General features: G+C 55.1%; 52 protein-coding genes and 1 tRNA gene (2 of these 53 cut by a window edge). 30 read left to right on the top strand and 23 right to left on the bottom strand.

Annotated features, from left to right (window positions below; genetic code table 11):
• Positions 1-843: the start of a DNA polymerase I gene (gene polA, locus CU041_RS09200; RefSeq protein ID WP_101246613.1), read on the bottom strand. It extends 1,977 nt beyond the left edge of the window; only the first 843 of its 2,820 coding nucleotides appear in the window; it begins with the start codon at positions 841-843; its stop codon lies off the left edge, out of view.
• 301 nt (positions 844-1,144) lie between these two features.
• Between polA and CU041_RS09195 the strand changes: the two genes are divergently transcribed.
• A complete protein-coding gene (locus tag CU041_RS09195; protein WP_101246612.1) occupies positions 1,145-1,924 on the top strand; it encodes a hypothetical protein in 780 nt (259 codons plus the stop codon).
• An 82-nt stretch (positions 1,925-2,006) separates the two neighbouring features.
• Positions 2,007-2,573, top strand: a complete 567-nt coding sequence (locus CU041_RS09190) for an alpha/beta hydrolase (protein ID WP_101246611.1) — start codon at positions 2,007-2,009, stop codon at positions 2,571-2,573.
• Here the strand turns inward: CU041_RS09190 and CU041_RS09185 are convergent, their stop codons facing one another.
• The 5 genes from CU041_RS09185 to CU041_RS09165 form a co-directional block, all read right to left on the bottom strand.
• Entirely contained in the window at positions 2,574-3,863 is a 1,290-nt protein-coding gene (locus CU041_RS09185; RefSeq protein WP_101246610.1) for a bifunctional folylpolyglutamate synthase/dihydrofolate synthase, read from the bottom strand.
• Between the two features lies 1 nt (position 3,864).
• A complete protein-coding gene (gene accD / locus CU041_RS09180; protein ID WP_101246609.1) occupies positions 3,865-4,791 on the bottom strand; it encodes an acetyl-CoA carboxylase, carboxyltransferase subunit beta in 927 nt (308 codons plus the stop codon).
• Positions 4,792-4,845: 54 nt separating this feature from the next.
• Positions 4,846-5,694, bottom strand: coding sequence for a tryptophan synthase subunit alpha (gene trpA / locus CU041_RS09175; RefSeq protein ID WP_101246608.1), 849 nt, complete (start codon positions 5,692-5,694; stop codon positions 4,846-4,848).
• Positions 5,691-6,914 (bottom strand): tryptophan synthase subunit beta, encoded by a 1,224-nt coding sequence (trpB, locus tag CU041_RS09170; RefSeq protein ID WP_101246607.1) that lies wholly within the window; start codon positions 6,912-6,914, stop codon positions 5,691-5,693. Before trpB ends, trpA begins: the two co-directional genes overlap by 4 nt.
• A gap of 141 nt (positions 6,915-7,055) precedes the next feature.
• The gene (locus CU041_RS09165; protein WP_101247009.1) at positions 7,056-7,235 is read right to left on the bottom strand and encodes a zinc-finger domain-containing protein; all 180 of its coding nucleotides are present in this window, start codon (positions 7,233-7,235) and stop codon (positions 7,056-7,058) included.
• Between the two features lie 194 nt (positions 7,236-7,429).
• Here CU041_RS09165 and CU041_RS09160 point away from each other — a divergent pair, with 194 nt between their 5' ends.
• The 5 genes from CU041_RS09160 to CU041_RS09140 all read left to right on the top strand — a co-directional run bounded on the left by CU041_RS09160 (position 7,430) and on the right by CU041_RS09140 (position 12,369).
• Positions 7,430-8,392: an ABC transporter ATP-binding protein gene (locus tag CU041_RS09160; protein ID WP_101246606.1), complete on the top strand. Its 963-nt coding sequence runs from the start codon at positions 7,430-7,432 to the stop codon at positions 8,390-8,392.
• A gap of 141 nt (positions 8,393-8,533) precedes the next feature.
• The gene (locus tag CU041_RS09155; RefSeq protein ID WP_101247008.1) at positions 8,534-9,508 is read left to right on the top strand and encodes an alpha/beta hydrolase; all 975 of its coding nucleotides are present in this window, start codon (positions 8,534-8,536) and stop codon (positions 9,506-9,508) included.
• Between the two features lie 131 nt (positions 9,509-9,639).
• Entirely contained in the window at positions 9,640-11,376 is a 1,737-nt protein-coding gene (locus tag CU041_RS09150; RefSeq protein WP_101246605.1) for an adenylate/guanylate cyclase domain-containing protein, read from the top strand.
• 150 nt (positions 11,377-11,526) lie between these two features.
• Positions 11,527-11,603: transfer RNA gene (locus tag CU041_RS09145), tRNA-Arg, on the top strand.
• Between the two features lie 118 nt (positions 11,604-11,721).
• Complete coding sequence (locus CU041_RS09140) at positions 11,722-12,369, top strand: 5'-methylthioadenosine/S-adenosylhomocysteine nucleosidase (protein ID WP_101246604.1); 648 nt, start codon at positions 11,722-11,724, stop codon at positions 12,367-12,369.
• A 38-nt stretch (positions 12,370-12,407) separates the two neighbouring features.
• On the opposite strand, the gene CU041_RS09135 is transcribed toward CU041_RS09140, so the two are convergent.
• Entirely contained in the window at positions 12,408-14,084 is a 1,677-nt protein-coding gene (locus CU041_RS09135) for a thiamine pyrophosphate-binding protein (RefSeq protein WP_101246603.1), read from the bottom strand.
• A gap of 405 nt (positions 14,085-14,489) precedes the next feature.
• On the opposite strand from CU041_RS09135, the gene CU041_RS09130 reads away from it, so the two are divergent.
• From CU041_RS09130 to CU041_RS09100, 7 genes are all read left to right on the top strand, one after another.
• A complete protein-coding gene (locus CU041_RS09130) occupies positions 14,490-15,674 on the top strand; it encodes a transporter substrate-binding domain-containing protein (RefSeq protein WP_101246602.1) in 1,185 nt (394 codons plus the stop codon).
• Positions 15,674-16,297 carry an ANTAR domain-containing response regulator gene (locus CU041_RS09125; protein ID WP_101246601.1) on the top strand — a complete coding sequence of 208 codons (624 nt, stop codon included), beginning with the start codon at positions 15,674-15,676 and terminating at the stop codon, positions 16,295-16,297. Before CU041_RS09130 ends, CU041_RS09125 begins: the two co-directional genes overlap by 1 nt.
• A 15-nt stretch (positions 16,298-16,312) precedes the next feature.
• Positions 16,313-17,161, top strand: coding sequence for an ABC transporter permease (locus CU041_RS09120; RefSeq protein ID WP_101246600.1), 849 nt, complete (start codon positions 16,313-16,315; stop codon positions 17,159-17,161).
• Positions 17,161-18,081 carry an ABC transporter permease gene (locus tag CU041_RS09115; RefSeq protein WP_101246599.1) on the top strand — a complete coding sequence of 307 codons (921 nt, stop codon included), beginning with the start codon at positions 17,161-17,163 and terminating at the stop codon, positions 18,079-18,081. The genes CU041_RS09120 and CU041_RS09115 overlap by 1 nt, the downstream gene beginning before the upstream one ends.
• A gap of 74 nt (positions 18,082-18,155) precedes the next feature.
• Complete coding sequence (locus tag CU041_RS09110; RefSeq protein ID WP_101246598.1) at positions 18,156-19,772, top strand: ABC transporter substrate-binding protein; 1,617 nt, start codon at positions 18,156-18,158, stop codon at positions 19,770-19,772.
• 2 nt (positions 19,773-19,774) lie between these two features.
• The gene (locus tag CU041_RS09105) at positions 19,775-20,719 is read left to right on the top strand and encodes an acetamidase/formamidase family protein (protein ID WP_101246597.1); all 945 of its coding nucleotides are present in this window, start codon (positions 19,775-19,777) and stop codon (positions 20,717-20,719) included.
• An 85-nt stretch (positions 20,720-20,804) separates the two neighbouring features.
• The gene (locus CU041_RS09100; protein ID WP_101246596.1) at positions 20,805-22,610 is read left to right on the top strand and encodes an ABC transporter ATP-binding protein; all 1,806 of its coding nucleotides are present in this window, start codon (positions 20,805-20,807) and stop codon (positions 22,608-22,610) included.
• Between the two features lie 38 nt (positions 22,611-22,648).
• Here the strand turns inward: CU041_RS09100 and CU041_RS09095 are convergent, their stop codons facing one another.
• From CU041_RS09095 to CU041_RS09080, 4 genes are all read right to left on the bottom strand, one after another.
• Positions 22,649-23,212 (bottom strand): polysaccharide biosynthesis/export family protein, encoded by a 564-nt coding sequence (locus tag CU041_RS09095; protein ID WP_101246595.1) that lies wholly within the window; start codon positions 23,210-23,212, stop codon positions 22,649-22,651.
• Positions 23,213-24,325, bottom strand: a complete 1,113-nt coding sequence (locus tag CU041_RS09090; protein WP_170310188.1) for an outer membrane beta-barrel protein — start codon at positions 24,323-24,325, stop codon at positions 23,213-23,215. It abuts the gene before it with no gap.
• A gap of 182 nt (positions 24,326-24,507) precedes the next feature.
• Positions 24,508-25,230, bottom strand: a complete 723-nt coding sequence (locus CU041_RS09085; RefSeq protein WP_170310187.1) for a sugar transferase — start codon at positions 25,228-25,230, stop codon at positions 24,508-24,510.
• Positions 25,231-25,362: 132 nt separating this feature from the next.
• Positions 25,363-26,331: a DNA-binding response regulator gene (locus CU041_RS09080; RefSeq protein ID WP_101246592.1), complete on the bottom strand. Its 969-nt coding sequence runs from the start codon at positions 26,329-26,331 to the stop codon at positions 25,363-25,365.
• 153 nt (positions 26,332-26,484) lie between these two features.
• Here CU041_RS09080 and CU041_RS09075 point away from each other — a divergent pair, with 153 nt between their 5' ends.
• From CU041_RS09075 to CU041_RS09065, 3 genes are all read left to right on the top strand, one after another.
• The gene (locus CU041_RS09075; RefSeq protein ID WP_101246591.1) at positions 26,485-27,663 is read left to right on the top strand and encodes an EAL domain-containing response regulator; all 1,179 of its coding nucleotides are present in this window, start codon (positions 26,485-26,487) and stop codon (positions 27,661-27,663) included.
• A 98-nt stretch (positions 27,664-27,761) separates the two neighbouring features.
• Positions 27,762-28,238: a molybdopterin-dependent oxidoreductase gene (locus tag CU041_RS09070; protein WP_233433056.1), complete on the top strand. Its 477-nt coding sequence runs from the start codon at positions 27,762-27,764 to the stop codon at positions 28,236-28,238.
• A gap of 31 nt (positions 28,239-28,269) precedes the next feature.
• Positions 28,270-29,745 (top strand): sensor histidine kinase, encoded by a 1,476-nt coding sequence (locus tag CU041_RS09065; RefSeq protein ID WP_101246589.1) that lies wholly within the window; start codon positions 28,270-28,272, stop codon positions 29,743-29,745.
• On the opposite strand, the gene CU041_RS09060 is transcribed toward CU041_RS09065, so the two are convergent.
• From CU041_RS09060 to CU041_RS09050, 3 genes are all read right to left on the bottom strand, one after another.
• A complete protein-coding gene (locus tag CU041_RS09060; protein ID WP_101246588.1) occupies positions 29,742-30,998 on the bottom strand; it encodes a response regulator in 1,257 nt (418 codons plus the stop codon). The genes CU041_RS09065 and CU041_RS09060 overlap by 4 nt on opposite strands.
• 204 nt (positions 30,999-31,202) lie before the next feature.
• The gene (locus CU041_RS09055; RefSeq protein ID WP_101246587.1) at positions 31,203-31,673 is read right to left on the bottom strand and encodes a DoxX family protein; all 471 of its coding nucleotides are present in this window, start codon (positions 31,671-31,673) and stop codon (positions 31,203-31,205) included.
• A 40-nt stretch (positions 31,674-31,713) separates the two neighbouring features.
• Positions 31,714-32,415: a pirin family protein gene (locus tag CU041_RS09050; protein ID WP_101246586.1), complete on the bottom strand. Its 702-nt coding sequence runs from the start codon at positions 32,413-32,415 to the stop codon at positions 31,714-31,716.
• 173 nt (positions 32,416-32,588) lie between these two features.
• On the opposite strand from CU041_RS09050, the gene CU041_RS09045 reads away from it, so the two are divergent.
• Positions 32,589-33,491 carry a LysR family transcriptional regulator gene (locus CU041_RS09045; protein ID WP_233433089.1) on the top strand — a complete coding sequence of 301 codons (903 nt, stop codon included), beginning with the start codon at positions 32,589-32,591 and terminating at the stop codon, positions 33,489-33,491.
• 96 nt (positions 33,492-33,587) lie between these two features.
• Entirely contained in the window at positions 33,588-34,388 is an 801-nt protein-coding gene (locus CU041_RS09040; RefSeq protein WP_101246584.1) for a sirohydrochlorin chelatase, read from the top strand.
• A gap of 17 nt (positions 34,389-34,405) precedes the next feature.
• On the opposite strand, the gene CU041_RS09035 is transcribed toward CU041_RS09040, so the two are convergent.
• A complete protein-coding gene (locus tag CU041_RS09035; RefSeq protein ID WP_101246583.1) occupies positions 34,406-35,338 on the bottom strand; it encodes a LysR family transcriptional regulator in 933 nt (310 codons plus the stop codon).
• 100 nt (positions 35,339-35,438) lie between these two features.
• Positions 35,439-35,615: a hypothetical protein gene (locus CU041_RS20610; protein ID WP_170310186.1), complete on the bottom strand. Its 177-nt coding sequence runs from the start codon at positions 35,613-35,615 to the stop codon at positions 35,439-35,441.
• Between the two features lie 322 nt (positions 35,616-35,937).
• On the opposite strand from CU041_RS20610, the gene CU041_RS09030 reads away from it, so the two are divergent.
• Positions 35,938-36,387 (top strand): PaaI family thioesterase, encoded by a 450-nt coding sequence (locus tag CU041_RS09030; protein WP_101246582.1) that lies wholly within the window; start codon positions 35,938-35,940, stop codon positions 36,385-36,387.
• Positions 36,388-36,470: 83 nt separating this feature from the next.
• Here CU041_RS09030 and CU041_RS09025 read toward each other — a convergent pair whose 3' ends face one another.
• From CU041_RS09025 to CU041_RS09005, 5 genes are all read right to left on the bottom strand, one after another.
• A complete protein-coding gene (locus CU041_RS09025) occupies positions 36,471-38,048 on the bottom strand; it encodes an aldehyde dehydrogenase (NADP(+)) (protein WP_101247007.1) in 1,578 nt (525 codons plus the stop codon).
• A gap of 386 nt (positions 38,049-38,434) precedes the next feature.
• The gene (locus CU041_RS09020) at positions 38,435-40,894 is read right to left on the bottom strand and encodes a TonB-dependent siderophore receptor (protein ID WP_101246581.1); all 2,460 of its coding nucleotides are present in this window, start codon (positions 40,892-40,894) and stop codon (positions 38,435-38,437) included.
• Between the two features lie 184 nt (positions 40,895-41,078).
• A complete protein-coding gene (locus tag CU041_RS09015; protein ID WP_101246580.1) occupies positions 41,079-42,107 on the bottom strand; it encodes a FecR family protein in 1,029 nt (342 codons plus the stop codon).
• A 66-nt stretch (positions 42,108-42,173) separates the two neighbouring features.
• Positions 42,174-42,686: an RNA polymerase sigma factor gene (locus CU041_RS09010; protein ID WP_101246579.1), complete on the bottom strand. Its 513-nt coding sequence runs from the start codon at positions 42,684-42,686 to the stop codon at positions 42,174-42,176.
• A gap of 304 nt (positions 42,687-42,990) precedes the next feature.
• Positions 42,991-43,722: a GntR family transcriptional regulator gene (locus tag CU041_RS09005; protein WP_101246578.1), complete on the bottom strand. Its 732-nt coding sequence runs from the start codon at positions 43,720-43,722 to the stop codon at positions 42,991-42,993.
• A 315-nt stretch (positions 43,723-44,037) separates the two neighbouring features.
• Here CU041_RS09005 and CU041_RS09000 point away from each other — a divergent pair, with 315 nt between their 5' ends.
• The 5 genes from CU041_RS09000 to CU041_RS08980 all read left to right on the top strand — a co-directional run bounded on the left by CU041_RS09000 (position 44,038) and on the right by CU041_RS08980 (position 49,075).
• On the top strand, positions 44,038-45,123 hold the full coding sequence (locus CU041_RS09000; RefSeq protein WP_101246577.1) for an ABC transporter ATP-binding protein: 1,086 nt from the start codon (positions 44,038-44,040) through the stop codon (positions 45,121-45,123).
• A gap of 41 nt (positions 45,124-45,164) precedes the next feature.
• On the top strand, positions 45,165-46,478 hold the full coding sequence (locus CU041_RS08995) for an ABC transporter substrate-binding protein (RefSeq protein ID WP_101246576.1): 1,314 nt from the start codon (positions 45,165-45,167) through the stop codon (positions 46,476-46,478).
• A 154-nt stretch (positions 46,479-46,632) separates the two neighbouring features.
• Entirely contained in the window at positions 46,633-47,490 is an 858-nt protein-coding gene (locus tag CU041_RS08990; protein WP_101246575.1) for an ABC transporter permease, read from the top strand.
• Between the two features lie 2 nt (positions 47,491-47,492).
• Positions 47,493-48,320 (top strand): ABC transporter permease, encoded by an 828-nt coding sequence (locus CU041_RS08985; RefSeq protein WP_212733786.1) that lies wholly within the window; start codon positions 47,493-47,495, stop codon positions 48,318-48,320.
• Positions 48,317-49,075, top strand: a complete 759-nt coding sequence (locus tag CU041_RS08980) for an aspartate/glutamate racemase family protein (protein ID WP_101246574.1) — start codon at positions 48,317-48,319, stop codon at positions 49,073-49,075. The genes CU041_RS08985 and CU041_RS08980 overlap by 4 nt, the downstream gene beginning before the upstream one ends.
• A gap of 86 nt (positions 49,076-49,161) precedes the next feature.
• On the opposite strand, the gene CU041_RS08975 is transcribed toward CU041_RS08980, so the two are convergent.
• Entirely contained in the window at positions 49,162-49,833 is a 672-nt protein-coding gene (locus CU041_RS08975; RefSeq protein WP_101246573.1) for a FadR/GntR family transcriptional regulator, read from the bottom strand.
• 111 nt (positions 49,834-49,944) lie between these two features.
• The gene (locus tag CU041_RS08970) at positions 49,945-50,778 is read right to left on the bottom strand and encodes a sulfite exporter TauE/SafE family protein (RefSeq protein ID WP_101247005.1); all 834 of its coding nucleotides are present in this window, start codon (positions 50,776-50,778) and stop codon (positions 49,945-49,947) included.
• Between the two features lie 235 nt (positions 50,779-51,013).
• Here CU041_RS08970 and CU041_RS08965 point away from each other — a divergent pair, with 235 nt between their 5' ends.
• The 5 genes from CU041_RS08965 to CU041_RS08945 form a co-directional block, all read left to right on the top strand.
• Positions 51,014-51,958, top strand: coding sequence for a tripartite tricarboxylate transporter substrate binding protein (locus CU041_RS08965; RefSeq protein WP_101246572.1), 945 nt, complete (start codon positions 51,014-51,016; stop codon positions 51,956-51,958).
• Positions 51,955-52,506, top strand: coding sequence for a tripartite tricarboxylate transporter TctB family protein (locus CU041_RS08960; RefSeq protein WP_101246571.1), 552 nt, complete (start codon positions 51,955-51,957; stop codon positions 52,504-52,506). Before CU041_RS08965 ends, CU041_RS08960 begins: the two co-directional genes overlap by 4 nt.
• Positions 52,507-52,521: 15 nt before the next feature.
• Entirely contained in the window at positions 52,522-54,045 is a 1,524-nt protein-coding gene (locus CU041_RS08955; RefSeq protein WP_101246570.1) for a tripartite tricarboxylate transporter permease, read from the top strand.
• Positions 54,046-54,068: 23 nt separating this feature from the next.
• A complete protein-coding gene (locus CU041_RS08950; protein WP_101246569.1) occupies positions 54,069-55,667 on the top strand; it encodes a gamma-glutamyltransferase family protein in 1,599 nt (532 codons plus the stop codon).
• Positions 55,668-56,016: 349 nt separating this feature from the next.
• Positions 56,017-57,671 carry the 5' portion of a glucan biosynthesis protein gene (locus CU041_RS08945; RefSeq protein WP_101246568.1) on the top strand. Its footprint extends 121 nt past the window's final position, so only the first 1,655 of its 1,776 coding nucleotides appear in the window; its start codon is at positions 56,017-56,019; the stop codon falls past the right edge of the window.

The raw sequence follows: 57,671 nt of genomic DNA, 5'->3' as shown, positions 1-57,671 counted from the left end.
TAAAAGAACTTCCGGATCGGGTTCTTTCAGGTCGAAATCATCAAGGTCCTCAACCACGGGCACGTCGGTTTTAAGGGTCACCAGATCGCGTGAAATGCGGGCAAGTTCGGCATTCTCGATCAGCTTTTCGCGACGCTTGGGCTGTTTGATTTCGCCAGCGCGCTCAAGTAGAGAATCAAGATCACCATATTCATCAATAAGTTGGGCGGCAGTTTTGACACCAATGCCCGGTACGCCGGGTACGTTGTCAACGGAATCGCCCGCAAGTGCCTGAATATCAATGACCTTATCCGGCGCGACGCCGAATTTTTCCATGACTTCGGCAGCCCCGATGGTGCGATTCTTCATCGCATCAAACATTTGCACCTTGTCTGTAACAAGTTGCATCAGGTCCTTGTCCGAAGACACGATAATCACATCAGAACCCTGTGCCTCGGCCTGGCGGGCATAGGTGGCGATCAGATCGTCGGCCTCATAGCCTTCGAGCTCGATCGAGGGCAGGTTAAAGGCGCGCGTCGCGTCACGGATCAAACCGAATTGCGGTACCAGTTCTTCGGGGGGCGGCGGGCGGTGGGCCTTGTAGTCGGCATAGAAATCGTTGCGGAATGACTTGCCCTTGGTGTCGAAAATGACTGCCATATGGTCGGGCTTGGTATCTTCGCGCAGCTTCATCAACATGGTGCAGAAGCCATATACCGCATTGACCGGGGTCCCGTCGGGACTTGTCATCGGCGGCAGGGCATGGAAAGCGCGGAAAATAAAGCCGGAACCGTCAACCAGTACCACGCGGCGCGGCGGATTGCCGGCGGATGTATTGGTGTTGGACGGGGCAGATTCAGTCATACGTTTCGTGCTCTTGTCTGGAGGAAAATCATGCTTCGCAGAATGCCCGATCCGCGCCGCCAAGTCGAGCATAGCCTGTGGGCATTGGCCAAAAAGCCCGGGGCTCCTGACAAGTACTGGCATCAGTATTGTATGATGATTGTTTAGGTAATCCGATAACATTTCGATATCAGAACAAATAAGATAACATGCGGATTTCCGAAGATTTATTCCCGATGGTCTGTTTGTGCTTATCAGGGTCGGTCGGGATTGCTATGGTAAGTTGAAAAGTTAATCCCAAGGGACATGGGAGAACGGGTTCGTGGCCCGGAAATCAGCCAAACCGATTTTTACCCCCAAGGGTATCGGGGTAGAAACCGCCGGTCCGGTGCGTGAGCTTTCAGAAGATATGAAGCTTTCCTCCCGGCAGCGGAAAAAAAACAAATCAGGTCGCCGCGGCAGCGCGGGCGAGACGGGATGGCGCAGGTTTTTTCGCGTCAGTGTCTGGCTGCGTTTTATCCTGACATTTGGCAGTTTCGGCCTGATCGTGCATGGCCTGTTCACGGCCTTTGGCATTTATGAACGCAATCAGAAGCTTGCCAATTTTGATCATTTCATTTTGCTGATCAAACTCGTGGTGTTTGTCGCGCTGATGTATCTGTTTTATGCCATGCTGATGCATTACGGACCGATCCGTCACAAGGTGCGCAGCATCTTTTTCCTGGCACTTGCCCCGGTCGCAGCCCTTTGTATTTTCATGATTTATGGCGGCGGTCAGGTGTTCGGAACCTTTGTCCCGGTTGTGCAGTTCCTGACCCTGACCATCGGGGTCGGGGGATTTTTGCTTTATGTTCTGGGATATACTTGGGTGACCGGCCAGAAGGTAAAGCGTGAAAACGCAAAATATGGCGATCTTGACCGATCACGCGATGGCCACAACCATGGTGGCGACAATGGCTTGCCCCCGCCGCTCAAGGGGGACCGTCGACAGACCTACAAGGCCGGAAATCTGCGGTTGCGGCGAACCGATGGCGGCAATGATGATGGCAGTGCGCGGTCCGCGAATGGCACCGGTCCAAAGGTTCGCCTGCCGGATGTCTGATGCCGGGCTTTGGCGACCTGCTATATCGTCAAATTTTCCCGGTCGATAACGATTTATCGACCAGCAGGGCAAGGAGGCCACAATGGGCCGTGACCTGGTTTTCATTCACAGTGCCGGTCCCCAGGGCGGGAACAATGGCAGTACACGGTTTGTCGCGCGGCTGAAAGACCGGCTGGGTGGAAACTTCACCCTGTCAGCCCCGGCGATGCCCGATCCCGAACGCCCCGATATCAATCAATGGCTTGGCGGGATCGAAAAGGCCGTTTCACAGGCAGCCCCGGGGCTTGTTTTGGTCGGGCATTCGCTTGGCGGGTCGACAATCTTACAATTTCTGGCACGCAATCCGGAAATCTGGCGCGAAAACAGCCATTTATCAGCTGTTTTCATCATCGCATCGCCATTTTGGGGCCTAACAGACTGGGAAATAGATGAATTCACCCTGACCAAGGATGAAGTTCGTATTTTAGGTGATTGTAAAGTAATCCATTTTTGTCACAGCCGTGATGACCGGATTGTCGGGTTTGACCATTTCCAAACTTATGTAAACCGGCTGCCAGCCGCCGGGAAAATCGTCCTGGAATCGGCCGGTCACTTGTTATTGGATGGTGATATTGACAGTCTGGTTAAGGAAATTCTGATATATGGCTGATTAGCCGTGATTTTCAAGAATCAGGCCGGCCAGATATAGTGATCCAAGGATCAATACCCGTTTCGGGGCGGGGCAGGTCGACAGCAATGCTGCCAAAGCATCACCGAAATCATCACAGGCATAGGCTGCATCGATACCGCAGGTCTTGGCAGCATCGCGAAGTGTTGTCGGCAGATGTGCCTGATGTTCACCGGGGATCGGCACACCGGCAAGTGCTGTAATCTGCTTGGCAAGCGGTTTTAGAAACGCCACCGCATCGCGGTTATCAAGCATCCCCATCATGATGACGGTATTGCCGGCGTCCTGACGCGACAGCCAGTCGGAAATGGCTTCTGCGGCGGCGATATTATGCCCGCCATCCAAAATCAGCTCACACCCGTCAGGAAGCGCATCAAAGAGCGGCCCAGAAGTCAGTTTCTGCAACCGGGCCGGCCAGCGTGCCGTTGTCAGGCCACGGGCCAGAATATCGACATTCTTGCCATCACAGCCCGGAATGCCGGCCTTGCGCACCGCGGCAATCGCCGTTGCGGCATTGACGAACTGATGACGCCCCGGCAATGCCGGCAACGGAAGGTCGATATGATCGCCTTCGATGCGCATGGTAAACCCGTCGGCGCGTTCATCCGATACTTCGAAATTGCAAAATACCGGGGCCTTGATCGCATTGGCGTGGGTGACAAGGGTGTTGAAGGCTTCAAGCATCTGTGGTGCCAGAATGCTGACCACACCGGGTTTCATGATCCCGGCCTTTTCAAAGGCGATTTTGGCAATGGTATCGCCAAGGAATCCCTGATGATCAAGCGATACCGGCGTAATGACCGTCGCAGCAGGCTTGTCAATCACGTTGGAAGCATCAACCCGCCCGCCAAGTCCGGTTTCAAGGATCAGGACATCAGCAGGGCTGCGCGCAAATGCAAGGAATGCAGCAGCCTGGGTGATTTCAAAGAATGTGATGGATTCGCCGTCATTGACCGTTTCGACTTCTTCAAGAAGGTCACACAGCGCATCTTCGGAAATCATGTCACCGGCAAGGGTAATGCGTTCATGGAAACGCACCAGATGCGGGGATGTCGAACAATGGACCTTCAGTCCGGCGGCCTCATAGATGGCGCGCAGATAGGCCTGGGTGGAGCCTTTGCCATTTGTGCCGGCAAGATGAATGACCGGCGGCAAGGAAAGGTGCGGATTACCCAGCTTGTTCAGAAGCCGGGAAATCCGCCCTAGCGAAAGATCGATGACTTTCGGGTGCAGCTTGCCAAGGCGAGCAAGAATTGCGTCGCTTCGGGCCAAGTTACTTGTCCGCGTTCGAAGTCTTGGACTTGGACGTCTTGGCTTTGGCGTCCTTGATCGGAACGATGCTTGCACCCGGTTTGGTGCGGCGGATCATGTCGATCAGGCGGCCAAAGGTCGCGTTCAGTTCATTACGCGGAACGACCATATCGACCATGCCGTGTTCCAGAAGGTATTCGGCCGTCTGGAAATCATCAGGCAGCTTTTCGCGGATGGTGCTTTCGATCACGCGACGACCGGCAAAGCCGATCTGCGCGCCCGGTTCTGCAACCTGGATATCGCCCAGCATGGCAAAGGATGCCGAAACACCGCCGGTGGTAGGATCGGTCAGCAGCACGAAATAGGGCAGGCCCTTTTCCTTGACCTTTTCGATGGCGGCCGTGGTACGGGCCATCTGCATCAGGCTGAGAATGCCTTCCTGCATACGTGCACCGCCCGATGCCGGAACAATGATCAGTGCCGCATCCTGAACGGTTGCCAGTTCGGCGGCGGCAACAATGCCTTCGCCAACGGCAATGCCCATCGACCCGCCCATGAAGGAGAAGTCAAACACGGCAATCACGGTCGGATGACCACCAACCTCACCATGGGCAACCGCCAGCGCATCCTTGAAGGTTGCCTTGGCCTGTGCCGCCTTGAGGCGATCGGTGTATTTTTTCTGATCACGGAATTTCAGCGGATCGACCGGAACATTCGGCAGTTCGATGGTCTGGTATTGACCCCCATCGAACAGGAGCTCAAGACGGTCCTTGGCGGAAATACGCATGTGATGACCGCAATGCTGGCAAACATGATTGTTCTTTGCCAGATCACGGTGAAAGATCATCTGTTCGCACGATTTGCATTTATGCCAAAGGTTCTCTGGCACATCTGGACGGCGAACGAGTTTCTGAATCTTTGGACGGACGAATTCAGTCAGCCACGACATATCGGATACTGATCCTTGGTTCTGTCTATATCGGTTCTTTCAAAACGCACCGCACTATTTGCGCGCGTTTCTGACCCCGTTTGCAAGTTCGCGCACAAGGCCGGTAACCATAGAGGCGGTCTTATCGGTGGCCTTGCCGTTTTCGTCAAGACTTTCGGCAATTTTTGATACGATTGCGGACCCGACCACAGCTGCATCTGCCTGCCGGGCAACATCAGCAGCCTGTTGAGCGGTTTTGATGCCAAAGCCCACAGCAATCGGAAGATCGGTATGGCGACGCAGGCGTCCCATTGCTTCGACAATCTGATCATTGCTGGCCGATCCGGCACCGGTAACACCCGCAACCGATACATAATAAACAAAGCCGGACGTATTCTGAACAAGTTTCGGAAGGCGCTTGTCATCCGAGGTCGGCGTGGTCAGGCGGATGAATGAAAGACCCTTTTCCACGGTCGGAACGCACAGTTCGGCGTCTTCTTCGGGCGGAAGATCCACCACAATCAGGCCATCAACCCCGGCATTGCGCGCATCTTCAAGGAATTCCGCAACGCCATAGATATAGATCGGGTTGTAATAGCCCATCAGAATGATCGGCGTTTCGTGATCAAGATCGCGGAAGCCACGCACAAGCGACAGGGTCTTGCGCATGTGCATGCCTGCGGCCAATGCACGGTTCGATGCTTCCTGGATGGCGGGGCCATCGGCCATCGGATCGGTAAACGGCATACCCAGTTCGATAATGTCGGCACCTGCTTCAGGCAGGGATTTCAGGATTTCGAACGATGCCTCGGGATCGGGGTCACCCGCGGTGATAAAGGTTACAAGACCCGCGCGGCCTTCTTCCTTGAGCTTGGCAAAACGTTTGGCGATGCGGTCCTGGCCGCCGATGATAGCGTCGCTCACAACTTAACTCCCAGTGCTTCGGCCACGGTAAAGATGTCCTTGTCACCCCGGCCACTCAGACACATGAGGATGATCTTGTCCTTGCCCATCTTGGGCGCTTCCTTGACGATTTGCGCGATCGCGTGGCTGCATTCCAGCGCCGGAATGATGCCTTCGAGCTCCGAACAAAGTTTAAAGGCATCAAGGGCCTCTGTGTCGGTGATCGGTTCATAGCGCGCCCGACCGATATCCTTGAGCCAGCTGTGCTCCGGCCCGATGCCCGGATAATCCAGACCCGCCGAAATCGAGTCGGCTTCCTTGATCTGGCCATCGTCATCCATCAGCAAATAGGTGCGGTTGCCATGCAGCACGCCCGGCTTGCCGGCCGACAGGCTGGCGGCATGTTTGCCGGTATGAACACCGTGACCAGCGGCCTCGACACCAACCACCTCGACACCCTTGTCATCAAGGAACGGATGGAACAGGCCGATGGCGTTCGATCCGCCACCGACAGCGGCAATCACCTGATCGGGCAGGCGTCCTTCGGCTTCAAGGATCTGTTCCTTGGCCTCGTTGCCAATCACCGACTGGAAATCACGAACCAGTTCCGGATAGGGATGTGGGCCGGCTGCGGTGCCGATGATATAGAACGTATCTTCCACATTGGTCACCCAGTCACGAAGCGCCTCGTTCATTGCGTCTTTCAGCGAACGGGAACCCGAAACGACCGGTTTGACTTCAGCACCGAGCAAACGCATGCGGAAGACGTTGGGCGACTGGCGTTCAATGTCCTTGGAGCCCATATAAACCGTGCAGGGCAGGCCGAAACGCGCGCAAACCGTTGCGGTTGCAACGCCGTGCTGTCCGGCACCGGTTTCGGCGATGATGCGGGTCTTGCCCATGCGTTTGGCCAAAAGAATCTGGCCGATACAGTTATTGATCTTGTGCGCGCCGGTATGGTTCAAATCCTCGCGCTTGAAATAGATCTTTGCACCGCCGAGTTCCTCGGTCAGGCGTTCGGCGAAATAAAGCGGGTTCGCACGGCCAACATAATGACGGAGATAATAATCCATCTCCTTCTTGAAGGCGGGGTCGCTTTTGGCGTCTTTATAGGCCTGTTCCAGCTCAAGGATCAGCGGCATCAGGGTTTCGGCGACAAAACGACCGCCGAAATTGCCGAAATGTCCATCCGGGTCCGGCAGCGCGCGGTAACTGTTGAGCGTGGGCGATGAAGACGTCATGAAAGTTCCCCGTGGATTTGGCCGTGATGGCGTTCACGACAGCATAGGCAGGCGAAAGGGTGTCAATCCGCGAAAGCCTGCGACAGATAGGGGGCGGTTGGCCCCCGCGCAATGCTTGTACTCACGAACGCGTGGTGCGGATCAATGTGCTGCGTGATCAGCCTGGGATTTGTCGAAGATGTATTTTTTCGAGCAGTACGGGCAGACCACCTCGCCCTTGTCCTCGAGATTGAGGTAAACCGTCGGGTGACCAAGGTGGCCTTTACCGCCGTCGCAGGCAACATTGAGGGTGCCGACTTTGATTTCTTCGGTGATCTTCATATATCCAGTTCCAAGTTTGCCTGTTTCAGGCTTGTGTGACCATCGGGATTGGCCGCGTGCTGTGCTCAGCATTGACCCCGGTTTCCCGGGAATGATACCGATTGGGCATATTCAATCAATACTTCCGCATCGCATGGCGCCCCATCGTCTTAGCGCAAACCGGCGACGTGGAAAAGAGTGGAGATCACTGACTTATGACTGCAATGCCCGACTATGCCATCGAAGTCGAAGGGCTGACAAAGGTCTATACGGGATCAAATGGCGAAAAACTTGCCCTTGATAACGTATCCCTGAAAATTCCGCGCGGTTCGTTTTTTGCCCTTCTTGGGCCGAACGGCGCGGGAAAGTCGACTTTTATCAACATCCTGGCGGGACTGGTGACCAAAACCGGCGGGACCGCAAAAATCTGGGGCCATGATATCGAAGCCGAAATGCGTGCTGCACGCTGTTCGATCGGGATCGTGCCCCAGGAACTGAACCTTGATGCATTTTTCACCCCGCGTCAGGTGATGGAATTGCAGGCGGGCCTGTATGGCGTGCCAAAATCCGAACGCCGCACCGACGAAATCCTGGCTGCCCTTGGCCTGTCGGACAAGGCAGACTCGTACGCCCGGTCACTTTCGGGTGGCATGCGCCGTCGGCTTCTGGTGGGCAAGGCGATGGTTCATACCCCGCCGGTCCTGGTTCTTGACGAACCGACCGCCGGTGTCGATATCGAACTGCGTCAGCAGCTTTGGGCCTATGTCAAAGAACTGAACAAGGCCGGTGTGACGATTGTTCTGACCACGCATTATCTCGAAGAAGCCGAAGAACTGTGTGATGAAATCGCCATCATCAACAAGGGCAACGTGATCGCCCATGAAGACAAACGCAGCCTGCTGCGCCGGATCGATCACAAGACGCTTGTTCTGACCGTGAATAACGAACTGAATTCGGTCCCCGATGTCTTTGCCCAGTGGGGCGGGGAACTTAAATCCGAAAATCAGATCGCCCTTCATTATCGTCCCAGCAACACCCAGATGGCCGAAATCCTTCAGGCCGTTCAGGGCAGCGGGCTTGCGATCAAGGATCTGTCGACCGAGGAAGGCGACCTTGAAGACATCTTCCTGATGCTGACCCGCGATAATGACAAGCTTCGCGCTGGCAAAGCAGCCTGATCAGGATCAGGGGCATATCCCTGTTGGCCCGATTGCGCCATGAACCGACAAAACCCCGCAAAGGCTTGCGGGGTTTTTGTTTTTGGTCTTAGGGTCATGTTTGAAAACGGATTTTTGTCACGCATCTGGATGCCCCGTCCCATGTTTCGATCTTTGCTGCGTCTGAGTGCGGTTGTTCTTGTTTGTGCGGCGGGGCTAACCGGCTGCGCGCCGAAAATCGTCCCTGCCGGTCCGCCGGTTGCGCAGATATCGCTTGATGAAAACGTCTTTCGGGCCAGTGACGGGACGGCACTTCCATTACAACATTGGGGGGATATCGAAAACCCCGATGCGGTGATCCTTGCCCTGCACGGGATGGGGGATTACGCCAATGCGTTTATGGAACTGGGCGACGCACTTGGCCCGGCCGGGATTGCGATTTATGCCTTTGATCAACGCGGTTTCGGACGCAGTCCGTCCCGGCCGTTCTGGGCGGGGATCAGCAGTATGGTCAATGATGCCAGCGATGTGCTGAGCCTGTTGCGCGCCAGATATCGGCAAAAACCGGTTTATCTTCTGGGCAATTCGATGGGCGGGACGGTTGCAATCGTGACAGCTGCGACGCGCGGACATCTGATGGATGGTCTTGTTCTGGTGGCCCCGGCGGTCTGGAACCGTGATCGCATGCCCTGGTATCAGACGGCCCCGCTTGCCGTTATGTCGCACAGCTTGCCATGGTTGCCACTGACCGGTCGCGGGCTTGATATCTGGCCGTCGGACAATATCGAAATGCTTCGTCGTCTGTCGCGGGATCCGCACATGATGTCAGCGGTAAGGGTTGATCTGATTGCCGGGGTGGCCGATTTGATGGATCTGGCACGCGTTCGGGCATCCGACATCCGGGTTGCGACTTTGTTGCTGTCCGGCCAACAGGATCAGGTCATTCCGCCAGATGCGATTGATGCCCTTGATCGTGATTTGCGGGCCGCTGGCATGGCATCCTATCACTGGTGCCTGTATCAGGCCGGGTATCACATGTTGTTGCGTGATCTGAACGGGCCGGTGGTGATTGATGACATTCGCCGCTGGATCGCGGGCGGGGGTGGTGTTGAAAATTATTCCTGCATGCGATCTTGATTGCTTTTTGACCGCTGATCAGTGATCAGGTAGCATTTTTAATCGGTTGCAGAGCATTTCGCGGGTTGTCTAAACGTGTTGGAACCCCGATATGCCAGCAGTAAACGGAATTTCGGAGGATCAGGACCGCCATGCTAAGGACCATTCGGGCAAAGTTCCTGGGTGTCGCGGCCTTCTTTGTCGTTTGGCTGTTCGTGGCAACCGGTTTTTCGGTGATCCAGTCCCTTGGCATCAATGGTGATCTTGAAGCGGTGTCGCGCTATGTCACACCGGTCAAGGATGCGCTGTCGGATGTCCGTGCCCGCCAGCTTGAACAAATCTCGCTTCTGGATCGCTATATGCGGGTGGTCGAAAATGACGGACCGCATGCGCCGCTTCTCAATGGCATTGAAATCGAAATCAATGCCAAGCAAACCCAGATCGAACAGGCCTATCGCAAGACATTCACCTTTGCCGCCCTTGGTCGTGCACAGGCATCAGGCCATTTCGACAATGGTGTGTTGCTTGATCTTGATGTGCGCATGCGCGAATTCGCCGATGTCTCGGCACAATTCGCCCTTGGTGTCGAACGGTTGCTGGGGCGGGTGCGGGATGGTGATCTTCTTGATGCACAGCGTCAGGAAAACATTGTCCGCGGCCTTCATCGCAATATCGTTCTTGATCTGCGCAACGAAATTCTTCTGTTGGAAAAATATGCGGCCGATACGGTCGAAAGTGTTTCGCGCAGTGAAGATTTCCTGATCCAGGCCGAATTCATCATGATGCTGGCGGCGATCATCATCGGGGTGTCGCTGGCCTATTATCTGGCCCATGCGGTGGTGGTGGCCGTACGCCAGACCACCAATGCGCTTAATGGTATCCAGTCGGGCAAACTCGACACCAGCCTTGATTTCAAGGGCAAGGGCGATTTCGCCCGTCTTGCCGATGCCTTCAACCGGATGTCGCGTGAATTGCGCGTCCGTTTCCGGATGCGCGAACGGTTTGGCAAATATGTTGATCCCAAGGTCATCAACAATCTGATCAATCAGGAAACCGCGCTTGAAAACTCCGAAAAGCGCGTGATGACCGTCAGTGTTGTCAACCTGACCGGGTTTGACTGGCTGGCCGAACATACCCCGCCGGAAAAGCTGGTCGATTTCCTGAATGACTATCTGACCGCAATGACCGAACCGATCGCCAACCACAGCGGCATCATCGACAATTTTGTCGGGGACCGCGTGATCGGATTCTGGGGCCCGCCATTTTGCGGGGAAAATGCCCATGCCCGCCATGCCTGTCAGGCGGCGCTTGAACAGGTGGCGCGCTTTAACGCGCTCAAGACCAAATATGCCGACCTGATTGGCGATCACGGGCTTGATATCCGCATCGGCATTGCCACCGGCGAGGTGGTCGTCGGCTCCATCGGGACGGACAAGTCACGTGCCTATACCGTGGTGGGCGATTGCGTGAACTATGCCAACCGTCTGGAAAAGGCCAACCGTGTATATGGCACGCAAATTCTTGCCTCCCATGAAACGGCCAATATGGCAGCCGGCGAGATCGAAATGCGTGATCTTGATCATGTGGTGCTTCTGGGGACGGAACATGAAGTTTACCTCTATGAGGTGCTTGCCCTTGGCGGACAGCTTAGTGAGGAGCGTCGCGACTGGCGTTCCAAATATGAAACGGCGATGACCCATTACCGCGAAGGCGCGTTTGATCAGGCCAAGCCGCTTTATGAGGCCGTCCGTGAACTGGATGACAGCGACTTTGCCGCCCAGCTGATGATGAACCGGATGGAACGTCTGCAACGGCGTGAACAGGACCGTGAATGGAACGGGACCTGGGTTGTGCGCGATCCCTATGACCGGCGTGACGTTGAAAGCTGATTGCACTGCTTTGGGTGCAAGGTTACGTTAACCCGGCATGGTGATAATGCTGTAACGGCATGGGGGTCAAAAACCCTTGCCCGTTCGGGTCAAAACCTGTATCACCCATCGCACTCGGGCCACTTGATCCAGTCGTGGCCCCTATATTGCGCACCCGTAGCTCAGCTGGATAGAGCGTTGCCCTCCGAAGGCAAAGGCCACAGGTTCGAATCCTGTCGGGTGCGCCATTTCTCCCCAAAGAAGACCATCATCGCGTTGTTATCCGGTTTCCTGTTTTAGTGGGTGCCAAATCGTATCTGCGTCGTTAATCTCCCCTTTCTGTTTTTAACCAACGGGTACTCGAAAATGCGCGGATATCTCCACAACCTTTCTGGTCATGATGTACTGTTTTGTATGGCAGCACCGGCGGAATACGGGGATTTCCTCAAAGCGCGTTTTACGCCGCTGATGATCGGGGTTGGGCCGGTGGAGGCTGCGATTAATCTGACCGCGGCTTTGACCGAGCTTAAGCTTACCGATGATTTGCCCGATCTTGTTGTGACGCTGGGCTCGGCCGGGTCGCGGACATTGGAGCAGGCCGAGGTTTATCAGGCGATTTCCGTGTCTTACCGCGATATGGATGCGTCGGTTCTGGGGTTTGAAAAGGGCTGCACGCCGTTTGTGGATTTTCCGGCTGAAATTCCGATGAGCTTGCGCATTCCGGGTATCCCCGAAGCACGGCTTTCGACCGGGGCCAATGTGGTTTCGGGTGCGGCCTATGACGTGATTGATGCCGATATGGTCGATATGGAAAGCTTTGCCATCCTGCGGGCCTGCCACAAATTTGATGTGCCGCTGATCGGGCTTCGCGGCATTTCAGATGGCAAGGAAGAGCTTGAGAAACTTTCGGACTGGACGGCCTATCTGCATGTGATTGACGAAAAGCTGGCCGTTGCGGTCGATGCCCTGAAGACCGGGCTTGAAAATGGCGAGATCAGCATTCCCAAACGCTGATCCCGCCCGTTTTTCAACAATTCATATTTTCGTTTCGATTACGAACCAGACCGGATTTGATCAAGGGTCTTGATCGGGGTCAGGGCCTGCGGATCAACCTGGACCTCGATGATGGCGGGTTTGCCACTGGCAACCGCGCGGTCAAAGGCCGGGCCGAAATCCTCGGTCCGTGTGACGGTTTCGCCGTGTCCGCCAAAGGCCACGGCATAGGCGGCGAAATCCGGATTATGCAGTTCGGTGCCCGAGACGCGTCCGGGATAGTTGCGTTCCTGATGCATGCGGATGGTGCCGAACATGCCGTTATTGACCACAATCGTGATGATATTGGCTCCGTATTGAACGGCGGTGGCAAATTCCTGTCCATGCATCAAAAAGCATCCGTCACCAGCAAGGCAGACGACGGTGCGATCCGGATGGGCAAGCTTGGCTGATACCGATGCCGGAAGGCCATAACCCATCGACCCCGACGTTGGCGCCAGTTCGGTGCGATAGTCGCGATAACGGAAGAACCGGTGCAGGAAGGCGGCGTAATTGCCCGCGCCATTGGTAACAATGGCATTATCGGGCAGTTTTTCGCGAAGTTCGGCAACCACATGGGCCATCTTCACATCGCCCGGCGTATCAAGCGGGGTGGAAAAGGCGATGTAATGGGCGTGTGCGGTTTCGATCATCGCGTCACGGGCAGAACCATCGACCGGTTCCATCATCGCAATGGCGCGCAGGAAGGATCGTTGTGACGCGTTGATCGCGATATCGGGGCGGTAAACCCGGCCCAGTTCATCGGGTCCGGCATAGACATGGACCAGTTTCTGTTTCGGACAGGGGATATCAAGCAGGCTATAGCCGCTGCTGGTCATTTCCCCCATGCGTGATCCGACCAGAATCACCAGATCACTTTCGCGAATGAATTCTGCCAGCTTGGGATTAATGCCAATGCCGACATCGCCAATGAAATGGGAATGCGTGTTGGGAATGTAATCCTGACAACGGAAGCTGGTGGCAATTGCAACATTGTTACGAAGTGCAAACGATTTAAGGTTTTCAGTCGCCTCACGGGTCCAGCCGCCACCTCCAACGATCATGATCGGCTGTTTGGCCTTGGACAGGGTATCGCGGAAACGCGCGACATCTTCGGGGGCGGTTTTGGCCTCGATCGGGACATAGGGTTTGGCGTCCGCGACCTCGGCACTTGATGACAGCATGTCTTCGGGCAGGGCCAGAACAACCGGTCCGGGGCGACCCGATGTCGCGATGTGATAGGCGTGGCTGATATATTCCGGGATGCGGTTGATGTCATCAATCTGGCCGACCCATTTGGCAAGCGGTTCGAACATCTTGCGATAATCGACTTCCTGGAACGCTTCGCGATCGACCATGTCACGCCCGATCTGCCCGACCAGCAGGATCATCGGTGTGCTGTCCTGATGGGCGACATGCACACCCGCCGATGCGTTGGTGGCACCGGGGCCGCGCGTGACCATGCAGATGCCGGGCTTTCCGGTCAGTTTGCCATAGGCCTCTGCCATGATGGCGGCACCGCCTTCCTGACGGCAGATGACGGGATCAATGGCGGGATGATCCACCAGACCATCCAGAACCGCCAGATAGCTTTCGCCAGGCACCAGAAAGACGCGTTCCGCGCCATGCAGGGCCAATTGATCAACCAGAATACGACCGCCGTGACGCAGTTGGCGATTTTCCGTTTTCCCGGACATGTATGAAGAACTCCGTATGGTGGGGCAAAATACGTGATTTGCGTTGTTCATTTTTGGCGCGGTGGATGCGCAAATGCGATTTCATCACGAATTCAGGGCCAAGGTAAAGGTGTCAGCGCGATCAATTGGCGGAAAATCGAACATCGGGTTTAACGGTTCTAAAAGCTGGCTTTTTGCCAGCACGGGCACAGCATGATGTTCTGCGGGAATGCGGCATTGCAGCATTAGATTTGCAAAAACTGAAACTCCCGTTTGACAAGTTGGAAATTATTGTTACCGTTATGTTGTCCTTCGGGGCGGAATTTATCAAATAGCGGCAACAAATCGCCGCATGCCAATCAAGGCCTGCTGTTTCTTTGCACTGCAAAGAAGCGCGGGTTTTTTTTGTTTTAGGGGCTTTTAGTTTTGGGCGAGACGCATTCCAACCCGGTTTACCGGGTCGGCTTTCTGTATTCCGTGACCGGACCGTACCGGACCATCGCGCAGGATCTTTATGATGGCGCGCGCATGGCCCTGGACGAGGTCAATAACGACTCTGCCTTTGCATTTCGCTTGGTGCCGGAATTTCGCGATCCGGCCGGTGTGCCTGAACGTTATACCGAATTTTGCGACAGTCTGATCCGGCGCGACGGGTGCAAACATATCATCGGCACTATCACGTCGCTGGCGCGCAAGGAAGTGCTGCCCACTGTCGAAAAATTTGACGCCTTGTTGTGGTATCCGTGCCCGTATGAAGGTTTCGAATGCAGCGAAAATGTCATCTATACCGGGGCCAATCCCAATCAGCATATCCTGCCGCTGTTTGAACATGTTGTTCCGAAATTCGGGCGACGGGTCTATCTGACCGGGTCGAACTATATCTGGGGCTGGGAAACCAACCGTATCGGGCGCGAACTGATTCAGGCCTGCAATGGTGAAGTGCTCGGCGAAAAGTACCTGCCGATCGACAGTGTCGATGTCGACCACATCATCGAAGATATCAAGGCCAAGAAGCCCGACTTCATCCTTAATAACCTGATTGGCAATTCAAGCTATGCGCTGTTTCGCGCCTATCAGAAACTGGGTCAGGAAGATCCGGAATTTGCCGCTGCCAAACGCCCGATCGTCAGTTGCAATCTGACGGAATGCGAATTGGGCCAGCTTGGCGAAGCGGGGATCGGGCATCTGAGTACGGCGATCTATTTCGCCAACCAGACCGATGCCGAAAACACCGAATGGCTGGCCAGATTCCATGAATTTGCCGGGGCGGATCGCATTCCGTCGGCCTTTGTCGCCCAGGGATATGCCACGGTCAAAATGCTGGCCCAGTCGATCCGGCGGGCCGGGAATGATGATGTTCCTGCAGTGCGCCATCACCTGATGCGCAAACCGGTACAGACACCGTTTGGCATGGTTCAGATCGATGCGACCAACAATCATGCCGCCCTGACCCCGCTGATTGGCGAGATCGGCGAAGCGGGCTGGTTCAAGATCGTGTCGCGCGCGGATCATGCGGTCGTGCCCGATCCCTATCTTGTGCATTTTGATGCCGATGATTTCCGGCGCAAGGTCGGCAAACCCGGTGCAGGCAATTTGCGGGTGGTCAGCTGATGAAACGCACCAATCGTATTCCGAACTTCCGAGGTTGGCATGTCTGGGTCCTGCACCGTCCAAGTGCGGCGATCGATCCGTTATTGCGCCATCTGGAACGTCTCGGGATGACGGTTGACCGCTATTGGCCGGAATTGCCGCGCGGCGATGATGCCAATGTGAAGGCGGCCGATATCCTGTTTTTCGATGCCGATATGGGGATGGATGAACAGTTTCCCTGGACGCCTGATCAGACCCCGATGCCAAGTGTCGCCCTGATCGGGTCGGAAGCACCGGGGCGTCTTGAATGGGTTCTGAGCCGTCAAAGCGGGGCCCATTTGCAAAAGCCGGTTTCAACAGCCGGTGTTTTCAGTGCGGCGGTTCTGGCGGTTCATGCCTTTGAACAGCAACAGAAATTGCGGGCTGAGATTTGTGAATTGCGCAGGCGGCTGAAACTGCGTCCGGTCGTGGCCAAGGTGCTGATGACCGTGATGCTCAGCCACAATATCGACGAGCACGGCGCCCTTAAGGCGATCCGCGCCGAAGCGATGAAAAAACAACAAACGATCGAAGACTATTGCGCGGCAATCGTTGCGTCGGGCCGGACCGGTTCGGGCGACGGTGCACCGATTGTCACGAACTAACGAGACAGGGTGGGTATGCTTGTTCTTGCCGAACTGGCCAAAAGAAAACTGGCGCTTCTGGGGCTGATCATCATCGTGGTGATCGCGGGTTCAGCCCTGCTTGCGCCGTGGATCGCGCCATATGATCCGCAAAACCAGATGTTTGACGGTCTGACCATCGAAGGCGCGCCGATGCCGCCCGGCGGGCAGTTCTTGCTGGGAACCGATTTACTTGGCCGTGATTTGCTGTCCCGTCTGATGTATGGGGCACAGACATCGCTGATCATCGGGATTGTCGCAAACGGGGCGGCGGTCCTGATCGGTGCCCTTGTTGGTGTCACGGCCGGGTTTTTCCGGGGCTGGATCGGGACCATCCTGATGCGGGCAACCGATCTGATGATGGCGTTTCCCGCCCTGTTGCTGGCGATTGTGCTGGCGGCAATTTTCAAACCCAGCCTGTGGATTGTTGCCATGGTGATTGCCATGGTCAACTGGGTCCAGGTTGCACGCGTGATCTATACCGAAACCCGGTCCCTGTCCGAGCGCGAATTCATCGAGGCCGAATGGGGCATCGGGGCCAGCCGGTTCCGTATTCTTTTCAAACATATGTTGCCGCATCTGTTGTCGACCATGGTGGTGTGGGCAACCCTTGGAATTGCGACCACGGTGCTGCTTGAAGCGACCCTTTCCTATCTTGGTGTCGGGGTGCAGCCGCCAACGCCGAGCTGGGGCAACATCATCTTTGAAAACCAGACCTATTTTACCTCGGCCCCGTGGCTGGTGTTCTTCCCGGGTATTGCGATCATTCTTCTGGCACTGGCCTTCAATCTGGTGGGTGACGCCCTTCGTGACATTCTTGATCCGACTCAGAAGGGGCGCCACTGATGATTGCCTATATTCTTCGCCGTCTTGTCCAGGCCATCCTGATCCTTCTGGGCGTCAGTATCGTGACCTATGCGTTGCTTTACATGCTGCCGGCCGATCCGGCGCGCCAGATTGCCGGGCGTTCGGCAACCGCGGAAACGGTTGCCAATATCCGCGAACAGCTTGGCCTTAACCTGCCATTCTATGAGCAATATCTGCGCTATCTGGGCAATCTTCTGACCGGTGATTTCGGTCGGTCCTATCTGCAAAAGACCGAGGTTGGCGAACTGATTGCGGCCCGTCTTCCGGCGACCCTTTTGCTGATGGCCGGTGCGATTTTCTGTGAACTTCTGTTCGGGCTGACGGCCGGTGCAATCGGGGCGATCAAACGCAATACACCGCTTGATCGCGGTTTGATGGTGGCATCCTTTGTCGGGGTATCGGCACCGCAATTCGTGGTCGGCATTCTGATGCTGTATCTGTTTGCGGTGGTGCTCGGCTGGTTCCCGATTGGCGGGTACGGCACGTTTGCGCATCTGGTGTTGCCATCGGTCTCGATGGGGTTCCTCGGGGCGGGGTGGTATTCGCGCATGATGCGGTCATCGATGCTTGATGTTCTGCGTCAGGATTATGTGCGCACCGCGCGCGCCAAGGGCCTTGGACGTGCCCGGGTATTCTTTGTGCATGCATTCCCCAACGCGCTTTTGCCGATCATCGCGATGATCGGGATCGATATCGGCATGTTCATGAGCGGCATTGTCGTTGTCGAGTCCGTATTCGGCTGGCCGGGCATCGGTCAGCTGGCCTGGCAGGCCATTCAGCGGGTCGACATTCCGATCATCATGGGTGTGACGCTGGTGTCGGCCTGCGCCATCGTGCTGGGCAATCTATTGGCGGATTTGGTGGCGCCGTTCATCGACCCGCGTATCAAGCTGCGCTGATGCAAGACCAAAAGACGCAGCAAAATCAGGAAGGAAACTTATGGAAGTTTATAGTCACAGGGAGAATATCAACAATGTTTAGCAAAGCACTGAAAGGTGTTGCACTGGCAGCACTGATTGCCGGTGCCGGCATGACGACGGCGCACAACGCCGCTGCTGGCGAAGGCAACATCACCGTGACCTACAAGGACGATGTTTCGACCCTTGATCCGGCGATCGGCTATGACTGGCAGAACTGGTCGATGATCAAAAGCCTGTTTGACGGTCTGATGGATTACGAGCCGGGCACGACGACGCTCAAGCCTGATCTGGCAACCGGCTATACGGTTTCTGATGATGGTCTGACCTATACCTTTACGTTGCGCAAAGGGGTCAAATTCCACAATGGCCGCGAATTCAAGGCATCTGATGTCAAATACACCCTTGAACGCGTTGTAAATCCGAAAACCCAAAGCCCGGGTGCCGGTTTCTTTGAAACCATCAAGGGCTTTGCCGAAGAATCCGCGGGTGAAACCGAAAGCCTTTCGGGTGTTGAAGTTGTCGATGATTACACCGTCAAATTCACACTGAGCCAGCCCGATGCGGCCTTCCTGCATAAAATGGCGCTTAACTTTGCGCATATCGTGCCCAAGGAAGAAGTCGAAAAATGGGGTCAGGATTTCGGCAAACATCCGGTTGGTACCGGTGCCTTTGCCCTTGAAGACTGGACCCTTGGTCAGCATCTGATTTTCAAGGCCAATCCGGACTATCACATTGCCGGTATCCCGAAGCTTGATACCATTACGGTTGAAGTCGGTCAGGAACCGGTGGTCGCACTTCTGCGCTTGCAGCGTGGCGAAGTTGACATTGCCGGTGACGGCATTCCGCCGGCAAAGTTCCTCGAAGTCATGAATGACCCGGAATACAAGGATCTGGTTGTATCGGGTGAACAGCTTCATACCGGCTATATCACCCTGAATACCAACATTCCGCCATTCGACAATGTCAAGGTCCGTCAGGCCGTCAACATGGCGGTCAACAAGGATCGTATCGTTCGCGTAATCAATGGTCGTGCCGTTCCGGCCAACCAGCCATTGCCGCCGCTGATGCCTGGTTACAATACCGATTACAAGGGCTATGCCTTTGATCCGGAAAAGGCCAAATCCCTTCTGGCCGAAGCCGGTTTTGCTGATGGCGTTGAAACCACCCTGTTTGTTGCCAATACCGATCCGCAGCCGCGTATCGCCCAGGCCATCCAGCAGGATCTTTCGGCAATCGGCATGAAAGTCGAAATCAAGTCGCTGGCACAGGCAAACGTGATTGCCGCTGGTGGTGAAGCCGATCAGGCCCCGATGATCTGGTCGGGTGGCATGGCCTGGATTGCGGACTTCCCGGATCCGTCGAACTTCTATGGCCCGATTCTGGGTTGTGGCGGTGCGGTGCCGGGTGGCTGGAACTGGTCGTGGTACTGCAACGAGGAACTTGATGCCGAAGCATCAAAGGCCGATGCGCTTGCCGATCCGTCCCAGGCCGATACCCGCATTGATATGTGGCGCGACATCTTTACCAAAGTCATGGCCGACGCACCGTGGGTACCGGTGTTCAATGAACAGCGTTACACCATTCGTTCGCCGCGCCTTGTGGCCGATGACGCGATCCTCGTCGATCCGGTCCACATTCCTGTTCACTATGACTACATTGCGGTGAAATAAACATGTGCAAATGTGCGGATTACACGATCCACTCCGCGCACTGTCATCACGGGTGGGATCATTCGATCCCGCCCGCATTGACGGTCGCGCCCGGTACCACCATTGAATTTGAATGCGTCGACAGTGCCGCAGGCCAGTTCAATGCAAACAGTACGGTTGCGGATGTAACCGCACTGGATTTTTCCAAAATCAATCCGGTGTCCGGTCCTGTCTTTATTGACGGGGCAGAACCCGGTGACGCGGTCAAAATCACCATCGAAGGTTTCAAACCGTCGGGCTTTGGCTGGACGGCAAATATTCCGGGATTTGGTCTTTTGGCCGATCAGTTCGAAGACCCGGCCCTGCATATCTGGAAATATGATCCCGATACGCTGGCCCCGTCGCTGTTTTCCAAATACGGCAAAGTGCCGCTTAAACCGTTTGCCGGTACCATCGGCCTTGCACTGGCCGAACCGGGCCTGCATTCGGTCGTGCCGCCAAGGCGGGTTGGTGGCAATCTTGATATTCGCGATCTTGCCGCAGGGACCACACTTTATCTTCCGGTCGAGGTTGCCGGTGGCCTGTTTTCGATCGGCGATACCCATGCCGCACAGGGCGATGGTGAAGTTTGCGGAACGGCGATTGAAAGCCCGATGAACGCAACAGTGACCCTTGATCTGGTCAAGAATGCGCAGCTTGAATCGCCGCATTTCACCACGCCCGGTCCGGTGACCAGCCATCTCGACAGCAAGGGATATGAATGCACCACCGGGATCGGAAGTGATCTTATGACCGGTGCGCGAGATGCCGTACGTCGCATGGTGGACTGGCTGTGCAAGACACAGGGCATGTCGGCGGTCGACGCCTATATGCTGTGTTCGGTCTGTGGGGATCTGCGCATCAGTGAAATCGTTGATCAGCCCAACTGGGTTGTCTCGTTCTATTTCCCGCGCATCGTATTTGACTAAGACGACTTTTCGGGGCGGAGCGATCGAATTGTTCTGCCCCGGATTTTAAAATCAATAAATTACAGACTTTCTCAGGGTTGGCAGTATGACCGAACAGGGCAGTAAAGCGGTGGAAAAGATCCTTGAAGTACGCGATCTGGTGACACAGGTGGCGACACCAAGCGGCCCGAAAACCGTTGTCGATGGATTAAGCTTTGATCTTTGCCGTGGCGAGACACTGTGTATTGCCGGTGAATCGGGCAGTGGTAAATCCATGACGTCACTGTCGATCATGGGGCTTCTGCCCGAACCGATGGCACGGGTTGCGAGTGGTGAAATCCGCCTGAACGGCACCGATCTTCTGACCTTGTCTGAACGGGCCATGCGCGACATTCGCGGCAATAAAATCGCGATGATCTTTCAGGAACCGATGACATCGCTTAATCCGGTTCTGACGATCGGACGCCAATTGGGCGAAGCCATTTCAACCCATAATCCGATGCCTGGATCCCGGGTTCGGGCGCGTGCGCTTGAGGTTCTCAAACAGGTACGCATTTCCGAGCCGGAAAAGCGGCTTTCGCAATATCCCCATGAATTGTCAGGCGGCATGCGCCAGCGGGTAATGATCGCCATGGCACTTGCCTGTAATCCCGATGTTCTGATTGCGGACGAGCCGACCACGGCCCTTGATGTCACCATCCAGGCCCAGATTCTGGGACTGATGCGGGATCTGCAACGCGAAACCGGAACCGCGATCATTCTGATTACCCATGACATGGGTGTTGTTGCCGAAATGGCGGACCGCGTCATTGTCATGAACCAGGGCAAGGTGGTCGAAAGCGGTACTGTGACCGATGTGTTTGAAAAACCCGGTGATCCCTATACCCGCGGGCTTCTGGCCGCTGTGCCGCGACTGGGCGCCATGACCGGCACAGAAGGCCCGGCCAGCAGCGATGGCAAGGCGCTTGAACGCGGTTTGGCCAAACCCCTGGTATCGGTCAGGGACCTTACCGTGCGTTTCGATATTCGCGGCGGTCTTTTGCAGCGCGTGCAGAAACGCGTGCACGCGGTCGAACAGGTCAGTTTCGATATCTTTGCCGGTGAAACATTGTCGATTGTCGGTGAAAGCGGCTGTGGCAAATCGACAACCGGTCGGGCGTTGATGAACCTTATTCCCTGGCAGGGCGAAGTGGTGATTGACGGGCGCGAGATCGATGCCAATTCCCGCATCCAGACCCGTGAAGTTCGCCGCAATATCCAGATGATTTTTCAGGATCCCTATGCGTCCCTTGATCCGCGTATGACGGTCGGGGAACTGGTGGCCGAACCATTGGTAATCCATGGTCTGGCATCGGGATCGGAACTTGATGACCGGGTCGAATATCTGTTCAGGCGGGTCGGACTCCCAGCAGATGCGGCCAAACGGCATCCGCACGAATTTTCCGGTGGTCAGCGTCAGCGCATCTGTATTGCGCGCGCGCTCAGCCTGTCGCCCAAGGTGATCATTGCCGACGAATCGGTTTCGGCACTTGATGTATCGGTGCAGGCACAGGTTCTTGACCTTCTGGGGGAATTGCAGGCTGAAAGCGGGCTTTCATATCTGTTTATTTCGCACGATATGGCCGTGGTCGAACAGATCAGCCACCGGGTAGCCGTCATGTATATGGGGCAGATTGTTGAAATCGGGCCGCGTCAGGCAGTTTTTGAAAATCCGCAGCATCCCTATACCAAAAAACTGATGGCCGCCGTTCCAATCCCCGATCCGCGCAAACGTCGTCAGGATTTCAGCCTGATCACCGGCGAAGTTCCAAGTCCGGTTCACGGGCTGGATTACCAGCCGGAACTTGCCGATCTGCAACAGATCGCAGCCCATCATTTTGTCGCGAAATCAGCAATGGAAACGGCGGCATAGGAACAATCGCGGCAGCGGCATGGAAATCGGCGGGCGGATCAGAAATACCGTTCGGCGATCCGCACGATGTCACCGGGCATGACAATGGTTGCCAGATTGGCCGGGATTGAAACCCGTGCTGTATCATTACCGCGCAGGATTTCGATATCGTCCTCGTCCCCGCGATAGGTCATGCCCCTGCTAATCGCAATCGCATTTAAAACATTCATGCCCGGGACAAAGCTGTATGACCCGGGCTGATTGACTTCGCCAACGATGAAGAACGGGCGAAAGGCAACGACATCGACCGCAATATCGGGATGGCGCAAATAGCCGTCGAGATAGGCGTCATGAATGGCGGTGCGGGCCTGGCTGGTTGTCATGCCCCTTACAAAAACCGGCCCGATCAGTGCAAGGTTCAGTTTACCCTGTGCATCGATGCTGAATTCACCCGACAGGTCCGGCTCGCCAAATACCGTGACCCTGACCAGATCGCCGCTATCAAGCGAATAGATGGTTTGGGCGGCTCCGGAACGCGAAAGCGTGACGATCCCGACAAACATGATCAGCACAATCGCAAGCAATCGGGTTTGGGCTGTGACGGATGTGACAATGCCGGTCATTTACATCTCCAGCTTCAGGCTGATCTGGCTTTGCAGGCGTGCGTAATCTTCGCCGTTGCTGGTTGATTGGCGAATTTCGTGGCCAACGGTGCTGTTGATCCGGGCAAAGCGGTTCAGCTGATAATCAAGGTCAAGGCCGATCGAACGTACCCTGTCGGTGCGTGTGGTTTGTTGAAAGGCATCATTGCGATAACGGGCATTGGCGCCGATCTGTAACGTGCGCAGCAATTCATGGGTTACGCCGATGCCGGTTTCAAATGCCAGAATGCCGCTGGCACCTTGGACGGTGGTTTCGCGCACCGCCCGCGCAGCGGTAAATGAAAGGCTGGTCAGCCGGGTAACGGACCAGTCGATATCGGCCCGCAGCGTATAGTCATTGATATTGCCAAATGCCGGATCGACATAGCTTTGGCTCATCCAGCCAGCCGCAAGATCCGCCCGGATCAGGTCGGTCAAATCAAACCGCAGGCCACCATAAATCTGGTATCCGGCAGAATCGCGAACCCGCCCGCTATCATCGGGGGTTCTGTCATAATGCCGCTGATTAAGCGTGATTTCGCCATACGCTTCGCGTCCCGGATCAAATGGCATCACAGCGCGCAGGGTTTCACGGGTTTCAAGGCGGTCGCGATCGTCATTGCGGATCGCATTGCCATTGATGGCGGTACTGTCTTCGAAATCAAGCCGACGCAAAGACAACCGCGATTCATATTGCAAGCTGCTGGTGGCATATCGTCCGCCAATATGGGCGCGGACATCACGATAAATCACGGGTTCCCGTGCGCCAGTCGGGACATCATTGCTTCCGCGCGGGTCATGCTGACGATGCCATTCGATTGCGCCATCAACCGATGACGGGCCAAGATCAATGCTTCCGGCGGCCTTGGCCTCGGCATTCTGATAATTGTCCTGATCGGATTTGGCAAAAAATCCAAGCTCCCCGCCGATCGTCATATGCATACGAAAGAACGGCCAGTCGCCGCTCAGATGAAGGCGCGGGGCGATCGTGGTGATGACATCTGATTGCGCATTGTCATCAGATAAAAAGATGTTGTCGTCATGGGTTGCGCGGCTGGTGATTTCCGGGGCCAGAACAAACCGTCCAAGGCGCATATGGGTGTCATCTTGTGACCGGGTGGGTTTCTGACCGGATGACACGGCAGGTTGGGCAACAGAACGCGTTGGGGCCCAAAGCCCGGTCAGGAATATCGCACAGCACAACATGACGGGGATTTTGCCATGACCGGTGACGGTCCTGGCGACTGTTTGGGTGATTGTGCAGAAATGCCTGATCATCAAACAAGCCGCTGGTCATGACGAAAAACGTGACCCTGTCCCAGCCTCTGCCCGTTATGGTCCGCTTGACGGGTTGGCAGTCGCGATGTCGATGATCTGCGCAACGGCAAAAGAACGGTTGCAAGCAGAATGATCCCGTCACGCAGCGGGTTCTGATCAGCGATATAATCCAGATCGCATCCCGTGCGCGCGCTAAGATGATGATGGCAGTCAACCGGGCCCCGCCATCCACGAATTTGTGCCAATCCCGTGATGCCCGGACGCATGGCCAGGCGGGCGTCATAGCCGGGTAGGGACGTGGCAAACAGGGCATGATCGGCGACACTGTGCGGGCGCGGTCCCACCAGTGACATCTCGCCGCGTATCACATTGATCAATTGTGGCAATTCATCCAGCCCGCTTATGCGCAGCCACCCGGTAAACTGGTCTGAAAGCCGGATAATCGGCGCCGATGACCGCCGACAGGTCCGGTCACGCAAGGTGCGGAATTTGAAAATGGTGAACACCGTTGCATGTCTGCCGACACGTTTCTGACGGAAAATCGGGTGGTGGAATCCAAGTCCGATCAGGACTATGGAAATCACAATCATCACTGGTGCCAAGACGATGATCGCCAGCAATGAAATCAACAGATCGCAAAGGCGTTTGAGGCCGTAATGGCGATCGGCATTCACCCGGGAAAAGTCGGACAGGATTTCTGGTTTGTGATTTTCCCCGGTCAACCGCGATGCCCCCACATCTGGATGGTTATGTCAGCTCACATAACTCAGGGTAGATGTATTTTGCCACTGATCAAGTAAATATATTATGGTCTTTGGTTGGTAGGGGGTTGTTTCTATTGGTTTTCCCGTCGCTTATCGCAAAGACGGTATCGATGAAAGGACCGTCTTCATCAATTGCGGCTGGCGGTTGACGCCGGTCTTGGAAAAAATGGTTTTCAAATAGGTTCTGGCCGAACTGTGCGAGATGCCGACAAGTTCCGCTGCCTGATCAAGGGCAAGACCTTCTGCCAGTTTCTGGGTCAGTTTTGCCTCGGACCGGGTCAGACCGAACAGATCCATCAGATCGTCAATCGCGGGTGGTTTTTGCTGTGCGGGATCAACAAGGATCACCATAAAGGTTGATTTGCCATCGGTTTTTTTGGGCACACGCCGGATCAGAACAGACAGTTTTTCGCCGTCACGTTCGATCGCATAGCTTTGATGTTTGCGCGGCGCCATCTTTGCTGGCGGGTTTAGAAAACTTTCCAACCCCTCCGGAACGGGTTCAATGATCAGGCGGCCCTGACTGCCCGAATGAACAAGTGATGATCCGCGCATCAATTCGGCTGCCTGGGCATTCATATGCAAAATCGAAAGGTCGGCATCAACGGCAATCACGCCAAGCTCGAACAGATCAAGGAAATCGGTAGGAAGGGTATCTTCCGCCTGTCCCTGACGGGCTTCGATTTCTGTTTCCAGTCCTTCAAGAATGGTCTGAAGATTGGTCGGCTTGGGATAGAACCGAAATACCCCCAGCTCGTTAACGGCAAGCAAGGCCGACTGCAAATCGGCATATCCGGTCAGGATCACAATCAGCAGATCATGGCGAACGGTGCGCAATTCCGCAGCCAGTTCCAGCCCCGACATGCCCGGCATATGGATATCCAGAACAGCAGCCCCGATTGACGGGTCGGCGGCAATGGCATCGCGTGCCGTTATCGGATCATTGAAATAGACCGCCCCCCATTGGGGCCGCAAGCGCGCAAAGTTGCGCCGATGTGATGACAACAGATGTTCGTCATCATCGACAAAGGCAATCCGCACCGGCGTTTTTTCGGTCATCAAAAGTGCCCTCCACAAATGGGGATATTGGACAATGGCAGTCTGACACTATTCTGCAATCGTTCAAAGCCCCGCCTTTCGTCATATGCGCAAACTCGCCGGGCCAAATAACAAGAATTTCAGGACTTAGAATCATTCCGGAGTTGCCCGTTAATGGATGTGGTCAATACAAAACGCCCCGTCATTCTGATGGTAGATGATGATGAAAAACTGTTGGCAGCGGTGCGGCGCACCCTTGCGACCAGTTTTGAATTTGTCACATTTTCCGACGGGCAAATGGCACTTGACTGGTTGTCGCACAATCGCGAACGCACCGATCTTGTCATTGCCGATCTGATCATGCCGACTCTTGATGGTATCTCCTTCCTGAAACAGGCCGCCCGCATTGCGCCGATGGTCAGCCGCATGATGTTGTCTGGCAATATTTCGACCATTTCCCTGCGCGAAGCCATCAGTCAGGCCATGGTCACGCGTGTATTGGCCAAGCCGGTTTCGGTTTCTGTTTTGAAAGACGCCATTGACCGGGTCATCCAGACCAACAAACCGGCCGAAAAGCCGACATCGCGCGTGACGCCGATGATGGTCAATTCAACGATTGATCAGGCCAAATTTTCCACGGTTCTTCAGCCACGATTTGCGGCAAGTGACCTGGGTCTGTGCGGTGTTGAGGTTCTGTGCCGCATGCCGTCGCTTGAAAAGGATTTCGGGGTTGATGAAATCTTTGAGGCTTGCCGCGATCATCCGGTAATCAACCGGCTGACCAGCCAGCTGATGGCGGTGATGATTGATCAGGCGCCGCGATATCGTGCCTTGCTGGGCGATTCCAGCAACCTTGCGGTCAATATTTCTGCCTATTCGCTCAAAACGCCGGAATTCCTCGATCTTTTGATCCGCTTCTATGAAAAGATGCGCATGCGCGGTGTCGTCGTGACATATGAAATTCCCGAACGTCAGCTGGTTCCGGATGATCAGGAATTACTGGGCAGTGTTTCGCGCCTTCGTGAACGCGGCATTGCGGTACTGATTGATGATTTCGGGTCGGGCAATAATTCGCTTGAACTGTTGCGCCACGAAGTCTTTGCCGGGATCAAGCTGGACCGTGAGCTTGTCCGCGGGATCATGACCGATTTCCTTGACGATGCCTTTGTCGAATGGATCGCGCAGGTCTGCTGGAAAATGGGGCTGTCGATTTCGGCCAAGGGCATCGAAAGCAGTGCGGTTGTCGAAAAACTGCAAGTCTATGGCATCACCGAATTGCAGGGATTCTATCTTGGCAGCCCGGAACCGCTTGATGTCTGGGAAGAAAAGACAGCAACAGCCATGAGCGCGTAAAAGTGCTTGTGTCTTTGACTAAATTCACCTGTTAGTTATTGTTAAATCAACATGCTGTGACCACTCTTTAAGGCATGGTAGGGAGCATGGATATGAATATGAAAAGCTTTGCAAAGGTGTTGACCCTTGTGGTCGCCATGGTGGGCTTCGTTTCTGCGGGGGCATCGGCCGGCGGGTCATTGAAGCTGACAAAACCCGATGGCGAGGTGGTAACGGTTTCCATGGACAAGCTCATGGAAATGCCTGCGGTCGAGTTTTACACATCGACCCCCTGGACAAACGGGGTGCAGAAATTCCAGGGCGTTTCCTTTGACCTGCTGCTTGAGACCTATGGCCTTGATGCCGATATGGTGCGTGTCGCGGCCCTGAATGATTACAGCGTCATTGTCCCGACCAACGTATTGCGAAATGACGGTGCCATTCTGGCCTATCACCTTAATGACGCGGAAATGTCGGTGCGTGAAAAAGGCCCGTTCTGGGTTGTCTTCCCCTATGACAGGGATGTGCGTTTCCAGACAGATACCTATTGGGCATATTCGGTCTGGCAGGTAAAATCTGTTGATGCAAAGAATTAAGGCGTTTTTTTTCAACCGTTCAGGCCGAGCCATGTTCTTTGGACTGGTGCTGTTTGTCGGTTTGTATGCGGTTCTGTCCGGGGCGATCATTCGCCAGCTTGAAGACGAGCGGTTTACCTATCGGGAAAATTTCGTCTGGGCGGTGTTTCAGATCCAGCGCCAGCTTTTCATCATTCAACGCGACATAGAAGCCGCCTTTGGCCGTGCCGGTCTTGATGACCAGGCGGTCGAAGACATCATGCTTGAATATGAAATCATGGTCAGCCGCGTATTTCTGTTGCGCGATGGCGAAGGTTTCCGCGTGCTGTTTTCCGTGCCCGAAGTGGCGGCATCCATAGACGCCCTGCAAAACCGGATCGATGAAGTCGATATCGCTCTGGAAAATGCCCCGGATCCAAGGTCAAAATTACAGGAACTCTATCGGTTGCTCGAACCGATGGGCGAACCGCTGCAACAGGCGGTGGTGCGGACCACGAATTTTGTGTCGGTCTATAACGCCCAGAATATCCAGACCGTGAAGCGCAATATTGAATTTCTGACCTATTTGTTCTTCGTCGGTGTTGTTGCAATGGCGGTGCTGGGGGCATTCATGATCCGTCAGCGCCAACGTGTTTTTGCCGCGGATATTGCCGCCCAGAAAGCCCGACAGGAACAGGAAGTCATCGAAGAGGCCGCCGATTACGCCAAGCTGCATGCTTTGGGGACGCTGGCGGGCGGGGTTGCGCATGAAATCAACACCCCGGCGCAATATATCCAGAACAATCTTGAATTCCTTTCTGACAGCTTTTCGGGTCTTGTCGATGCAGTGCGCCGCCAACAGGCCGACCCGACGGCAAAGGTCGACTTTGACCAAAGCAAAATCGATTTCCTGGTCCAAGAAGTGCCGCTTGCGATCGATGAAAGCATCCAGGGGCTTGAACGGATTGCCGAAATTGTCCGGGGGATTCGCAAATTTGCCCATCCGGCCAATGACGCAATCGAACTGATTTCAATTCCCGAAGAAATCGAAACGGCGGTTACCCTGACCCGTAACCAGGTCAAACATGTTGCCGATCTTGATGTTCATATCCAGTCGGATGTCACCGAGGTCAATGGACGGCGCAACCATCTGTCACAGGCGCTGATCAACCTGATCGTCAATGCATCGCAGGCCATCAAGGAAACCGGCCAGCGGCGGGGACGAATTGATCTGACGGTGACATCGGACGACGACAATGTGTTCATCCGTCTGCGCGACAACGGGTCGGGTGTGCCGGAAGATCTGCGCGATCGCATCTTTGATTATTTCTTTACCACCAAGGAACGCGGTGTCGGCACCGGTCAGGGGCTTCCGATTTGTCGCAAGCTTATCCAGGATGATTTCGGTGGTGATCTGACCCTGTCAGAGGACTATGTCGACGGGGCCGAATTCGTTATCCGCCTGCCCAAAATCAATCCATCCTATAACGCACATTCGCAAAATGATGCCATGCAGGGGCCAAGCGATCTTGGTGCGTTGCTGCGTTAGCCTGCCGAATGGAACATCTGGCCGGGATATGGTTTTTCGATACCGTGCGGCAGGTGATTTTCGATGCAGTTGCGTTCCCAGACCGGCCAGATGTCATCGGCACCGCATCGTGAAATGAACCCGCTGGCCAGGTCATATTTGGCGGCGCGTTTCATTCCGTCCTTGCCAACGATGCGGGCAAAATACTGCGCAGCATAGACAATCAGCAGGGTCCTGGAATTCGGGGTCGGTGCAACTTCGGGCCTGTGATGAAACGCGATCTGTTCAACAACTTCGTGCGGGAAGCCCCAATAGGCGCAAATGGATGCCGATACTGCCGGATGGGCAAATCCCATTTCGGCAACTTCGGCAGAAATAATATCGCATTCATCGCGATCGGCCCGATCACGGCTGGCCTTGTAGCCATCGGGCATCACCCGTTTGATGATGATTTCCCCGATATGACACAAAAGGGCCGCCGCACGGACCTGATCAACCGTTTCAAAGGGCAGGTTTTGCAACCGGGCAATATTGGCAGCCATCTGTCCAAGAACCAGCGGTCGGTGCAGTTCAATGGTCGGCACGTTCGGGTCAAATTTGGCGGGCTGACCCAGTTCTGACCACAGAATGCACAATGCCTTGATCGTCTCGATGCCAAGCAGTTTCACAAGACCGATCAGGCCGGTCTGGCTATCGGCGGCGACAAGTTTTTCCCGTCGCGCCAGATCCCGTGCCAGAAATGTCAGTGCGGGATGATCGGCGGCAAATTCATTAAGCTCATCGCGGCTTTTGGGGCCGGTGAACTGCAATATCGTGTGCAGGCGTTCAAAGGTTGCCGGCCATGCCAGTTCCCTGGGAATCCGTGCCAGAAGATCAACCAGCATCGGATCATGCAAATAGCGCCGCATGACCAGACCGCGCTCAACCGCGTGAATGATGTCGGTATCCTTGCAGGGCTTGGTCAAAAAGTGCTGGGTTGCGGTGGTGCCGTTTTGAATGGCGATTTCGTCGGCATAGCCGGAAAGCAATATGCGGGATGTCTGTGGATAACGGTTGGCAACAATCCGCAGGAATTCGGCCCCGTCCATTTCGGGCATCCGCATGTCGGAAATCACCACATCTGCCTGTTCTTCTGCAAGGCCGATCAGCGCACTTTCAGCACTTTCAAAAAACCGCAGCGACCAGTTCGGCCGTTGGCTCATCATACGGCGACGCAATCCGCGCAACACGTTGGGATCGTCATCAACAAATATGATCGAAATATCTTCGTACATGGTTCGGTCAGACAGATCTGGCTTGGGTTATCATAAAGAACCAACAAACCGCATCTTCGGGATGCAGCCTGTCGGGCCATTCAGTGCGACCTTACTTTGGCTGTTTTATCTGACCTCCAATATCCTCATATGAGGAGCCATAAAAAAACGGGCTGCTATTGTATCAGCAACCCGTTTGATCGGTGCGCTTAAGGGCGGGTCAGATCAGAATTCGTAGCCGATCTTGCGATCGACCGAGAATTTGCCACCACCCTGGATCAGAACCGTCAGGGCAAGCAGACCCCACATCAACGGCATTTCAAAGCCGCCATTGTTCCAGAAGTAACCAGCCGGGATATGGGTTGAAACGGCAACAGCCATGAAAACCAGAACAGCGGCGGCAACCGGACGGGTCAAAAGACCGACTGTCAGCATCAATCCGCCAACAAATTCAAGAAGGCCGATCAGAAGGGCAAAGACAAAGCCCGGGGCAAAGCCGATGCTTTCAAGCCAGCCTGCCGTTCCTTCAAGGCCATAGCCGCCAAAGGCACCAAACAGTTTCTGTGCACCATGCGGAACCATCAAAAGGCCGGTGGTAACACGGATGATCACCGGGGCAAGCGGTTGCAGGGCGGACGTAACATTGCCAATGGCAGGGATGATCGAACGGGGTTTGTCACTGGTAAGCGAGGTCATGATTTTTCTCCTCGGGATGGCAGAGCGCGGTTTTCGCAGCTCAGGCCACCATGTCAAAAACAAGGGCTTCGGCATTGTCGGCATCAGAGAAGACAAGTTCGTCTTCATCCCGGATCGCCGCACCGTCACCGGCAGTAAGGGTTTCGCCATTCACTTTGACCGACCCGCGGGCCACCTGGATCCAGGCGATGCGGCCTTTTTCGATGCTGTGCTGTGCGGTCTCGCCATCGTTAAGGTGCGCAACATACAGATCGACATTCTGGTGAATGGTAATCGAATTCTCGCGGCCATCGCGGCTGCCGATCAGGGTAAGTCCCGATCCCGTATCGCGGCGTGCGATTTCCTTTTCTTCGTAACCGGGTTCGAGTCCGGCGGCTTCGGGAATGATCCAGATTTGCAGGAAATGAACCGGATCGGATTTTGAATGGTTGTATTCCGAATGACGGATGCCGGTGCCAGCCGTCATGCGTTGCAGGCGGCCCGGACGGATCACCGATCCGTTTCCGATGCTGTCCTTGTGTTCAAGGGCGCCATCAAGAACATAGGAAATGATTTCCATATCCTTGTGGCCATGGGTGTCAAAACCGGCACCGGGAATGACACGGTCTTCGTTAATGACGCGAAGCGGTCCCCAGCCCATCCGGTTGGGATCGTAATAATGACCGAAGGAAAAAGTATGGTTGGAATCAAGCCAGCCAAACTGTGCGCGGCCACGGGTGTCTGCATCTACTTTGATCAGCATTTGTCTGTACCTCCATGAGGATGTCTTCTGTTGGAGACAGAATACGATTTTCATAAAACGAGACAATTATCGCAATAATGCCCACAGTGTTGCGTTTAATGCGACAATAAGCCTATCATCGCGTCATATGATGCATCCCCAATCGCAGCTCAGGGATCTTGCCCGTGGATAAAATGGCCAGTTTGCAAAGTTTCATCCGTGTGGTCGAAGAAGGCAGCTTTGCCGCCGCGGCCCGGGCCATCGGGCAGTCGCGATCGCAGGTCAACCGTGCGGTGGTCGCGCTTGAAGATGATCTGGGTGTGCAATTGCTGAACCGCACAACACGTACCGTTTCGGTAACGCCAAGCGGGCAGGCGTTTTATCAGCGGGCCAAGGCCATTCTGACGGATCTGACGGATGCCGAAGACTCCATTCGCGAGAACCCGGAAAAGCCGGCTGGTGACATTCGTATCAATGCACCAATGTCATTTGGCACCCTGCATCTTGGCCCGGCACTTGTCGATTTTGCCCGCATGTATCCAGACATCCGGATCGAATTGGCCTTGAATGATCATTTCATCGATCCGGTTGCCGATGGTTTTGACATGACGGTGCGCATCAGCCGCCCGACCGAAACCCTGGCGCTGATTGATCATGAAATTATTCCGATCCGGCGCGTGATTTGCGCGGCACCCGATTTCTTGCAGAAACATGGTGAACCAACAGATATCCGGGATCTGGCGACTTTGCCCTGTCTGCATTACGGCAATCTTCCGTCAGGTTCGACCTGGAAGCTGACCGGTCCGAACGGGCCGGTTTCGGTTCAGGTCAATGGCGTGTTCTGCTGTAACAATGCCGAAGTTCTGCGTGATGCGGCGGTGGCCGGTCTGGGTTTGGCAGAAATGCCGACTTTCATTGCCGGGCCGGAATTGCAAACCGGGCGTCTGGTGACGGTGTTATGTGATTATACCCCGCCCGAGATTTTTCTTTATTTGCTCTATCCGCCCAGTCGACAGCTTTCATCGCGTATCCGGCTTCTGGTTGATTTCATGTATGACCGGTTTGGCGGCCAGCCGCGCTGGGATCTGGTGCAATAAAACCCAAATCAGAACCGGATTGTTGCGATCCAAAACCTTGCATCCTGCGTACTGGTTACTAGGTTTTTGCATGAACGCATAACGGGACTGGTCGCAATGTCTGATTTCGAAATGCCAACATTGATGATGGTGTCGCACGGTAATAGCGGCAATGGCGGGGACCCGGCAGGGGACCTTGCCCGGTCCGTTGCGGCTGACTGGAACGGACCGGTGTCGCATGGCTATATGCGAAGCAATCCGTCACTGCCCGATCAGCTCGCTTCCCTCAAACGGTCGGGACATGCCGAGCGCCTGATCATTTTCCCGCTGTTTTTCAGTGAAGGGTATCTGGTGTTCGAAGAACTGCCGCGCGATCTTGAGCGTGCCGGATTGGGTGATGCAGTTGTTCTGCCGCCGGCCCTTAATCTTCCGGGCTTTGATGACCTTGTCGCCAGCAAAATCCGGGCAGCCGCCGCCAATCGGCGGTGGCGACTGGATGAAATGTCGGTATTTCTGGTGCCGCATGGCTTGAAAACCCTGACCGCACCATTGCCGGAAACGGTCCGTTTTGCCCGCCAGGTTCAGGGGCTTTGCGCCGGGCCTGAAATCTGCATTGGCAATATCGAAGGCAAACCGTCGCTTGCCGATTGGCGCGACCTTTCCACGCACAAGAAAACCCTGATCATTCCGATGCTGGCTGGTGGTGGCACGCATGCGCGCGAAGACCTGCCCGAATTGATCAATGCCCGCGACGGCGAAGAGATCGAAATTCTCGATCCGATCGGACAATGGCCGGAACTTCCCGGTCTGGTACTTGATGAGGCCGGGCGTCATGTTGCCCGTCTTGCCGGTATGGCGGTGCCGCTGGGGCCGACAGGCGGTGATATCTGGGCCGAACGAATGGCAAGATCCGCCTGACCGCAAAGGTCGCCAGATTAGCCAAGAACAGGTTTGAAGCTTGTTTCCGATGATTTCTTGAGAAGATAGTCGCGAAACAGACGTGCGGCACTGGTCAGGTTGGCATCACCATCATGGGCGATCAGCAACTGGCGCTTGGCCCAGTCATCGGCAATCGGTGCGCCGGCAATATTCATATGGCCGATATATCCCGCAACCGAACTTTTCCGCAAAAAGCCGATCCCAAGGCCTGCGGCAATCATCTGGCGCAGGGACCCGAAACGCACGACCTTGATATGGGGATGCATATCAAGTTTCATTTTCGATGCGGCTTCGGAAATCAGGTCATCAATCACCCCGCCTTCATGCAGGGAAATGATGTCATATTTGGCGGCTTCGGAAAATTTGACCGGTTTGGGGGTGTCTGCATTGGGGATCAGCGGGTGACCTTTGGGGGTCACCACCCAGATCGGATCATCGCAAAACACATCATGGGCCAGATCGCCAAGCGGACTGTTATCGGCCAGGATCGCCAGATCAGCACGCCCTTCACGGACGGCTTCGGCACTTTCGCGCGATGTCAATTCGCGGACATCAACAGTGATGTGGGGGAAATCGCGTTCAAAATCGGCCAGAAATGACGGCAAGCCTGTCAGAATCGCAGACGTCACCGCGGCAAGATAAATCTTGCCCTTTTCGCCGGCATTGAAATCGCGAAGCTCGTTGGAAAGATGGTTCAGATCGCCCAGAAGCTTTTCGCCATAGCGGGCAAAGATCGTGCCTTCTTCGGTCGGTTCGACCCCGCGCGGCAGGCGGCGAAGCAGTTTGACACCCAGCATGGCTTCAAGTTCGCCAATGCGGCGTGACACGGCCGAGGTCGCGATATGTTCGCGCCTTGCGGCTTCATTGATGCTTCCGGCGCGCACGATGGCGACGAAAAGCCGGATGGTCACGATATCAAACTTTTGCATGGAACCGTTGTCGGTGGTTCAGCCCGAAGCGTCAAGAAGTTTGAGGGTGCGGCAGATGTGCAGATCGTCGCACCAACCTCAAACGAAGGCGGCGGATGCCTTAACCTTCAACCTGACGCCATGCCTTGTTCCAGTCCGCAGTCAGTTCTGCGTGGGTTTTGGCCTGGGATGCTTTCATGATTACGGCAACCTGAAGGGCACGAACAAAACTGGTGAACCAGCCGGTGCGGACTTCACGTTCGATGCTGGTTGCGTCTTTGTAAGCAATCGTCGTCATGGCTCTAATCCTTTGCGACATCATCTGTCTTTGCGATGAATTCAGAGATACCAGACACCCTGCTTCGCGACTATTCTCCTTTCACCGCTATCCCGTTCTTGTTTGGAGAACGGTGCTAGTAACTACTTGAAAATAAACATTTATTCGATGTTGCGATGCGCAATAAGTCTTGGGGTTCGCGTGATTTTCGGCTTGGCGCGGGGGTTTTGTGCGCCAAGGTCGCTGCGACTCAGGCAAATCCGTGTTCGGCGGGCCTGTGTGTTTTTCGGGGTGGCAAATATCTGCTATAGCTTGGGAAATTTTCACAATCAGGGTCGCTGATATGACCGATACAATCGATAATCTTGCCTATGAACAGGCCCATGGCAGCGCGGTTCAGGACCATCTCGGATACAGGCTGGTGGAATGGTCTGATGGCCACGCGATCGTCGAACTGGAGATGAAGGATTTTCACCGCAACCGTGTCGGGATCCTGCATGGCGGGATCTTGACCACGCTGATGGATACGGCATCTGGCTATGCGGTGTGTTTTTGCCCGGTTGCGGGGAATGTGCGCAAAACCATGACGCTTTCACTGACCACCAATTTCATTGGTATGGCCAAGGATGGGCTGGTGCGTGTGGTTGCCCGCAAACAGGGCGGGGGTCGCAAGATCGTCTTTACCGAGGCAGTGGCCTATAACGCCGATGGCGAAGTGATCGGGACGGCAACAGGAACATTCAAATATCATCGCGGCAGTGATGACCCCGATGGTGTGCCGCGTGATGCCTGATCGCGATTCCGATCTGTCCATATCATGCAAAAGGGCGCGACCGGTTGATCGCGCCCTTTGTGTTTGTATGAAACCCGAAGATCCTAGTTCGGCATCTGCCACTTGCCATTGACCAGACGCGGGATATTGAGCGGGTTGGCATCCTTGATCGGGGCCGGAAGCAATGCATCCGGGAAGGCCTGATAGGAAACGGGACGGACAAAACGCTTGATGGCAAGGGACCCGACCGAGGTCGAACGCGAATCCGTACTTGCCGGATAAGGACCGCCATGCACCATGGAATGGCAGACCTCAACCCCGGTCGGCCAGCCATTGATCAGAATACGACCAGCACATTTTTCAAGCGCCGGACGCAGGGCATTTGCCAGATCGGCATCGCCATCGACCATGTGGATGGTTGCGGTCAATTGTCCGATCAGTGTCGATGACAGCGCTAACATCTCATCGATGCTGTCGCACTCGACAATGATCCCGGCCGGGCCAAACATTTCCTCAGCCAGTTCCGGGTTGGCTTTCCAGTCGGCGGCCGTGGTGCGGAAGATGGCAGGGCTGCCTTCGAATTTGCCATCAGAGTCGCGACGTTTCAGCGGGCAGGTCACCTTGGCATGTTTGCTCATGGCGTTGGTGACGTCGTGATAGGCGCTTGATACGCGATCAGTCAGCATGGCGGCACCACCGACCTGGCCCAGTTCGGCAGCTGCGGTTTCGATGAATATTTCAAGATCAGCGCCCTTAAGCGCGATCAAAAGACCCGGATTGGTGCAAAACTGGCCCACACCCATGGTCAGCGATCCGACCCAGCCCTTGGCAATATCGGCGGCCTTTTCGTTCATTGCCTTGGGCAGCAGGAAGACCGGGTTGTTTGAACCAAGTTCGCCATAGAACGGGATCGGCTCCGGGCGGGAAACGGCAATGTCAAACAGCGCACGTCCGCCACCGGTCGAACCGGTAAAGCCAACCGCCTTGATCAGCGGATGGGCCACCAGTGCCTGGCCAACCTTGCGCGTGCCACCATGGATCAGGCTGAAGACGCCCTTGGGCATGCCGGTTTTGATGATGGCGGCTTCAATTGCCCGGGCAACCAGTTCGGACGTGCCGGGGTGGGCGGCATGGCCCTTGAAGACCACCGGGCAACCCGCGGCCAGTGCCGATGCGGTATCGCCACCCGCGGTCGAAAAGGCCAGCGGGAAGTTGGATGCGCCAAATACGCCAACCGGACCCAGCGCCTTGTTCATCACGCGGATGTCGGGTTTTGGCAGCGGCTGACGGTCCGGCTGGGCGGTTTCAATGCGGGCTTCGAACCATGACCCTTCTTCGATCCAGTCAGCAAAGAAGCGCAGCTGACCAACCGTGCGGCCGCGCTCACCAGTCAGGCGTGCAGCAGGCAGGGCAGATTCAAGGTTGCCGATTTCGGTAATTGCATCGCCGCGCGCATCGATTTCATCCGCAATGGCGCGCAGGAATTCCGCACGTTTGGTCGGCAGCATGGCGGCGAATTCTTCGGCACAGGCCTGGGCCGCTTCGACTGCCTGATTGACGATTTCCTCGGTGCCGTGCTGGAACTTGGTCGGGAGCTTTTCACCGGTTGACGGATTGTCGGCCTGAAACACGTCCGGGCCATTCAGCCACTCGCCTGCGATGTAATGCTGTCCACTAAGCATGTGGGTCTCCTGTGGGGTTATGTCCTGTGCCGGATGGGCCAGCGCAATGCTTTTTGATCGATCCGATCTGCATGTACCATGTGCAAACAATCGTGCATGGTCAGGCCGGTCAGAACGCCCAAATGGCGCAGCCCTGATAAACTGTGCGCAGCTTAGAGTCCGGGTCGGCAGATGTAAACATCATACAATATGATAATACTGCGACGATCCACCGGAAGCCGCTTTTCGGGGACCTTAGCAGAGCGGACCGAACCAGTCGAATATTTTATACAATCGTTAGAAAATAAAGCTTTGAGATCTGCAAAGCCTTGTAATCGATGGGTCTAATGCAAAAAAGGCGGGGAACTCCCCGCCTTTTTTATTAGTCATACTATTGCTTCGAGAGTTTAGAACGTGCCGTTCAGGCTCAGGAAGAAGTTACGTGGTGCGCCGTAATAGTTGAATGTCGAGGTCGACGCGACACGGCTGTAATATTTCTCATCAAGAACGTTATTGGCATTGAGTGCCAGCGACAGGTTGTCATTGATCTGATAAGCAACGCGGGCATCAACAACGGTGTAGCTTGGCGCTGCAATCGTGTCGTTAAACACCCAGCCATCCGACCATGTGACGCCACCACCAACACTAAGGCCGTCAACGGCACCCTCGTCGAAGGTGTAATCCGTCCAGGATGTAATGTAGTGTTTCGGCGCATAAGTCCGGTAAGAGCTGTCAGACTGACTGCCGATATCCGTGCTGTAGATATAGGTATAACCAACGAAACCTTGCCAGTTATCCATGATCTCGCCGCTCAGTTCTGCTTCGATACCACGGGTACGGATCTGACCTGCGGCGACACTGGCATTGGTATCATTGGGGTCGGTAACCGCGCGGTTTTCATCTTCCATCTGATATGCGGCGATGTAAGAGTTCAGCAGTCCGCCGAAATGTTCGCCTTTGACGCCGATTTCAAACTGTTCACCGGTACGCGGCTCGATCTGTGAACCGGTTGTGGTGGTTTCACTTTGCGGGTCATAAATCGAGGTGTAGCTGAAGTAGGTCGAGAAGTCTTCAGTCAGGTCGTAAACCACACCGGCAAACGGCGTGAACACAGCATCATCAGATGTGTTGCTGTCGCCGTTTGAGCCATTCACCAGGCCTTTTTGAATGGAGTTGTACCAGCTTGTACGGCCACCAAACGAGAAGGTGACGTCATCAAATGTCTGGAGTTTCAGCTTGGCATAGGTACCGAATTCGGTGGAATCCTGATCATAGTCGCTGCGCGTGCTCAAAGAGGTCGGAATGCTGAGCGACGGACTGGAAATGCTTGCAGTACCAAGGTTTGCAAGTTTCTGAACATAGGAAAAGTCGGTGTTTTCGATATCTGCACCGACCGTCAGGGTCTGTTCATAGCCAAACAAATCGAAGTTGTGATTTACATATGCATCCGCAGCAATTGCCTGTTCATCGGATGCCAGATCAAGTGCGCGGTAGGATGCGGTATTTGACGCCGACGCCGTTGAGATCGTGTAGGCGTAGAACGCATTCATGTTTCGGTTTGAGAAACGAAGCGAGAATGCACCTTCTGTATCGTCAGAGAACTGATGTTTCAGATCAAGGTAAACATCATCCATGGTGTTTTCGAAGGTGTTCCAGTCCGCACCGGCAAAGGTTGAACGCGACACATTCAGCAAACTGCCATCGGATGCAGCCGGAAGGCCGTTATGGGGAACCTGGTCCTTGTGCTCATGGGAAAAACCAAGGGACACAAAGGTGTCATCGCTGATATCCGCATCAAAGGTGACATATCCGAGTTCGTTGTTGTTTTCCTCAACATCAACAAAGCTGTCACGATAATCAGCAGACAAAATGGCCCGGGTGCGAACACTGCCATCTTCTGTCAGCGGTACGGAGACGTCGCCCATCGCGCTATAGTGGTTCCATGAACCGTACCCGACCGAACCCGCACCACTGAATTCGTCATTTGCCTGTTTACGGATCAGGTTGATGGTGGCAGATGGCTCGCCTGAGCCGCCATACAGTCCAGCCGGGCCACGCAGAACTTCGATGCGGTCATACATCGCAAGGTTTGGCAGCGTGCCATCGCGACTTGAAAGTGGTACCGAGACACCGTTGGTTTGAACATCTGCGACTTCGTAACCGCGTGAGAACAGGGACGAACGACCAGCAGTATTTTGGGCAACCTGTACGCCAGTGGTGTAACGCATTGCGTCATCAAGATACTGGAAGTTCTGCTGTTCTATGCGTTCGCTGGTGACAACACTTGCCGTCTGCGGCAGTTCGCGAAGTGATTCGTTCCCTTTTGAACCAACGCTTGCCACAGTGGTGGTAAAGCTGCCGGTGCCTTCTGTTGCGGCCGGGTCGCCCGGGTTTGATGTGCCCTGGGCTTCGACAACAACCGGGTCGAGCATGGCGTCGCCGCCGGCAACCAGGGTGACGGAATTGTCGTCGGTGAAGCTGTATTTGACGTCGCTGCCTTCAAGCAATTTTCCAAGTGCTTCGGCTGCGGTCATTTTGCCGTTTACCGCGGTGCTGGTCAGATTTTCGACCTGCGCGGTATCATAGAAAATCTGGATGCCGGTTTGCTGGGCAAATGCCAGAAGCGCATCATTCAGGTTTTGAGATGCAATGGCGAAATCGAAGGTTGCGCTTGCCTGGGCAATTTCGGTCTTGCTGCCGGTCTGGGTGGCTTGTGCAGCCTGTGCATCGACCGGTGCAAACAGCATCATCGCCCCAAGCGACATTGCGGTACCGGCCAGAAGTTGTTTGGCGATGCTGCGCTGTGATGCGCGCATATTATGATGATCGGCAACACGCATTGCCGAGGTTCCCCTTTTGGAGGCCATTTAGCCATCTCCCCTAGGTCTTCACATTAATTGATAATGCAAGTAGGTCGCATTATCTCTGTCCTACAGGAGAAGACGCGCCGGTTTTCCGATCCGGTAAAAATATCCGAAATTTTTTTTGAAAATTTTCAGATACGGAACTTCCAATCCCGGATCCCGTCAGGAAATGGCGGTTTTCTTGGGGTTATTCGACGAGGAATGTCGCAACATGCGGTATGCTGTAGCTTGAAGCACCAAGGCCCTTGCTGATGACATCGACTGCCTGATCGATCTTGTCGATCCGGAACATGCCGCTGACCTCGCGATTGGCAAGATCGCCGCTGGCAATCAGGATCGGACCGCTGGCATAACGATTAAGCGTTCGCGTGACGTCCGAAAGGCGAGCATGGTCAAAAATCAGGAAGCCGTTTTGCCAGCTGGTGCTGGTTGCCAGATTGATCTGTTGTACCGCGATATCCGAAGCCCCGGCGCGGATTGAAATGCGTTCACCCGGTGACAGAACCAGACTGGTATCAGCCTGTGCGACATCGGGGGTTACCATGATCTGATGTTCGATAGCCGTCACGGTCAGATCATGACCGTCGTCGTCATCGCCAAATTCAACATCAAATTTGGTCCCGAGTGCGCGTGTGGTGCTGTTTCCGGCATGGACGACGAAGGGCGGAACCGTGTCGCTTGCCGGGGCGACATCAAAGCTTGCCCGCCCGGAAATCAGGGTGACGGCGCGTTCGGTATCGCTAAATGCAACATCGATTGCCGATGCGGAATCAAGAAGCACGCGACTGCCATCGGCCAGCGTCAGCGTGGTGATTTCCCCATGTGCGGAGCTGTGATCGGCAAAGGATCGCGCCATCAGGTCGGGCAATTCAATGCCGCCAATCACCGCAAGCAAAATGGTCGCGGCGACCGCAACAATATGCCAGCTGCGTTTGGCGGGGCCGGTGCTGGCATCGTTTGCGGCCGGTCCGGGTTGTTTCAGGTCTTCCGGATCAATCAGGGCAAGATCATCCCAGACCGATTGCGCGTTTTCATAGGCCTCGGCACGGGCCGGGGTGCTTTGGATCCATTCGCGGCTTGATGCGTGGCCGGATTGCCGGGCGGCATCGGATGGCGACTGTTTGCCGGTTGTGGCGACAGCATGATCATGGATCACCCACGCGGCTGCGTGTTGGTCCATTTCATCAATTTCGGGTTTGTTTTTGCCCTGTGCCACGAACTGCTTCCTGAATTTCGGTCTGTTTATTATGACGTTTCACATCGTGAAAAACGTACATCTTTTTCATTCGGCCTGATGTTTTTTGAGTTTGGTTACCGCATGGGCCAGCGCAGTTGCCAGATGTTTCTGGACCGTGCTTTCCGACACCGACAGTTTCTGTGCGATTGCGCCATAACTGTAACCTTCAATCCGTCCGAGTACAAAAATTTCCCGGGTGCGCGGCGGCAATTCTGCAATCGCCTGTTGAAGGATTTTCAATCTCCGCCGGTCACCGGTCTGGGTTTCGGCATTCGGGCGATCATCGGCAATCAGCGCCATGGTATCGTGATCTGTGGGATCGGTACGCCGCCGGCGTTGCGCCCGGATATGGTCAATCGCCAGATTGTTGGCCGTTTTGTAGATAAAGGCGCGGCCATCTTCGATGATGATGTCGCTATCGATCCGGAGCAAACGCGCAAAAGTTTCCTGAGTCAGATCTTCGGCAGTATCCGCGCATGACAATTTGCGGGCAAGGAAGCGTCGGACTTCTTCGCCATATTGCCGGAATAATTGCTGGGTGTCGGGCTTGCTCGCCATGGGATCAGTAGCTGTTCAGGGTGATTCCCATGATAATCATTGTGATAATCAATCGCAACTATATTGATCAGGAGATCAAAAACATGGCTGCGTGCCTGTTGCGCCCCGGCCACTAAATCGTAGTCCGTTTGGTGGCGACTGTGCTGATGACAGGTCGAGCCAATAAATCCGCAGCGGTGTTTCGGGCATGTCTTGTGGTGCGTCATCCCAAGTGTGCGGTGATTTGGTCCGGTCTGGTCTTGGTTGGCGTGGGGTGGGTATGTTCCCGAAGGTACTGGCTGCCCCGGGTTGCCTCGGGCACCGGTCAGCTTGCAGCTGATTTTGGTGTGCGGCCAAAGATGCTGGCAAAGTCCGTCTTGCCGGGTTTGGGGCGCTGAAGTTGCAGTCGGTCGCGAATGGCATCGAGATGGCGCGACATTTCGGCTGCTGCAATATCCGGATCGCCGCTTGTCAGTGCTTTTAGAAGATCGTCATGTTCGGTATGTGAGCAATCGACAGGTTGCGGACTTTCATACATGGCAATGATCAGCGATGTGCGCAGGATCAGGCGTTCCAGAAATTCTTCGATCACCAGATTGCCGGTCAGGCGGGCCAGAAGCAGATGAAACTCGCCCGACAGGATGATGGCAGCACGATGATCGCCGCGATGATGGGCATCATGTTCCCGGTCCAGATGGCTTTTGATCTGGGCGGCACGCGCGTCCGTCATGGAAACCGCAACCTTGCGGGCAACGCCGTCTTCGATCATGCGGCGGGCTGAAAAGACTTCGATGGCCTCGTCGATGGTCGGTTCGGCAACAAAAGCCCCGCGATTGGGCACAAGGTTGATCAGCTTGTCATGGGCAAGTTGCAGGAATGTGGCGCGGATGCGTGCGCGGCTGACGCCAAAGGTCTTGGCCAGGTCTTCTTCGACCAGTTTCATGCCCGGTTCAAGACGGCGATCAAGGATCGCGTCGAGCATTTCCTGATAGATCATTTCCTCCGGGCGCAGCTTGCCACTGCCTTTATAGCTGCCGGTTTCTTCGGCCTTGGCCATCTTGACGATGCTTTCCGTCGTTTATGTTTTCGCGCGATATATTCTTTCTACAAAATTGTTGACGATTTGGACAATAAAAAATCACCCCATCGAATGAATGCTATGCGCAGAAATTGCATTTAAATTGACCACGTAAACCATAATGCGCAAAAAATGCACAATACGTGAGCATAAAACAAGCAGCATTCCCGCCATGTTGGACGGGATAGGCCGGGCGTCCCGCACAAAACCGCCAATAAAAACAAGTGGCACGCATTTTGCCTGCAATCGACAACAGGATTGTTAACAATTTTGCATGCAGTGACGGGTGAGCGGATGAAGGGCAACGGAGCCATCGAACTAATTGCTGTCAGTAAGTTTTATGGCAGCACGCAGGCGGTCAAGTCCATTGACCTGCAAATTCCCGCAGGGGCGTATTGCTGTTTGATTGGCCCGTCGGGCTGTGGCAAGTCGACGACATTGCGCATGATCGCCGGCCACGAAGTGATCAGCGAAGGCGATCTTCTGATCGGGGATCGCAATGTGACCGAATTGCCGCCGGTCAAGCGTGGCACGGCGATGATGTTCCAGAATTACGCGCTTTTCCCGCATATGACCTGTGCGGAAAATGTCGCCTTTGGCCTGAAAATGCAGGGCGTGTCGCCAGCCGATCGCAAGGAACGGGCGATGGAAATGCTGACGCGGGTGCAGATGGCCCAGTTTGCCGATCGCAAACCCGATCAGCTTTCCGGTGGCCAGCAGCAACGCATTGCCCTGGCCCGTTCATTGATTACCGAACCATCCGTTCTGTTGCTTGACGAGCCGCTTTCAGCACTTGATCCGTTTTTGCGTGCACGCATGCGCGACGAGCTGCGTCGTTTGCAGCAGGAACTCGGCATTACCTTTGTCCATGTGACCCACGCCCAGGACGAGGCCCTGGCACTTTCGGACATGGTGGTGGTGATGGAAGACGGCATCATCCGTCAAAAAGGCACACCGCAGGAAATCTTCAACCAGCCAAAATCGCGCTTCATCGCCAATTTCATGGGCGGTCAGAACATTTTCAAAGGAACGGTTTCGGAGTCCGGTCCAGCGGGCACGTTGCTTGCGCGGGGGCCGGACAGCTTTTTCCTGCCGGGCTTTGCGGATGGCAAGGCGGGCGAGGAACTGGAATTCACCATTCGGACCGATCTGATCGGTCTGGATGAAACGGCCCCGCAAGAGGCCCAAAACGGGCAAATCCCTGTCGAGATTACCACGGTCGAATATCTCGGCCTGTGGGTAAGGATCGTCGCGACCACAAGCGACGGCAAGGAAATAACCCTGATGAAGACCGAAAGCGAATTTCGGCAGGCGCCAGTAAGGCGGCAGGACAAATACATCGCCTATTGGAAGCCCGAACATGCCCATGTTCTGGCGTGAATAACCAACCAAACCAAAACAATCTATCAGGAGTGCTTCACATGACGATCGAGACCAAGAAGTCAAAGAATTTGCTGAGCGATGCCGGTGTATCGCGCCGCGGTTTTGTCAAAGGGGCGGCTGCCGTAACCGGTGCCGCGATTGGTTCTGGTGCCATCACCGGGTTCCCGACCATCTGGGCGCAGAACATCAAGAATGTGACGCTGCGACAGTTCGGTACCGGTGTTTCGAACATCAATGCAGTTGCTGACAAGGTCAAAGAAGATCTTGGCTTTACCCTTCAGATGACGGCCCTTGATTCCGATGCGGTTGCCCAGCGCGCCGTGACCCAGCCGAACTCGTTCGATATTGCCGATATCGAATACTGGATCTGTAAGAAAGTCTTCCCGGCTGGCACCATGCAGCCGATGGATACGACCAAGCTTAAGAATTATCAGTATATTTCCAAGCTGTTCATCGATGGCAAACTGACGCCTGATTCCGAAATTGCTCAGGGCACCGCACCGCATACAGTCGGCTTTGTTGAAGGTGCGGACAGCACCACATTTGCATCGGCACCGACCCAGTGGATGACCCTGATCCCGACCATTTATAACGCCGATACCCTTGGTATCCGCCCCGACCTGATCAGCCGTCCGATCACCAGCTGGGCCGATCTGCTTGATCCTGAATTCAAGGGCAAGGCATCGATCCTGAACATCCCGTCGATCGGCATCATGGATGCGGCGATGGTTTGTGAAGCCATGGGCGAAGTCACCTATGGCGACAAGGGCAACATGACCCAGGAAGAAATCGACAAGACCATCGCGGTGATGATTGATGCCAAAAAAGCCGGCCAGTTCCGTGCCTTCTGGAAGAGCTTCGATGAGTCGGTCAACCTGATGGCATCGGGCGAAGTTGTCATTCAGTCCATGTGGTCACCGGCGGTTGCAGCCGTTCGTTCCAAGGGCATCGCATGCACCTATCAGCCGCTCAAGGAAGGCTATCGTGCATGGGGTGGCGGTATCGGCCTTGCCAAGCATCTTTCGGGTCTCGAGCTTGAAGCGGCTTATGAATATATCGACTGGTACCTGTCGGGCTGGGTTGGTGCGTATCTTAACCGTCAGGGTTACTACAGTGCGGCACCGGAAACCGCGAAGAAGTTCATGTCCGAAGACGAATGGGGCTTCTGGATGGAAGGCAAGGAAGCCCAGGGCGATATCCTTAGCCCGGATGGCAAGGTCATGGAAAAAGCCGGTGCTGTTCGCGATGGCGGTTCCTACGAAGAGCGCATGGGCTCGGTCGCGTGCTGGAACTCTGTCATGGACGAGAACAAGCACATGGTCCGCAAGTGGAACGAATTCATCGCGGCCTAAGCGTGGGTTCAAAGATTTTGATCGGGCGCGGTTTTGGCCGCGCTCGGCACCCCGGTTTAATAATTTCAGTTGTCCGGTTGATCCGTGTGTGCGGCAGTTTTTGCGCCAGACAGCAATGTCAAAGCATCGCGGCCAGAGCTTTTAGGGACAGATAATGGCTTTTGATACGTCCAAACGATCGTCCTATTTTCTGATCACGCCGATGGCGGCGATCTTTGCGGTCTTTCTTGTCATACCGCTTCTGACCATCGTGATTGTCAGTTTCTGGGACTATGACGAATACCGGATCCTGCCCGATTTTATTTTGGAAAATTACAGCTATTTGCTCGGGTCATCGGTGACCTGGAAAATTTATCTCAATACGTTGAAATATGCAGCATTGACCTGGGTCTTTACCTTGTCGATCGGCTTTACGGTTGCCTATTTCCTGGCGTTCCATGTGCGCAGTCTGACCTGGCAGATCGTGCTTTTCATGCTGTGTACGATCCCGTTCTGGACGTCAAATATCATCCGGATGATTTCGTGGATTCCATTCCTTGGTCGCAACGGTCTTTTGAATTCGGCACTGATCAATCTGGGAATTGTCGATCAACCGCTTGAGTTCCTTCTGTTTTCCGATTTCGCAGTCGTGCTGGCAGATGTGCATCTCTATACGCTTTTCATGGTGGTGCCGATTTTCAACTCCATGATGCGGATTGATCGTTCCCTGATTGAGGCGGCGCGCGATGCCGGGGCCAGCGGGTTCGAAACCCTGAAATCGGTCATTGTGCCGCTGTCAAAGCCGGGCATTGCCATTGGTTCGATCTTTGTCATCACCGTGGTGATGGGGGATTTCATCACGGTGCGTTTGATGAGTGGCGGGCAAAGTGCGTCGGTCGGTTTGCAGATTTCAAACGAGATCGGGCTTTTGCAATACCCGGCCGCGGCGGCAAGTGCGGTGGTGCTTCTGATCACGGTGTTGCTGATTGTGACCGGGCTTTTGCGCCTTGTTGATATCCGGAAGGAGCTGTGATCATGGCAATCACGCGTGAACGGCGCTCGACAAGCTTTTATATCCTTGCGGCCTTTTTCACCCTGTTCGTTCTGTTCCTGTACGGGCCGATGCTGACCATCTTTATCCTGTCATTCCAGGGGGAAAATGGGGGGCTGACCTTTCCGATGAACGGGTTTTCGTTCCACTGGTTTGGCAATCTGTTTGAACAGCAGGCCGTGGGTGATTTTGGCGGATCATTTACCCGGTCACTGAAGCTTGGCCTGATTGTCATGGTCGTGACTGTGGTGGTTTCGTTCATGGCCGGTCTGGCATTCCGCAAGCGCTTCCGTGGCGACAGTGTGATTTTCTATCTGGCGATTGCCAGTCTGATTGTGCCGTCGATCCTGATTTCACTGGGGATCGGGTTGCTGTTCAATATCATCGAATGGCAGCCGCAATGGTTCACATCCGCCCTTGGTGCGCATCTGACATGGACCTTCCCGTTTGGTCTTTTGATCATGTTTGCGGTCTTTAACCGGTTTGATCCGTCTTACGAGGAAGCCGCGCGCGATTTGGGGGCGAGCAACTGGCAGACGATCCAGTATGTGGTTCTGCCAATGGTGGGGCCGAGCCTGATCGGGGTTGCGATGTTTTCCTTTACCCTGTCTTACGATGAATTTGCCCGTACCCTGATGACGGCCGGGGCGCTTAATACCTTGCCGCTTGAGATTTATGGCATGACCACCAATGTCACGACGCCGGTTCTTTATGCGCTTGGTACAGTAACCACCGGTTTCTCGTTCCTGGTGATCGGAATTGCCTTGGGATCGGTCATGATCCTTCGGCGTCGCAAGGGGCAAAAAGCATGAGCCGGATTGCTGTCATCAATCCCAACCTGTCGACGGGATTCACCAAAAAGGTCGGTGATCAGGCAAAACGGATTGTGGCGGACGGTACCGCCGTGCTTGCCCTTAATCCGCAATTTGGTCCGGACAGCATCGAAGGCTATTACGACGAGGCCTTTGCCAGTGTCGGGTTGCTGTCAGTTATTCGTGATCTTGAAGCGGCGCCCGAACAGCTTGCCGATCCGGTTGGCGGTTATGTGGTGGCGTGTTTTGATGATACGGGGGTTGATGCGGCACGCTGTTTGACCGCGGCCCCGGTGATGGGATTGTGCGAAGCAGCCCTTCGCATGGCAGCGGTTGTTGCGTCGCGCTTTGCAATTGTGACACCGATGCCGGTTTCGGTGCGTCCGCTTGAACATCTGGTGTCGAAATACGGGGCTTCATCGCAATGCGTGGTGCGTGCCGCAGGTGTGCGGACCCTTGATTTCGAAGGTGAAAATGCCGCCATGGCCTATGGCGCGTTAAAGAAACAGGCCGAGATTTGCCTTGCCAATGACCATGCCGAAGCAATTGTTCTGGGCTGTGCGGGTATGACCGATATTGCGCAGCGTCTTCAGGCGGAACTTGGCGTGCCGGTGATTGACGGGGTCAGTGCGGCGGTCAAAATGATCGAAGCCTTGGCAATGCTGGGCATTCGCACCAGCAAGGCCGGGGCCTATGCCGCGCCGCCATCAAAGGCCTATCACGGCGTGTTTGCGGGGTTTGCGCCGCAAGGCTGATTGGGTGTTTCCGCCTGCCATAATCAACAAAGGCCCGCATAGTGACGGGCCTTTTTTATGTTTGCTTAAAGCCGATATTTTGCCGGTCAGCTTTGTTTCAGGGCCTGCTCGACCTGTGCGAGGTGGCGGCGCATGGCTTCTTCGGCGCGTTTGGGGTCGCGCTGTTCAATGGCATTGACGATGTCGCGGTGCTGGGCGCTCAGATCATTGATCAGACTGTCGGAATGGCTGCTTTCGCGCATGCGGGCCCAGGCAGCGTCACGGCGAACGGCGTTTACGGCTTCGAATACGGCAAGAAACAGGGTGTTCTTGACCGATTCGGCCAGTTTCTGATGAAAGGCCGCATCCCATTTTTCATATTCGCCCTGGGTGGTGGCGCGTGCGGCATTTTCGACCATGGTCCGCATGGCATCAATGTCGCCCTGGGATGCGCGCAGGGCCGCAAACCGTGCCATGGACGGTTCGATTTCCTGACGGACTTCCATGATTTCAAACGGGCTTGTTTTGGTGGCGATGCCTTCAAGCTTGCGCAGGCGCGGTGTCGGGGGCGTGCCGACAAAAGTTCCCTGACCCTGGCGGCGCCATATCAGGCCTTCTGCTTCAAGCAGATCAAGTGCCTTGCGCAATGCCCTGCGTCCGACATCAAGCTGTTCGGCAAGGTTGCGTTCGGCAATGACACGGCCGTCTTTGACAAATTCGCCGCGGGCAAATCCGGATTTGAGCTTTTCAGCCAATCCGTGGGTCACAAGGTCATTCATGGTCTTTGTTCTTTATTATGGCGTTCCCTGTATCCGAACCAATCTGCACCGGTTTTTTGTGGTGCCATCTCCCAGAAGACTGGTTCGGATCGCAAGTCTTTGTTTCTGATATCAGTTAATCAGATCATAGAACATTCGCAATGATGTGATGGCCAGAAACAGGCCGAAACACATGCGCAATGCACGTCGCGGTATGGTGTGGGCAATGCGTGCCCCGATCGGTGCGCACAGAACCGTCATCGGGATCAAAAGGGCTGCCGCCAGAACGTTGACATAGCCAATCGAAAATGGCGGACGACCGTCAACACCGATCCCCGACATCGCATAGCCGATGGTCCCGGGAAGGGCGATGATCAGGCCGATCGCAGCCGCCGTTCCGACCGCACGGCGAATGTCATATCCCAGGAAATTGAGTACCGGAACACAGATGGTTCCCCCGCCAATTCCCATCATTGCCGACAGGCTTCCGGCCAGGACGCCCAGAACCGCCCAGACCGATTTCGGCGGGTTTTTGGCTTCGTCCGTTTCGCGGTCCTTGACCAGCATCATGTTCGCCGCAACCAGAATTGCCACCACGGCAAAGACGATGGTCAGGACGCGACCATCGGCAAGGCCGCCAATCGCGGTGCCGATAATCACCCCGACGACAATTGCCGGACCCCAGTGTTTGAGAAGGGCAATATCGACCGAACCTTTTTTATAGTGGCTGCGAGTCGACGAGATCGCGGTTGCAATGATTGTCGTGAGCGAGGTGGCCACAGCGACCTGCATGCGCAACGATTCATCAACGCCCATGGTGGTCAGAAAATGGTAGAGCACCGGGACAATCACGATCCCGCCACCCACGCCCAGCAGGCCAGCCATAATGCCGCCGACAACGCCGGCAAACAGCATTGCAGCGGCCCAGATCAGATAAAGGCTCATGGTGCCTTCGATTTCAATCATCTTGAACCAATCCAAACCAATTTTTACGGTTATATGTTATTGGTAGTAACGCCAGTCCTATCCATTTGGCAATGATTTTGCGCCTGAAATCCATAATTATGGCGAAAAATACGTAGTTTCGCGTTTTTAGGGTTGCGGATGGCAAGTTACGATGACAACAATATGTCGACAAAATGAACGAACCAAAAAATAATTGGTTTTAATTGATCCAGTAGATTTATCAGGAGGCATTGACATGTTCCGCAAGATTGCTGTTGCCGCTGGTCTGATGGCGGCTGCCATTGCAGGACCTGCACAGGCGCAGGACTATCCCGAAAAACCGATTGAATTCATCGTTCCCTGGGGTCCGGGTGGCGGCAGTGACACGCTGATGCGTCTGGTCGCACAGGGTCTTGCCGAAGAAACCGGTCAGGCTGTTCCGGTCATCAACATGCCGGGCGTTGGCGGCAATGTTGGTCTGGCAGAATTCGCAAAGCGTCCGGCTGACGGCTACACCATCTCGCAGATCCACGAAGGCCTGCTGATTTCCAATGGTACGGGCATCACCGACCTGAACTGGGACAGCTTCATGCCGATCGCGCTGGTGACGTCGTCGCCGCAATATCTGACCTTCTCGAAGAACGAGAACTTCTCGACCTTTGAAGAAATGGTTGCCTTTGCCAAGGATCATCCGGGTGCGGTTCGCGCCGGTGTTACCCTTGCAGGTGTTCCGCACCTTCATATGGCGATGATTGAAGACGCATTTGGTATCCAGTTCTCCTATGTCGGTTACGAAGGTACCGGTCAGCGTATCCGTGCGCTGGTTGGCGGCAATATCGACGTTGCGATTGGTGATGTTTCCTCGGCTGGTCAGTTTGTTGAAAACGGCGATCTGATCTTTGCTGCTGTCGGCATGCCGGAACGTACCGCCGATGAGCCTGATGTTCGTACCTTTGCCGAACTTGGTCATGATCTTGATCTGGCTGTGACCCGCGGTGTTGTTCTGCCCAAAGGCACCCCGCAGGATGTTGCAGATGCGCTTGAAGCACATCTGGAAAAAGTCATGCAGAACGAAGACGTTCGCGCAAAAATCAAGAATGTCGGTTCCGAGCCGGTCTTCCTTGGCCAGGATGCCTACAAGGCATATCTCGGCAAGCTGTCTGACACGGTTAACCGTCTGGTCGGCAAGCTCGCAGGATGACGAACGGGGCTGAGAAATCAGCAGCAGCGGGTGCATCGGCACCCGCTGCTTCTCGTGCAAGAACAGAATTTGCGCGGCTGGTTTCCTATATCGTTTTCGGAACTGGTTCGGTTTATTTGTCCCTGCGGGCAGGTGAATTGCCGACCTCGCGCTGGGAACCGCTGGGTGCCGGGTCTTTCCCGCAGCTGGTCTTTGGCGTTCTTGCAGGTCTGTGCCTGATTGCAGCCATCCGGGCGATTATTGATATCCGCAAGGCCGGTCAGCTTGACGCGCTTGGCGAAGCGTTGTGCAGCTGGGTCAAGGTCCGCCGGATATCCTTTGCGCTGTTTGGCTTGCTGGTTGTCTATCTTGGCGCATTGCCCTTTGCCGGCTTTTCGCTGGCGACCTTTGTTTTTCTGCTGATCAGCCAGCTTATGATCGCAGGCATTTCGAAAAAGACCGTCATACAGTCCGTGATCGCCGCCCTGATTTTCTCGGTTGGCTTGAATCTGCTGTTTGCCGAAGTCTTTAACGTGTTTCTCCCGCGCGGCATGCTGTTCGCGGGCTAAAAGAAGTTTACGATCATGTTGGATGCATTTCTTGCCGGTGCCCATCAGGTTTTCGCATTCGATACCCTGATTTACATGCTGATCGGTTCCGTTGCCGGGATCGTTGCAGCGGCCATTCCCGGTTTTACTGTGACCATGGCCATCATTCTGACCTTGCCGCTGACCTTTACCATGGAACCGCTTCAGGGGGTTTCGGTGATGTTGTCGGTTTATGTCGGTGGTTATACCGGCGGTCTGATCAGTGCCGCGTTGCTTGGTATTCCCGGAACGCCAAGTTCGGTAGCCACCACTTTTGATGCCTTTCCGATGGCGCGCGGGGGCGAGCCCGGACGTGCATTGTCGCTTGGTGTCTGGGCGTCGTTCTTTGGCACGGTGATTTCCACAATCATTCTGATTGTTGCAGCCCCGCCACTTGCGCTGATTGCGGTCAAGCTTGGCCCATGGGAATATTTTTCGCTGATCGTGTTTGCGCTGACGATTGTTGCAAGTCTGGTCGGCAATTCATTGATGCGTGGCCTGATTGCCGGTGTGATCGGTCTTGGTCTGGCAACGATCGGCCCGGACCCGATGATGGGCCGCCCGCGTCTGACCTTTGAGTCTGATATTCTGATGCCGGGCTTGCCGTTCCTGATTGTCTTGATCGGCATTTTTGCCATCAGTCAGCTGATGGGCGAAGTCGAGGACCATGGGAAGAATGACAACAAGGGTGCGCTGATCCCTGATGTGATTGAATTCAAGACCTGGGCTGTGATGCGCGAAGTTCTGATGCATCCGGTCAATCTGGTGCGCTCATCGCTGATCGGTGTGTTTATTGGCGCACTGCCCGGTGCGGGCGGGTCGATTGCCAACCTTTTGGCCTATGACCAGGCCAAGCGCAGCTCCAAAACCCCGGAAGAATTCGGCAAGGGCACGCCAAATGGTGTGATCGCGTCCGAAGCCGGGAACTCTGCCACGGCCGGTGGTGGTTTGATCCCGATGATCGCGCTGGGTATTCCGGGGTCGGCGGTTGATGCGATCCTGATGGCGGCCCTTATGGTGCATGGCATTTCGGTTGGTCCGCGTCTGATCATGGATCATGCCGATCTGGCCTATGGCATGTTCGTTGCCATGGTTGTTGCATCATTGATGATGCTGGTGGTTTGTGTTCTGTCGATGCGCCTGTTCCTGCGGGTGACCGACATTCCCAAACAGTTCATTGTACCGACCGTGATGATCTGTTGTGTGATCGGTGCCTTTGCACTCAATAACCGGGTAACCGATCTTTATCTGCTTGGTGCGATCGGGCTTGTCGGATACGGGCTGAAATCGCTCGATTATCCGTTGGCGCCGCTGGTTCTGGGTGTGATCCTTGGGCCGATTGCCGAAACCAACCTGCGCCGTGCATTGATGAGTGACGGGGACTGGACGGTATTCTTTACCCGTCCGATTTCGGCTGTATTGCTGGCGGCTGCTGTTCTGTCTGTTATCTTCAGCGTCCGTTCGGTTCTCAAGATGCGCCGAAAAGACCGTCCTGCCACCGATGAACAAGATGGCGACTAGGCCACTGCTTTGAGGAGACTCCTATGAAACTTCGTCATGACGCGCTTTATGCCTCACGCCGGTCACCGGTTCTGGCGCGCAACATGGTTTCCACATCCCAGCCATTGGCCGCACAGGCAGGCCTGCGCATGTTGCTGGCAGGTGGCAATGCCGCCGATGCGGCCTTGGCGTCGGCCATCGCCCTTACCGTGGTTGAGCCGACCGGTAACGGACTTGGTTCGGATGCCTATGCCATCATCTGGGATGGCAAGGAACTGCACGGGCTGAATGCATCGGGTCGCGCACCGGCGGCCTGGAACCCCGAACGATTTGCCGGCGCAGACAAGATGCCTCAGCGTGGTTGGGAATCGGTAACCACCCCGGGTGCGGTTTCCGCATGGCAGGAAATTTCCACCAAATTTGGCAAATTGCCGTTCGAAAAGCTGTTTGAACCGGCCATCGAATATGCATCGCGCGGATTTGCGGTGTCGCCGATCATTGCCACCCTTTGGGAAAAGGGTGGGGAATTGCTGGGCAAGCAGCCGGGCTTTGCCGAGGCGTTTCTTCCGAATGGCAAGGCCCCCAAGGCGGGCGAGCTGTTTGTAAACAAGGCCGCTGCCGACAGCCTGATCGACATTGCCGAAACCAAAGGTGAAAGTTTCTATCGCGGCAAGCTTGCCACGAAGATCGCAGCTTTTGCCAAGGAACATGGCGCTGCCCTGTCCGAGGATGATCTTGGCAATCACAAGGCCGATTGGGTCGGCACGATTTCACAAAGCTTCGGCAAAGTGAAACTGCATGAAATCCCGCCAAATGGTCAGGGGATTTCAGCCCTGATCGCGCTGGGCATTCTGCGTCATACCAATATCACCGATTATCAGCCTGATTCGGCCGAGGCCCTGCATCTTGAGATCGAGGCCATGAAACTGGCCTTTGCCGATATGCGGGCCTATGTCGCCGATCTTGATTACATGACCGATGTTACGGTGGAACATCTTTTGTCGGATGATTATCTGAAATCCCGTGCGGCATTGATCGATGCCAACAAGGCACAGGATTTCAAGGCCGGTGCGCCAAAGCATGGCGGGACGGTTTATGTGACCGCGGCCGACGAAAACGGCATGATGGTGTCGTTCATCCAGTCGAACTATATGGGCTTCGGGTCCGGTGTCGTGGTGCCGGGAACTTCGATCAGCCTGCAAAACCGTGGTCACGGTTTCAGCCTGAAAGACGGTCATCCCAACCTTGTCAAAGGTGGAAAACGTCCGTTCCAGACCATCATTCCGGCATTCCTGATGAGCGATACCGGAAACCCGATCATGAGCTTTGGCGTGATGGGCGGCCCGATGCAGGCCCAGGGACATCTGCAAATGACCCTGCGTACCCAGCTTTGGGGCCAGGATCCGCAAACTGCGGTCGATGCACCGCGCTGGCAGGCACTGTCGGGACTTGATGTTGCGGTTGAAGCATCGCTTGGTCATGAGGTTATCGATGCGCTCAAGGCCAAGGGCCATGCCATCAAGGTCGAAACGCCAGATGGCACCAATTTCGGTTTTGGTGGTGCCCAGCTGATTGCCAAGACCGAGGCCGGATATGTCGCCGGTTCCGATCCACGCAAGGACGGATGTGCCGTCGGCTATTGATGAAAGAACAGATTTTCGGATCGGCATTCGCAGTCATCTGAAAGCAGGGTCGGCCCAGTAATGGGCCGGCCTTTTTCTTTGCGCATGGCCGGGACGACTCAACATACAGGGCCCCTTGGGATTTCCGGCATCTGTCAAGATGGAAAGTGCCGCATTTCAGGGGGATAGCCCATGCAAAAATGACGCTTCGTACAGGCCATCGACAGGTATAAAGCGATCAGTTATGGCAGGGGGCCTTGTCAGGTTTTGCGGATTCTTTCCCTGATGGCGACATATTCCTGCCCTGTTTTTTGTGCACAAGCACACTGAACAAATCGAAAAAATCCAATGGTTGGTAGCGTATAGAGGCATGACGCATCATTTTCCGCGGCGCACGGCGCTGGTTTTAAAGCATGTCCTTCTGGTTGCAATCGCGACCGGAACAGTCGTGTTTGGCACCCCGTTACTGGCACAAGCACAGTCAAACGACCCGGCAGCGGCACAGCCCGCCAATACGGATGTTGCGCCCGCGCCCGCATCAGAGGCACAGGTCAAACCCGTTGCGCCGGTGGCAACCCCCGACGCGCAGCCTGCGACCGACAATGACGCAACCGCGGCATCCGAACAGACATCCGAAGAACAGGTCGACAATGCCGATCAGGCAGACAGCCAGAAACCGGCAGTCAGCGCACCGGTCATGTTTGATCCGGCCATGGTGATTGAACGGGCACGTGCACTTGCGAATGCGCCGTTTGAAAACCCGCATCGTGAATTGCCCGATGCACTGGCCAATCTGAGCTCGGATGCGTATGACCAGATCCGCTTCAAGTCGCAGCGCGCCTTCTTCAATCCGGATAATTCGGACTTCTCGCTTGAGCTGTTTCACCCGGGCAACATGTATGATGTGCCGGTCGCCATCAATCTGGTGCGCGACGGTGAAATCCAGGTCATTCCGTTTTCTGCCGGTCTTTTTGATTTCGGCAAGACCGGACTTTCGGGCAATGATTTCTCGACCCAGGGCTATGCCGGGTTCCGGTTGCGCTATCCGTTGTCGAATGTCGGCAGCAGCGATGAGCTGACCCGCTTCCTCGGTGCGTCCTATTTCCGTCTTCAGGGCGAAGGACAATCGATTGGCCAGATGGCGCGTGGACTTGCCATTGACCTTGCCGGCCCGACTGGCGAAGAAATCCCGGTATTTCGTGAATTCTGGATTGTCGAGCCGAAAAAGGGCGATCAGACGATTACGGTCTATGGCCTGCTTGACAGTGCGAGGGTAACCGGTGCCTTCCGGTTTGAAATCAATCCGGGCACGCGCAGTCAGGCCGATGTCAAAGCCAATCTGTTTTTCCGTGATGGTGTCGAAAAGATCGGTATCGCGCCGCTGAACGGCATGTTCCTGTTTGGTGAACAGCGTCGCCGGTCCTTTGACGATTATCGCGGCGAAGTTCATTCCAGTGACGGGCTTCTGATCAATAATGGACGTGGCGAATGGTTGTGGCGGCCGCTTGATAACCCGGTTCACCTACAGATGAGCTCGTTTCTGGATGAAAATCCGATCGGCTTCGGGCTTTTGCAGCGGGATCGCAATTTCGATCATTACCAGGATCTTGAACGCCGGTTTGATCGCCAGCCCGGTTACTGGGTCACCCCCAAAGGCAATTGGGGCAAGGGCCATGTCGAACTGGTGGAAATTCCAAGCCCGTCTGAAACCAATGACAATATCGTTGCCTATTGGGTGCCGGAAACCAAACCGGTGGCCGGTGGCGAGATGGAAATTGAATACAGCATCACAGCGACCCGTGATGGCGGCGGTTTGCACGATCTGGCCCAGGCGACCGATACGCGGATCATGCGCATCGCATCCCAGGGCGATGATGATGCCGGCCGTACCCGGTTCGTCTTGAATTTTGCCGGTGGTGATCTGGACTATTTCATTGGCGATGCCAAAAACATGCGGGCAGATGTCAGCGCGTCCGAAGGCAAGATTGAAAACATCCGTGTGATGCCGGATTCGGAAAACGGCGG

The organism is Thalassospira povalilytica, from assembly GCF_002844235.1.
In the GTDB taxonomy this organism is placed as follows: Bacteria; Pseudomonadota; Alphaproteobacteria; order Rhodospirillales; family Thalassospiraceae; genus Thalassospira; species Thalassospira povalilytica.
This window is presented reverse-complemented; position numbering and strand designations above follow the sequence as displayed.

Coding starts and splice junctions, on each gene's coding strand:
- CU041_RS08985 (WP_212733786.1), top strand. CDS start 47,493: ATGGCAATCACGCGTGAACGGCGCTCGACAAGCTTTTATATCCTTGCG.
- CU041_RS09160 (WP_101246606.1), top strand. CDS start 7,430: ATGACTGCAATGCCCGACTATGCCATCGAAGTCGAAGGGCTGACAAAG.
- CU041_RS09150 (WP_101246605.1), top strand. CDS start 9,640: ATGCTAAGGACCATTCGGGCAAAGTTCCTGGGTGTCGCGGCCTTCTTT.
- CU041_RS08975 (WP_101246573.1), bottom strand. CDS start 49,833: ATGAATGACCTTGTGACCCACGGATTGGCTGAAAAGCTCAAATCCGGA.
- CU041_RS09055 (WP_101246587.1), bottom strand. CDS start 31,673: ATGACCTCGCTTACCAGTGACAAACCCCGTTCGATCATCCCTGCCATT.
- CU041_RS09075 (WP_101246591.1), top strand. CDS start 26,485: ATGGATGTGGTCAATACAAAACGCCCCGTCATTCTGATGGTAGATGAT.
- CU041_RS09165 (WP_101247009.1), bottom strand. CDS start 7,235: ATGAAGATCACCGAAGAAATCAAAGTCGGCACCCTCAATGTTGCCTGC.
- CU041_RS09000 (WP_101246577.1), top strand. CDS start 44,038: ATGAAGGGCAACGGAGCCATCGAACTAATTGCTGTCAGTAAGTTTTAT.
- CU041_RS09110 (WP_101246598.1), top strand. CDS start 18,156: ATGTTTAGCAAAGCACTGAAAGGTGTTGCACTGGCAGCACTGATTGCC.
- CU041_RS09050 (WP_101246586.1), bottom strand. CDS start 32,415: ATGCTGATCAAAGTAGATGCAGACACCCGTGGCCGCGCACAGTTTGGC.
- CU041_RS09120 (WP_101246600.1), top strand. CDS start 16,313: ATGCTTGTTCTTGCCGAACTGGCCAAAAGAAAACTGGCGCTTCTGGGG.
- CU041_RS09005 (WP_101246578.1), bottom strand. CDS start 43,722: ATGGCCAAGGCCGAAGAAACCGGCAGCTATAAAGGCAGTGGCAAGCTG.
- CU041_RS09035 (WP_101246583.1), bottom strand. CDS start 35,338: ATGCAAAAGTTTGATATCGTGACCATCCGGCTTTTCGTCGCCATCGTG.
- CU041_RS09135 (WP_101246603.1), bottom strand. CDS start 14,084: ATGTCCGGGAAAACGGAAAATCGCCAACTGCGTCACGGCGGTCGTATT.
- CU041_RS09115 (WP_101246599.1), top strand. CDS start 17,161: ATGATTGCCTATATTCTTCGCCGTCTTGTCCAGGCCATCCTGATCCTT.
- CU041_RS09040 (WP_101246584.1), top strand. CDS start 33,588: ATGTCTGATTTCGAAATGCCAACATTGATGATGGTGTCGCACGGTAAT.
- CU041_RS09105 (WP_101246597.1), top strand. CDS start 19,775: ATGTGCAAATGTGCGGATTACACGATCCACTCCGCGCACTGTCATCAC.
- CU041_RS08950 (WP_101246569.1), top strand. CDS start 54,069: ATGAAACTTCGTCATGACGCGCTTTATGCCTCACGCCGGTCACCGGTT.
- trpB (WP_101246607.1), bottom strand. CDS start 6,914: ATGACGTCTTCATCGCCCACGCTCAACAGTTACCGCGCGCTGCCGGAC.
- CU041_RS09095 (WP_101246595.1), bottom strand. CDS start 23,212: ATGACCGGCATTGTCACATCCGTCACAGCCCAAACCCGATTGCTTGCG.
- CU041_RS09080 (WP_101246592.1), bottom strand. CDS start 26,331: ATGACCGAAAAAACGCCGGTGCGGATTGCCTTTGTCGATGATGACGAA.
- CU041_RS08965 (WP_101246572.1), top strand. CDS start 51,014: ATGTTCCGCAAGATTGCTGTTGCCGCTGGTCTGATGGCGGCTGCCATT.
- CU041_RS08980 (WP_101246574.1), top strand. CDS start 48,317: ATGAGCCGGATTGCTGTCATCAATCCCAACCTGTCGACGGGATTCACC.
- CU041_RS09090 (WP_170310188.1), bottom strand. CDS start 24,325: ATGCGCCTTGGACGGTTTGTTCTGGCCCCGGAAATCACCAGCCGCGCA.
- CU041_RS20610 (WP_170310186.1), bottom strand. CDS start 35,615: ATGACGACGATTGCTTACAAAGACGCAACCAGCATCGAACGTGAAGTC.
- CU041_RS09140 (WP_101246604.1), top strand. CDS start 11,722: ATGCGCGGATATCTCCACAACCTTTCTGGTCATGATGTACTGTTTTGT.
- CU041_RS09045 (WP_233433089.1), top strand. CDS start 32,589: ATGGCCAGTTTGCAAAGTTTCATCCGTGTGGTCGAAGAAGGCAGCTTT.
- CU041_RS08955 (WP_101246570.1), top strand. CDS start 52,522: ATGTTGGATGCATTTCTTGCCGGTGCCCATCAGGTTTTCGCATTCGAT.
- CU041_RS08960 (WP_101246571.1), top strand. CDS start 51,955: ATGACGAACGGGGCTGAGAAATCAGCAGCAGCGGGTGCATCGGCACCC.
- CU041_RS09070 (WP_233433056.1), top strand. CDS start 27,762: ATGAAAAGCTTTGCAAAGGTGTTGACCCTTGTGGTCGCCATGGTGGGC.
- CU041_RS09065 (WP_101246589.1), top strand. CDS start 28,270: ATGTTCTTTGGACTGGTGCTGTTTGTCGGTTTGTATGCGGTTCTGTCC.
- CU041_RS09010 (WP_101246579.1), bottom strand. CDS start 42,686: ATGGCGAGCAAGCCCGACACCCAGCAATTATTCCGGCAATATGGCGAA.
- CU041_RS09125 (WP_101246601.1), top strand. CDS start 15,674: ATGAAACGCACCAATCGTATTCCGAACTTCCGAGGTTGGCATGTCTGG.
- CU041_RS08970 (WP_101247005.1), bottom strand. CDS start 50,778: ATGATTGAAATCGAAGGCACCATGAGCCTTTATCTGATCTGGGCCGCT.
- CU041_RS09100 (WP_101246596.1), top strand. CDS start 20,805: ATGACCGAACAGGGCAGTAAAGCGGTGGAAAAGATCCTTGAAGTACGC.
- CU041_RS08990 (WP_101246575.1), top strand. CDS start 46,633: ATGGCTTTTGATACGTCCAAACGATCGTCCTATTTTCTGATCACGCCG.
- accD (WP_101246609.1), bottom strand. CDS start 4,791: ATGTCGTGGCTGACTGAATTCGTCCGTCCAAAGATTCAGAAACTCGTT.
- CU041_RS09020 (WP_101246581.1), bottom strand. CDS start 40,894: ATGGCCTCCAAAAGGGGAACCTCGGCAATGCGTGTTGCCGATCATCAT.
- CU041_RS09060 (WP_101246588.1), bottom strand. CDS start 30,998: ATGTACGAAGATATTTCGATCATATTTGTTGATGACGATCCCAACGTG.
- CU041_RS09190 (WP_101246611.1), top strand. CDS start 2,007: ATGGGCCGTGACCTGGTTTTCATTCACAGTGCCGGTCCCCAGGGCGGG.
- CU041_RS08995 (WP_101246576.1), top strand. CDS start 45,165: ATGACGATCGAGACCAAGAAGTCAAAGAATTTGCTGAGCGATGCCGGT.
- CU041_RS09025 (WP_101247007.1), bottom strand. CDS start 38,048: ATGCTTAGTGGACAGCATTACATCGCAGGCGAGTGGCTGAATGGCCCG.
- CU041_RS09030 (WP_101246582.1), top strand. CDS start 35,938: ATGACCGATACAATCGATAATCTTGCCTATGAACAGGCCCATGGCAGC.
- CU041_RS09155 (WP_101247008.1), top strand. CDS start 8,534: ATGTTTCGATCTTTGCTGCGTCTGAGTGCGGTTGTTCTTGTTTGTGCG.